General features: G+C 61.4%; 60 protein-coding genes (2 of these 60 cut by a window edge). 28 read left to right on the forward strand and 32 right to left on the reverse strand.

Features of this window, described 5'->3' with window-relative positions; translation table 11 throughout:
- On the forward strand, positions 1-244 hold the end of the coding sequence (rplI, locus tag ACST81_RS16695; protein ID WP_438749276.1) for a 50S ribosomal protein L9. 332 nt of this gene lie to the left of the window's left edge; the window shows 244 of its 576 coding nt (coding positions 333-576); its start codon lies beyond the left edge, outside the window; its stop codon occupies positions 242-244.
- Between the two features lie 70 nt (positions 245-314).
- On the opposite strand, the gene ACST81_RS16700 is transcribed toward rplI, so the two are convergent.
- The 3 genes from ACST81_RS16700 to ACST81_RS16710 are packed head-to-tail and all read right to left on the reverse strand — an operon-like array spanning position 315 to position 3,508.
- The gene (locus tag ACST81_RS16700) at positions 315-1,370 is read right to left on the reverse strand and encodes an HlyD family secretion protein (RefSeq protein ID WP_438749277.1); all 1,056 of its coding nucleotides are present in this window, start codon (positions 1,368-1,370) and stop codon (positions 315-317) included.
- Positions 1,371-1,383: 13 nt separating this feature from the next.
- Positions 1,384-3,057 carry an MFS transporter gene (locus ACST81_RS16705; RefSeq protein ID WP_438749278.1) on the reverse strand — a complete coding sequence of 558 codons (1,674 nt, stop codon included), beginning with the start codon at positions 3,055-3,057 and terminating at the stop codon, positions 1,384-1,386.
- 7 nt (positions 3,058-3,064) lie between these two features.
- The gene (locus tag ACST81_RS16710) at positions 3,065-3,508 is read right to left on the reverse strand and encodes a MarR family winged helix-turn-helix transcriptional regulator (protein WP_438749279.1); all 444 of its coding nucleotides are present in this window, start codon (positions 3,506-3,508) and stop codon (positions 3,065-3,067) included.
- 349 nt (positions 3,509-3,857) lie between these two features.
- Between ACST81_RS16710 and ACST81_RS16715 the strand changes: the two genes are divergently transcribed.
- From ACST81_RS16715 to ACST81_RS16755, 9 genes are all read left to right on the forward strand, one after another.
- Positions 3,858-5,360 (forward strand): replicative DNA helicase, encoded by a 1,503-nt coding sequence (locus tag ACST81_RS16715; RefSeq protein ID WP_438749280.1) that lies wholly within the window; start codon positions 3,858-3,860, stop codon positions 5,358-5,360.
- Between the two features lie 139 nt (positions 5,361-5,499).
- Positions 5,500-6,144, forward strand: a complete 645-nt coding sequence (locus ACST81_RS16720; protein WP_438749281.1) for a TerC family protein — start codon at positions 5,500-5,502, stop codon at positions 6,142-6,144.
- A gap of 130 nt (positions 6,145-6,274) precedes the next feature.
- The gene (alr, locus tag ACST81_RS16725) at positions 6,275-7,435 is read left to right on the forward strand and encodes an alanine racemase (protein WP_438749282.1); all 1,161 of its coding nucleotides are present in this window, start codon (positions 6,275-6,277) and stop codon (positions 7,433-7,435) included.
- A gap of 54 nt (positions 7,436-7,489) precedes the next feature.
- Positions 7,490-7,756 carry a type II toxin-antitoxin system ParD family antitoxin gene (locus tag ACST81_RS16730; protein ID WP_438749283.1) on the forward strand — a complete coding sequence of 89 codons (267 nt, stop codon included), beginning with the start codon at positions 7,490-7,492 and terminating at the stop codon, positions 7,754-7,756.
- On the forward strand, positions 7,753-8,067 hold the full coding sequence (locus tag ACST81_RS16735; RefSeq protein WP_438749285.1) for a type II toxin-antitoxin system RelE/ParE family toxin: 315 nt from the start codon (positions 7,753-7,755) through the stop codon (positions 8,065-8,067). Before ACST81_RS16730 ends, ACST81_RS16735 begins: the two co-directional genes overlap by 4 nt.
- On the forward strand, positions 8,067-9,470 hold the full coding sequence (radA, locus tag ACST81_RS16740) for a DNA repair protein RadA (RefSeq protein WP_438749286.1): 1,404 nt from the start codon (positions 8,067-8,069) through the stop codon (positions 9,468-9,470). Before ACST81_RS16735 ends, radA begins: the two co-directional genes overlap by 1 nt.
- A 195-nt stretch (positions 9,471-9,665) precedes the next feature.
- Positions 9,666-10,280, forward strand: a complete 615-nt coding sequence (locus ACST81_RS16745) for a CvpA family protein (protein WP_438749287.1) — start codon at positions 9,666-9,668, stop codon at positions 10,278-10,280.
- A 154-nt stretch (positions 10,281-10,434) separates the two neighbouring features.
- Positions 10,435-11,925 carry an amidophosphoribosyltransferase gene (gene purF / locus ACST81_RS16750; RefSeq protein ID WP_438749289.1) on the forward strand — a complete coding sequence of 497 codons (1,491 nt, stop codon included), beginning with the start codon at positions 10,435-10,437 and terminating at the stop codon, positions 11,923-11,925.
- 178 nt (positions 11,926-12,103) lie between these two features.
- Entirely contained in the window at positions 12,104-12,844 is a 741-nt protein-coding gene (locus ACST81_RS16755; RefSeq protein WP_438749290.1) for an SDR family NAD(P)-dependent oxidoreductase, read from the forward strand.
- Between the two features lie 69 nt (positions 12,845-12,913).
- Here ACST81_RS16755 and pssA read toward each other — a convergent pair whose 3' ends face one another.
- The 4 genes from pssA to ACST81_RS16775 all read right to left on the reverse strand — a co-directional run bounded on the left by pssA (position 12,914) and on the right by ACST81_RS16775 (position 18,774).
- Complete coding sequence (pssA, locus tag ACST81_RS16760; protein ID WP_438749292.1) at positions 12,914-13,765, reverse strand: CDP-diacylglycerol--serine O-phosphatidyltransferase; 852 nt, start codon at positions 13,763-13,765, stop codon at positions 12,914-12,916.
- Between the two features lie 32 nt (positions 13,766-13,797).
- On the reverse strand, positions 13,798-14,496 hold the full coding sequence (locus ACST81_RS16765) for a phosphatidylserine decarboxylase (RefSeq protein ID WP_438749293.1): 699 nt from the start codon (positions 14,494-14,496) through the stop codon (positions 13,798-13,800).
- A gap of 238 nt (positions 14,497-14,734) precedes the next feature.
- A complete protein-coding gene (locus ACST81_RS16770) occupies positions 14,735-16,621 on the reverse strand; it encodes an ABCB family ABC transporter ATP-binding protein/permease (protein WP_438749294.1) in 1,887 nt (628 codons plus the stop codon).
- Positions 16,622-16,737: 116 nt separating this feature from the next.
- Positions 16,738-18,774, reverse strand: coding sequence for a LysM peptidoglycan-binding domain-containing protein (locus tag ACST81_RS16775; RefSeq protein ID WP_438749296.1), 2,037 nt, complete (start codon positions 18,772-18,774; stop codon positions 16,738-16,740).
- A 259-nt stretch (positions 18,775-19,033) separates the two neighbouring features.
- On the opposite strand from ACST81_RS16775, the gene ACST81_RS16780 reads away from it, so the two are divergent.
- Together ACST81_RS16780 and ACST81_RS16785 are read left to right on the forward strand one after the other, a co-directional pair.
- Positions 19,034-19,654, forward strand: a complete 621-nt coding sequence (locus ACST81_RS16780) for a TIGR00730 family Rossman fold protein (RefSeq protein WP_438749297.1) — start codon at positions 19,034-19,036, stop codon at positions 19,652-19,654.
- 86 nt (positions 19,655-19,740) lie between these two features.
- A complete protein-coding gene (locus ACST81_RS16785) occupies positions 19,741-19,977 on the forward strand; it encodes a CopG family ribbon-helix-helix protein (RefSeq protein ID WP_438749298.1) in 237 nt (78 codons plus the stop codon).
- 9 nt (positions 19,978-19,986) lie between these two features.
- On the opposite strand, the gene rarD is transcribed toward ACST81_RS16785, so the two are convergent.
- Positions 19,987-20,925, reverse strand: coding sequence for an EamA family transporter RarD (gene rarD, locus ACST81_RS16790; protein WP_438749299.1), 939 nt, complete (start codon positions 20,923-20,925; stop codon positions 19,987-19,989).
- Positions 20,926-21,134: 209 nt separating this feature from the next.
- On the opposite strand from rarD, the gene ACST81_RS16795 reads away from it, so the two are divergent.
- A complete protein-coding gene (locus ACST81_RS16795; protein ID WP_438749300.1) occupies positions 21,135-23,120 on the forward strand; it encodes a bifunctional 2',3'-cyclic-nucleotide 2'-phosphodiesterase/3'-nucleotidase in 1,986 nt (661 codons plus the stop codon).
- 15 nt (positions 23,121-23,135) lie between these two features.
- Here the strand turns inward: ACST81_RS16795 and ACST81_RS16800 are convergent, their stop codons facing one another.
- From ACST81_RS16800 to cysS, 9 genes are all read right to left on the reverse strand, one after another.
- On the reverse strand, positions 23,136-23,465 hold the full coding sequence (locus ACST81_RS16800; RefSeq protein WP_438749301.1) for a DUF5615 family PIN-like protein: 330 nt from the start codon (positions 23,463-23,465) through the stop codon (positions 23,136-23,138).
- A complete protein-coding gene (locus ACST81_RS16805) occupies positions 23,465-23,689 on the reverse strand; it encodes a DUF433 domain-containing protein (RefSeq protein WP_438749303.1) in 225 nt (74 codons plus the stop codon). Before ACST81_RS16805 ends, ACST81_RS16800 begins: the two co-directional genes overlap by 1 nt.
- A gap of 80 nt (positions 23,690-23,769) precedes the next feature.
- Entirely contained in the window at positions 23,770-25,386 is a 1,617-nt protein-coding gene (cimA, locus tag ACST81_RS16810) for a citramalate synthase (protein WP_438749305.1), read from the reverse strand.
- A 207-nt stretch (positions 25,387-25,593) separates the two neighbouring features.
- Positions 25,594-26,553 carry a prolyl aminopeptidase gene (gene pip, locus ACST81_RS16815; protein WP_438749306.1) on the reverse strand — a complete coding sequence of 320 codons (960 nt, stop codon included), beginning with the start codon at positions 26,551-26,553 and terminating at the stop codon, positions 25,594-25,596.
- On the reverse strand, positions 26,550-27,026 hold the full coding sequence (locus tag ACST81_RS16820) for a GFA family protein (protein WP_438749307.1): 477 nt from the start codon (positions 27,024-27,026) through the stop codon (positions 26,550-26,552). Before ACST81_RS16820 ends, pip begins: the two co-directional genes overlap by 4 nt.
- Positions 27,023-27,526 (reverse strand): GFA family protein, encoded by a 504-nt coding sequence (locus ACST81_RS16825; protein ID WP_438749308.1) that lies wholly within the window; start codon positions 27,524-27,526, stop codon positions 27,023-27,025. Before ACST81_RS16825 ends, ACST81_RS16820 begins: the two co-directional genes overlap by 4 nt.
- Positions 27,523-28,005, reverse strand: a complete 483-nt coding sequence (locus ACST81_RS16830; protein WP_438749309.1) for a GFA family protein — start codon at positions 28,003-28,005, stop codon at positions 27,523-27,525. The genes ACST81_RS16825 and ACST81_RS16830 overlap by 4 nt, the downstream gene beginning before the upstream one ends.
- Positions 28,002-28,370 (reverse strand): endonuclease domain-containing protein, encoded by a 369-nt coding sequence (locus ACST81_RS16835; RefSeq protein ID WP_438753617.1) that lies wholly within the window; start codon positions 28,368-28,370, stop codon positions 28,002-28,004. Before ACST81_RS16835 ends, ACST81_RS16830 begins: the two co-directional genes overlap by 4 nt.
- A 242-nt stretch (positions 28,371-28,612) precedes the next feature.
- Positions 28,613-30,004 carry a cysteine--tRNA ligase gene (gene cysS / locus ACST81_RS16840; RefSeq protein WP_438749310.1) on the reverse strand — a complete coding sequence of 464 codons (1,392 nt, stop codon included), beginning with the start codon at positions 30,002-30,004 and terminating at the stop codon, positions 28,613-28,615.
- 416 nt (positions 30,005-30,420) lie between these two features.
- On the opposite strand from cysS, the gene ACST81_RS16845 reads away from it, so the two are divergent.
- On the forward strand, positions 30,421-30,573 hold the full coding sequence (locus ACST81_RS16845; protein ID WP_438749311.1) for a hypothetical protein: 153 nt from the start codon (positions 30,421-30,423) through the stop codon (positions 30,571-30,573).
- Between the two features lie 4 nt (positions 30,574-30,577).
- On the opposite strand, the gene ACST81_RS16850 is transcribed toward ACST81_RS16845, so the two are convergent.
- From ACST81_RS16850 to ACST81_RS16860, 3 genes are read right to left on the reverse strand one after another with little or no spacing between them, the layout of a single operon-like run.
- The gene (locus ACST81_RS16850; RefSeq protein WP_438749312.1) at positions 30,578-31,342 is read right to left on the reverse strand and encodes an SOS response-associated peptidase; all 765 of its coding nucleotides are present in this window, start codon (positions 31,340-31,342) and stop codon (positions 30,578-30,580) included.
- Positions 31,343-31,350: 8 nt separating this feature from the next.
- A complete protein-coding gene (locus ACST81_RS16855) occupies positions 31,351-32,031 on the reverse strand; it encodes a nucleotidyl transferase AbiEii/AbiGii toxin family protein (RefSeq protein ID WP_438749313.1) in 681 nt (226 codons plus the stop codon).
- A complete protein-coding gene (locus ACST81_RS16860) occupies positions 32,028-32,315 on the reverse strand; it encodes a hypothetical protein (protein WP_438749315.1) in 288 nt (95 codons plus the stop codon). Before ACST81_RS16860 ends, ACST81_RS16855 begins: the two co-directional genes overlap by 4 nt.
- 74 nt (positions 32,316-32,389) lie before the next feature.
- Between ACST81_RS16860 and ACST81_RS16865 the strand changes: the two genes are divergently transcribed.
- From ACST81_RS16865 to ACST81_RS16905, 9 genes are all read left to right on the forward strand, one after another.
- Entirely contained in the window at positions 32,390-32,827 is a 438-nt protein-coding gene (locus ACST81_RS16865) for an NUDIX hydrolase (protein ID WP_438749316.1), read from the forward strand.
- 56 nt (positions 32,828-32,883) lie between these two features.
- A complete protein-coding gene (locus ACST81_RS16870; RefSeq protein ID WP_438749318.1) occupies positions 32,884-33,309 on the forward strand; it encodes a TIGR02301 family protein in 426 nt (141 codons plus the stop codon).
- A 126-nt stretch (positions 33,310-33,435) separates the two neighbouring features.
- Complete coding sequence (locus ACST81_RS16875; RefSeq protein ID WP_112405816.1) at positions 33,436-33,705, forward strand: hypothetical protein; 270 nt, start codon at positions 33,436-33,438, stop codon at positions 33,703-33,705.
- A gap of 14 nt (positions 33,706-33,719) precedes the next feature.
- The gene (locus ACST81_RS16880; RefSeq protein WP_438749319.1) at positions 33,720-34,460 is read left to right on the forward strand and encodes a hypothetical protein; all 741 of its coding nucleotides are present in this window, start codon (positions 33,720-33,722) and stop codon (positions 34,458-34,460) included.
- A 74-nt stretch (positions 34,461-34,534) separates the two neighbouring features.
- Positions 34,535-35,374: a CAF17-like 4Fe-4S cluster assembly/insertion protein YgfZ gene (gene ygfZ, locus ACST81_RS16885; protein WP_438753619.1), complete on the forward strand. Its 840-nt coding sequence runs from the start codon at positions 34,535-34,537 to the stop codon at positions 35,372-35,374.
- Complete coding sequence (locus ACST81_RS16890; RefSeq protein ID WP_438753621.1) at positions 35,371-35,979, forward strand: YfbR-like 5'-deoxynucleotidase; 609 nt, start codon at positions 35,371-35,373, stop codon at positions 35,977-35,979. The genes ygfZ and ACST81_RS16890 overlap by 4 nt, the downstream gene beginning before the upstream one ends.
- Positions 35,979-36,518 carry a tyrosine phosphatase family protein gene (locus tag ACST81_RS16895; protein ID WP_438749321.1) on the forward strand — a complete coding sequence of 180 codons (540 nt, stop codon included), beginning with the start codon at positions 35,979-35,981 and terminating at the stop codon, positions 36,516-36,518. Before ACST81_RS16890 ends, ACST81_RS16895 begins: the two co-directional genes overlap by 1 nt.
- Entirely contained in the window at positions 36,508-37,485 is a 978-nt protein-coding gene (locus tag ACST81_RS16900; RefSeq protein ID WP_438749322.1) for an NUDIX hydrolase, read from the forward strand. The genes ACST81_RS16895 and ACST81_RS16900 overlap by 11 nt, the downstream gene beginning before the upstream one ends.
- 80 nt (positions 37,486-37,565) lie before the next feature.
- Positions 37,566-38,408, forward strand: a complete 843-nt coding sequence (locus ACST81_RS16905; protein WP_438749323.1) for a mechanosensitive ion channel family protein — start codon at positions 37,566-37,568, stop codon at positions 38,406-38,408.
- A gap of 1 nt (position 38,409) precedes the next feature.
- Here the strand turns inward: ACST81_RS16905 and ACST81_RS16910 are convergent, their stop codons facing one another.
- On the reverse strand, positions 38,410-38,922 hold the full coding sequence (locus tag ACST81_RS16910) for a superoxide dismutase family protein (RefSeq protein WP_438749324.1): 513 nt from the start codon (positions 38,920-38,922) through the stop codon (positions 38,410-38,412).
- A 90-nt stretch (positions 38,923-39,012) separates the two neighbouring features.
- A complete protein-coding gene (locus ACST81_RS16915; RefSeq protein ID WP_438753623.1) occupies positions 39,013-39,675 on the reverse strand; it encodes a sulfite exporter TauE/SafE family protein in 663 nt (220 codons plus the stop codon).
- A 165-nt stretch (positions 39,676-39,840) separates the two neighbouring features.
- Between ACST81_RS16915 and ACST81_RS16920 the strand changes: the two genes are divergently transcribed.
- Both ACST81_RS16920 and ACST81_RS16925 read left to right on the forward strand, forming a co-directional pair.
- Positions 39,841-40,071 (forward strand): hypothetical protein, encoded by a 231-nt coding sequence (locus ACST81_RS16920; RefSeq protein ID WP_438749325.1) that lies wholly within the window; start codon positions 39,841-39,843, stop codon positions 40,069-40,071.
- An 11-nt stretch (positions 40,072-40,082) separates the two neighbouring features.
- The gene (locus tag ACST81_RS16925; RefSeq protein ID WP_438749326.1) at positions 40,083-40,295 is read left to right on the forward strand and encodes a DUF6434 domain-containing protein; all 213 of its coding nucleotides are present in this window, start codon (positions 40,083-40,085) and stop codon (positions 40,293-40,295) included.
- A gap of 9 nt (positions 40,296-40,304) precedes the next feature.
- Here ACST81_RS16925 and nadC read toward each other — a convergent pair whose 3' ends face one another.
- Entirely contained in the window at positions 40,305-41,207 is a 903-nt protein-coding gene (gene nadC / locus ACST81_RS16930) for a carboxylating nicotinate-nucleotide diphosphorylase (protein ID WP_438753625.1), read from the reverse strand.
- A gap of 101 nt (positions 41,208-41,308) precedes the next feature.
- Here nadC and ACST81_RS16935 point away from each other — a divergent pair, with 101 nt between their 5' ends.
- The gene (locus ACST81_RS16935) at positions 41,309-41,836 is read left to right on the forward strand and encodes a hypothetical protein (RefSeq protein WP_438749327.1); all 528 of its coding nucleotides are present in this window, start codon (positions 41,309-41,311) and stop codon (positions 41,834-41,836) included.
- Here the strand turns inward: ACST81_RS16935 and ACST81_RS16940 are convergent.
- From ACST81_RS16940 to ACST81_RS16950, 3 genes are all read right to left on the reverse strand, one after another.
- Complete coding sequence (locus ACST81_RS16940) at positions 41,814-43,412, reverse strand: L-aspartate oxidase (protein ID WP_438749329.1); 1,599 nt, start codon at positions 43,410-43,412, stop codon at positions 41,814-41,816. The two genes, ACST81_RS16935 and ACST81_RS16940, sit on opposite strands and share 23 nt — an antisense overlap.
- A gap of 132 nt (positions 43,413-43,544) precedes the next feature.
- Positions 43,545-44,624 carry a quinolinate synthase NadA gene (nadA, locus tag ACST81_RS16945; protein ID WP_438749330.1) on the reverse strand — a complete coding sequence of 360 codons (1,080 nt, stop codon included), beginning with the start codon at positions 44,622-44,624 and terminating at the stop codon, positions 43,545-43,547.
- Positions 44,625-44,795: 171 nt separating this feature from the next.
- A complete protein-coding gene (locus tag ACST81_RS16950; RefSeq protein WP_438749332.1) occupies positions 44,796-46,037 on the reverse strand; it encodes an MFS transporter in 1,242 nt (413 codons plus the stop codon).
- Positions 46,038-46,202: 165 nt separating this feature from the next.
- Between ACST81_RS16950 and ACST81_RS16955 the strand changes: the two genes are divergently transcribed.
- Positions 46,203-46,541 carry a hypothetical protein gene (locus tag ACST81_RS16955; RefSeq protein WP_438749333.1) on the forward strand — a complete coding sequence of 113 codons (339 nt, stop codon included), beginning with the start codon at positions 46,203-46,205 and terminating at the stop codon, positions 46,539-46,541.
- A complete protein-coding gene (locus ACST81_RS16960) occupies positions 46,541-47,359 on the forward strand; it encodes a hypothetical protein (RefSeq protein WP_438749334.1) in 819 nt (272 codons plus the stop codon). The genes ACST81_RS16955 and ACST81_RS16960 overlap by 1 nt, the downstream gene beginning before the upstream one ends.
- Here ACST81_RS16960 and ACST81_RS16965 read toward each other — a convergent pair whose 3' ends face one another.
- The 6 genes from ACST81_RS16965 to ACST81_RS16990 form a co-directional block, all read right to left on the reverse strand.
- Entirely contained in the window at positions 47,360-48,205 is an 846-nt protein-coding gene (locus tag ACST81_RS16965; protein ID WP_438749335.1) for an MOSC domain-containing protein, read from the reverse strand. It abuts the gene before it with no gap.
- A gap of 81 nt (positions 48,206-48,286) precedes the next feature.
- Positions 48,287-48,943, reverse strand: coding sequence for an HD domain-containing protein (locus ACST81_RS16970; protein ID WP_438749337.1), 657 nt, complete (start codon positions 48,941-48,943; stop codon positions 48,287-48,289).
- 34 nt (positions 48,944-48,977) lie between these two features.
- Positions 48,978-51,827, reverse strand: a complete 2,850-nt coding sequence (locus ACST81_RS16975) for a DUF2339 domain-containing protein (RefSeq protein WP_438749338.1) — start codon at positions 51,825-51,827, stop codon at positions 48,978-48,980.
- Positions 51,828-52,009: 182 nt separating this feature from the next.
- Positions 52,010-52,519, reverse strand: a complete 510-nt coding sequence (locus tag ACST81_RS16980; protein ID WP_438749339.1) for a PaaI family thioesterase — start codon at positions 52,517-52,519, stop codon at positions 52,010-52,012.
- Positions 52,520-52,531: 12 nt separating this feature from the next.
- Positions 52,532-53,275, reverse strand: coding sequence for a DNA repair protein RecO (gene recO, locus ACST81_RS16985; RefSeq protein WP_438749340.1), 744 nt, complete (start codon positions 53,273-53,275; stop codon positions 52,532-52,534).
- Positions 53,276-53,393: 118 nt separating this feature from the next.
- On the reverse strand, positions 53,394-55,689 hold the 3' portion of the coding sequence (locus ACST81_RS16990; RefSeq protein ID WP_438749341.1) for a hypothetical protein. 332 nt of this gene lie beyond the right edge of the window; 2,296 of the gene's 2,628 nt are visible here — the last part of the coding sequence; its start codon lies beyond the right edge, outside the window — the gene reads right to left on this strand; its stop codon occupies positions 53,394-53,396.

The following is a 55,689-nucleotide window of genomic DNA, read 5'->3' on the forward strand; positions in this document are numbered from 1 at the left end:
CAACCAGGTCGATCTGAACAACCCGATCAAGACCATCGGCCTGCACGACGTCGTCCTGCACCTGCATTCGGAAGTCGAAATCAAGGTTCAGATGAACGTTGCCCGTTCGGCCGACGAAGCAGAACGCCAGCTCAAGGGCGAAAGCCTGACCTCGGCCGACGCCATCTACGGCGTTGACGAAGATGCCCTGAAGCCGGAAGACTTCTTCAACCCGGAAGCTGAATTCGACGGCGAAGACGAATAAGCCTTTCGTTTATTCGAGACAGGAAAGCCCGCGACCATCGCGGGCTTTCTTGCATTTTGGGTCGGAAAAATCAGTTCACGGCCTGCGGATCGGCGGCCTTGTCGATCCGTACCTCCACTGACATGCCGGGCGCCAGCATATCAGCCAGTGGCTGACCGGCATCGATCGAAATGCGCACACCGACCCGCTGTGCGACCTTGGTGAAATTGCCGGTCGCATTGTCGGCGCGGATGACGCTGAACTCGGAACCGGCCGCGGGCGAAAACCGCTCGACATGGCCTTTCAGTTCCGCCTTGTTCAGCGCATCGACGGTAAACACGACCGGCTGGCCGATCTTCATTCCGTCCAGCTGGGTTTCCTTGAAATTGGCGATGATCCAGACATCCTTCGGCACGATCGCCATCAGTTGCGTGCCGGCCGTCACATATTGACCGAGCCGCGCGCCGACTTCGCCGAGCTTGCCGTCCTGGGGCGCGGTGATTGTCGTATTGTCGAGATCGATCTGAGCCAGTTGGACCGCTGCCTCCGCGCTGCGCACCGCAGCCTCCAGCCCGGCGCGCGAACCGATTGTGGTGGCGAGATTCTGGCGTGACACTTCGATGGTCGCCGTCGCCTGATCGACACCAGCTTTTGCCTGCTCGAGTGTCGCCTGCGCTGTATCGACATCGACGGAGGTGGCAATCCCCTTTTCAGCCAGCGGCTTGACACGCTCCCAGGCCTGCTGTGCCCTTGTATAGGTGGCGTTGGCGCTATCGCGCTGGGCTTCGCTTGCCGCGATGCTCGCTTTTCCCGCAAGTTCCTGCTGGTGCGAATTGGCGAGTGACGCCTTTTGCGTATCAAGCGCTCCCTGCGCCTGGGCCAGTTTCTGGGCGTAGGTTCGGTCGTCGATCTGTACCAGTACCTGCCCCGCCTTGACCGCCTCGTAATCCTTTACGGCGACTTTCGAGACATAGCCTGAGAGCTGCGGGCTGACGATCGTGACATAACCGCGGATATAGGCGTTGTCGGTCATCTCGACCGTCGTTGCAAAGGGCGGCAGGCGCCAGGCGTAGAGGACGAGCAACACGCCGGTGAGACCAGCGAGAAGCGTCAGGACAGTTGCGGGGGAGTGAAGTGACTTCAGCATGGAACAAGACCTGTCAGGAGGATGTGGCGGCAGCCGGGACGTCGATCACCGGCCGGATCAGCCTCGACCAGGCGAGATGCCCAAGCAACAGGGCAAGGCCGATGGACGAAGCGATGAAAATGACGAGGAAAGCGTCGTTATAGGCAAGGATATTGGCTTCGCGCGTTATCTGTTGGCCAAGCAACTGTAGGCCCTCGGCGTCGAGGAGCGCCTTGTCGGTGATGACCTTGCCGTAAGAGCCAGAGAGCTGGGAGACACGCTGGGCGACAAAGGGATTGGTGAGAAGAATGTGCTCGACCAGCACACTGGAATGAAACTTCTCGCGGATGGTGACGAAGGTGCCGAGCGCAGCCTGGGCGCAGAGCGCGCCGATGCTCTGGGTGAAGAGGAAGATCACCAGGAAATTGACGATGTAGGGGACGCCCTTCGCCAGCACCGCGGCAAACCCCTTGGACATGACCGGGGGCAGGAACATCGCAGCACCGGCCGCGACCATCGACTGGCTGAAATACATCTGTTCCGGCCTTGTCAGGCTGGTGGACTGGCTGTCGAGAAAGGCGCCGGCGGCAATCAGCACCAGCGCCAGCACATGCGCCGTTTCGACATACCGCGTCATCATCAGCACGGCACAGACCAGCCCACCGGCGATCGAGGCCAGGAGAATGATCGAATACATCGTCTGGGTCTGCTCGTTGAGCAGGCCGAGCTGCATGTAGAAATTCGCGGCCGTCGTCGTCTGCTCGGAGCTGACGACCCGGAAGAGCAGGAGAATGCCGGCCATGTGCATGTTCTCGCGGGTGAACAGCCAGCGCATGTCGATCAGAGGCATCTTGCGCGGCAGCTCGATAACCACCATCACCGTCAGGGCGGTGATCGAGCAGGCCAGCAGGAGGCCGAGCCACGGCGCCTCGAACCACCAGTAGAGCCGCCCCAGCGTCAGGAACACCGCCAGGCAGCCGAAGCCGGTGGCAAGCAGCAGGTAGCTGAGGATATCCATCTTCTGGATGACCTTGGCGCGCGGCGGAGCGGTCAAAGGCAGAAGATAGACGACCGGCAGGGCAATCAGCGCCAACCCCATCTCGAACGTATAGAGCGCATGCCAGCCGCCGAGTTCCATCAGCGACGGCGAGATGATCCGGGCGAGCGGAGCCGACAGCGTCGTGTTCAGGAGCGCGAGGCTGAGGCCCAGCGACAGCTTTCGCGCCGGAGGGAAGGCCTCGAGCATGTAGAGGAAGCCGAGCGTCGATAGAGGTGCGGCCGCCATGCCGCTGAGGAAGCGGACGACGATTGCCGAATGCAGGTCGGAGACGAACAGGTTGAGGATCGAGGCGATGACGAAGCAGATGATGCTGAGTTCGGCGAAGGGCCGCAGGCCGAATTGCGACCGGATCTTGAACAGCGCGATCGACATGGAGGCGTAAGGCGCCATATAGGCCGCCGACAGCCAGGCGATTTCCGTCGTCGTCGCCGAGAGCGAGCCCTGCAGCTGGTAGATATTGGCGTTGAGGAGGTTCATGCCGAGGCCCTGCGTCAAAAACAGCAGGACCGAAGAGGCCATATAGATCGCGGCTCTCGCCGGTGTCATCGGCACGGGCGGTGGCGATGCGGGTTCCGGCACCGCAACGGCAACCGGCGCCGCGTCGGCATCGCGGTCGTCGATCGCATTTCCATAAACCGCGACACTCATCTCCCGGTCATTCCCTGGTGATGGCGAGGATATTGCCCGTCATCATACCAATGACCTGCAGGGCCGTCGCCTTGTCTCTTGCATCGACACCACCCAGCACCTGCTCGCGGATTTCGCAGGCGAGTTTGTCAATCTCATCGGCGATGCTTCGGCCGTACGCGGTCATGTGGATCTGCTTGGCGCGCCGGTCGCTTGCTTCGACCCGGCGTTCGATGAAGCCCTGCTTTTCCATGCCGTCGAGCAGGCGCACGATGGTCGGTGTCTCGATGCCGAGTTCCTCGGCCAGTTCGCGCTGGTTGAGACCGTCGCGCCGGGAGAGCGCAAACAGGGCGCGGGCACGCGACAGGGTCAGCCCCCTCTCCTTCACCCGCGCATCGAACAGCGCCCGCAGCTTGCGGTTCACCGAGGACAGCGCATCGAACAGTTCACGATTGACGGCGGTATTCAGCATTTCATACCTTTTCCATATTAGTAGTGTGCTAATTATTTTCACCCTATCTAGCCGCTACCGGTGGGATTTTCAACCCATGCCCTCGGCGGAGGCAAAAAATCGTGTGAAGGGCGGCAAGGCGGATTAGGATGGCGGGAAAGGCAGCCGGAACGCGATTCGCGCAGAAGCCGGTCAAGAGTTAAAGCCTGCATTGGCGGAATATCCGTGTTATTCCGACAGCCCCTGTGAACAACGGTGAAGGCAGACCGCGAGACGCGATGCATCGGAAACTATCGATGTAACGCTCTTGACCATCGGCTTTGCGGGTCGCACACGATGGCACAGCCACCTGAGACAGAGACGGAACGCCATGAACGAGATCGCGCGCAGACTAGCCCCCATCGCCAAGGACCAGACGGAAGCGCAATATCGCGAAGCGCCGAACAACCTTGAAGCCGAACAGGCGCTGTTGGGTGCAATCCTCGTCAACAACGACGCCTTTTACCGCGTCTCGGACTTCCTGAAGCCTGTCCATCTCAATGAGCCGCTGCATCGCAAGATCTTCGAAGTGGCCGGCGACATCATCCGCATGGGCAAGACGGCCAATCCGGTGACGATCAAGACCTTCCTGAAGGCGGATGAAAAGGTCGGCGATCTGACGGTGGCGCAATATCTGGCGCGTCTCGCCTCGGAAGCCGTCTCGATCATCAATGCGGAAGACTATGGCCGGGCGATCTACGATCTCGCGCTGCGCCGTTCGCTGATCACCATCGGCGAGGACATGGTCAATATCGCCTATGACGCACCGCTCGACATGCCGCCGCAGAGCCAGATCGAGGATGCCGAACGTCGTCTGTTCGAACTCGCCGAAACCGGCCGCTACGACGGCGGCTTCCAGGCTTTCAACGACGCCGTGGCGCTGGCGATCGACATGGCCGGCCAGGCCTTCGAACGTGACGGACATCTGTCAGGCATTTCCAGCGGTATCATGTCCCTGGACGCCCGCATGGGCGGACTGCAGCGCTCCGACTTGATCGTGCTTGCAGGACGTCCCGGCATGGGCAAGACGTCGCTTGCGACCAACATCGCCTACAATATCGCGGCAGCATACGAGCCCGAGGTTCAGGCGGACGGTTCGTTCAAGGCGAGGAACGGCGGCGTCGTAGGCTTCTACTCGCTCGAAATGTCGTCCGAACAACTCGCGACCCGTATCATTTCCGAGCAGACGGAAGTCTCCTCCTCGAAAATCCGCCGCGGTGAAATTTCCGAGCACGATTTCGAGAAGCTCGTCGCCTGTTCCCAGATGATGCAGAAGGTGCCGCTCTATATCGACCAGACCGGTGGTATTTCGATCGCCCAGCTTTCCGCCCGCGCCCGCCGCCTCAAGCGCCAGCGTGGCCTCGATTGCCTCGTGGTGGACTATATCCAGCTGATGACCGGCTCGGGCAAATCAAGCGACAACCGCGTGCAGGAAATCACCCAGATCACCACCGGCCTGAAGGCGCTCGGCAAGGAACTGAACGTTCCGATCATCGCACTCTCCCAGCTGTCGCGCCAGGTGGAAAGCCGTGAAGACAAGCGGCCGCAGCTCTCCGACCTTCGTGAATCCGGCTCGATCGAGCAGGACGCCGACGTTGTGCTCTTCGTGTTCCGCGAGGAATACTATGTGAAGAACATGGAGCCGCGTGACGAATTCGACCCGAAATACGAAGAATGGAAGCAGACCTTCGAAAAGGTGAAGGGTACCGCCGACGTCATCATCGCCAAACAGCGTCACGGACCAACCGGCACGGTCAAACTCGCCTTCCAGTCGGAATTCACCCGTTTTACGGATCTCGCCGACCCGAGCTTCACGCAATACGAGGAACATTGAGCGGCACCACGCGGGCCGTGCGATCGCTCTGCCGCGCCATGTTGCAAATGCGCATTCTTCCGGATAATCGAAAATAAAACAGGCAAAGTATCGCGGCGGTTTCGCCGCGAACGGCATCTCAGTCTAGGGAAATCCGCTCATGGAAGCTTTTATCGCGCTGCTCCAGGTCCTTGCGATCGATCTTGTCCTGGCGGGCGACAACGCCATCGTCATCGGCCTCGCCGCTGCCGGACTTCCCAAGGAGCAGCGTGGCAAGGCCATCCTGATCGGAATTGCCGCCGCCACCGTCCTGCGCATCATTTTCGCCCTTCTTGCAACGCAACTGTTGCAGATCCTCGGCCTGCTGCTGGTCGGCGGTATCCTGCTTCTCTGGGTCTGCTGGAAGATGTGGCGCGAACTGCGCACTGCCGCCCATGAGGAGCATGCAGGTCTCGAATCCTTGACCGGCGAGGATCTCAACAAGGACGGCTCGGTCGGCTCGGGCGCACCACGCAAGACGCTGAAGCAGGCGGCCCTACAGATCGTCATCGCCGACGTTTCGATGTCGCTCGACAACGTGCTCGCCGTCGCTGGTGCCGCGCGCGAACACCCGAACATCCTCATCCTCGGCCTTGCCGTTTCCGTCGCGCTGATGGGTATCGCCGCTTCGTTCATCGCCAAGCTGCTCAACCGCTACCCCTGGATTTCCTATCTGGGTCTCGCGATCATCCTCTTCGTGGCGCTGAAGATGATCTACGAAGGCTTCATGGAAGTCGAACCGGTCATCATGTCGGCGCTTGGTTGATCATTCAAACGGCGGCACAACTGAATCCGGCGACTGCCGCCGACATAACCCTTCTGCGAAAGACAGAACTTCCGGAGACAATACGGGCCAACGATTGCAGAGTAACCTGCTTGGCTGTAACTCTCTCCGCATGGCTATTTTGCACGATCCCTCCTCCGCTGATGCCGCCTTCGAAGCTGCGTCCAACCGCCTGACCATCGACCTCGGCGCACTTGCCGATAACTGGCGGGCGATGAACAAACTCTCCGGCAAGGCACGAGCGGCCGCAGTGTTGAAAGCCGACGCCTATGGCATCGGCATCGAACCAGCCGCCAGCACGCTCTCCCGCGCTGGCGCCCGCGATTTCTTCGTCGCCAATGCCGAGGAAGGCGTAGCGCTTCGCTCCTTCGTACCCGACGGCCGCATCCATATCCTCGCCGGCATGTGGTCCGGCAACGAACGCCTGTTCTTCGACAATGACCTGATTCCAATCATCAACTCCGAGGAACAACTCGCCTTCTTCATGTCGACGCTGTCGGAGCGCGGCGATCACCCTTGCGTCCTCCATGTTGATACCGGCATGAAGCGGCTTGGTCTGACCGTCGAGGAAGCACTGACGCTTGCCAACGATCCTGCCCGCCCGGCAGGCTTCTCGCCTATCCTGGTGATGAGCCACCTCGCCTGCGCCGACGATCCGTCCCATCCGCTCAATCGCCGGCAGCTTGAATCTTTCCGAACGGTTACGGCGGCTTTCGAAGGCGTCGAATCAAGCCTTGCCAATTCGGGCGGCGTCCATCTCGGACCCGATTTCCATTTCGACCTGACGCGGCCGGGCATTGCGGTCTATGGCGGCGAAGCCGTCAACGACATGCCGAACCCGATGACGCCCGTCGTCACCGCGGAGGCCCGCATTCTGGTGATCCGCAATGCCCGCAAGGGGGATACGGGAAGCTATGGCGGCTCGGCGCAGTTCACCCGCGACAGTCGCGTGGCAATCGCTGCCGTAGGATATGCCGATGGCTATCACCGCTCGCTTTCCGGCGGCGGCGTTACCCTGCGCCAGGCGTCTCCAGGGGGCGCCCATGGCTTCCTGCATGGCATGAAAATTCCGCAACTCGGCCGTGTTACCATGGACCTCACCCTGTTCGACGTCACCGACCTGCCGGAAAATGCCGCCCGTCCCGGCGACTATATCGAACTGTTCGGCAAGAACATCGCCGTCGACGACGTCGCCCGCGCCGGCGGAACCATCGGCTACGAGATGCTGACCAGCCTCGGGAGCCGGTACGAGCGCGCTTATGTCAAGGCATGATAGGGTAGGAACTGTTCTTACTCTATGCTATCCTTCACATAATGGAGAACTCCGATGTCCAACGCCAAGAAATCCTTTGTCATCGGCGATCATTTCGACGCTTTCATCAACGAGCAGGTCACACGGGGACGCTTCAACAATGCGAGCGAAGTCGTGCGGGCGGGGCTGCGGTTGCTGGAGCGCGATGAGGCAAAATTCCTGGAGTTGAAGAGGCTGATCCAGGAGGGGATTGACGATCTCGAAAATGGCGACTTCGTGGAATTCTCCGACGGCGACGATCTGTTGGCTTATGTGCAGCAGGAGGCTGAAAAAGAACGGTGATCTCCTCTCGCAAGTACCGATATTCACGTAGGGCAATCCGAGATCTAGCGCGCATCTACAATTTCATCTCCAAAACTGATGTTGTTGCGGCTGACAGACTTATTCAGTCGATCGAACGAAAAATTGCTTCCATCGCGCAGACAGGTTTTACGGGAGTGTCTCGCGAAGATTTCGTCCCGGGTCTGCGTGCCTTCGTCCATAAAAATCATTGCATCTATTTCCAGGTGGCCAATTCCCATCTCCTTATCGTCCGCGTCCTTCACGGTCGCCAGGACGTTTCCTCCACTGACTTTCCTGAAAGCGATACTTGATGGCGAAAGCCCGGACACAATTCATCTGCCAGAACTGCGGCACGGTTCATCCCCGCTGGGTTGGGAAATGCGAAGGCTGCGGCCAGTGGAACACCATTGTCGAGGAAGACCCGATGGGTGGCATCGGAGGCGGCCCCGGCAAGACGCCGAAGAAGGGCCGCCCGGTGGCGCTGACCACCCTGTCGGGCGAGATCGAGGATGCGCCGCGCGTCATGACCGGCATTTCCGAACTCGACCGGGCGACCGGTGGCGGCTTCGTGCGGGGATCGGCCGTGCTGATCGGCGGCGATCCCGGCATCGGCAAGTCCACCGTGCTGATGCAGGCGGCGGCCGCCCTGTCGCGGCGCGGTCACCGCATCATTTATGTCTCGGGTGAAGAAGCCGTTGCCCAGGTTCGGCTGCGCGCCCAGCGGCTGGGCGCTGCCGACACCGACGTCCTGCTTGCCGCCGAGACCAATGTCGAGGATATCCTGGCGACGCTGAGCGAAGGCAAGAGGCCGGACCTCGTCATCATCGATTCGATCCAGACATTGTGGAGCGACATCGTCGATTCGGCGCCGGGAACGGTGACGCAGGTGCGCACCGGCGTGCAGGCGATGATCCGTTTCGCCAAGCAGACCGGCGCGGCCATCGTGCTCGTCGGCCATGTCACCAAGGAAGGCCAGATCGCCGGTCCGCGCGTGGTCGAGCACATGGTCGATGCCGTTCTCTATTTCGAGGGCGACCGGGGGCATCACTACCGCATCCTGCGCACCGTCAAGAACCGCTTCGGACCAACCGACGAGATCGGCGTGTTCGAAATGTCCGACAAGGGGCTGCGCGAAGTCACCAATCCGTCCGAATTGTTTCTCGGCGAGCGCAACTCGAAATCGCCGGGCGCCGCCGTCTTTGCCGGAATGGAAGGCACCCGTCCCGTTCTGGTCGAGGTCCAGGCGCTGGTGGCGCCGACCTCGCTCGGCACACCGCGCCGCGCCGTGGTCGGCTGGGATGGGGCGCGGCTGTCGATGATCCTCGCCGTGCTCGAGGCCCATTGTGGTGTCCGGCTCGGCCAGCACGACGTCTATCTCAACATTGCCGGCGGATATCGCATTACCGAGCCCGCGGCCGATCTTGCCGTCGCTTCCGCGCTGGTTTCGTCGCTTGCCGGTCTTGCCCTTCCGTCCGATTGCGTCTATTTCGGCGAAGTCAGTCTGTCGGGGGCCATCCGGCCGGTTGCGCATACCGCCCAGCGCCTTAAAGAAGCCGAAAAGCTCGGCTTTTCACAGGCTGTCCTGCCGTCCGCTTCCGCCGACCTGCCCAAGGGCGCCGGCATGAGCTGGGCGGAGATGGAAAGCCTGCCGGATCTGGTGGCGCGCATTGCTGGCTCGAAGGGAGCCTTGCGGCAGAAAGACGATGATGATTGAGGAAATCGCTGGTTAAACATCGGCGAATTCCGGTGAAAACAGTGTTCAATCATGGACCATCGAAAGACGCTTGCGGCTTGATGATATATGGTTCGCGGAATATCGGCGTGGGGTCGCGCATTTAATTGGGGTGCTGCGTCCTTTGCGGGTTCAATCGGACACGCGGCGCAGCAGGCGGTTTCGGAGTAGGACAATATGCCCATTACAATTCTCGACGGTATCGTTCTCGGCGTCGCGCTATTCTCGGCCATTCTGGCCATGGTTCGCGGCTTCTCCCGGGAAGTCCTGTCGGTTGCAAGCTGGCTCGGCGCCGCCGCTGCCGCCTATTTCCTCTACCCTCACCTGCTGCCCTTCGCGAAGAATTATACCAGCAGCGACACAGTCGCGATGATCGGCTCGGCCGGCGTGATCTTCCTCATCGCGCTGATCATCATCTCCTTCATCACCATGCGGATTGCCGATTTCATCATCGACAGCCGCATCGGCGCGCTTGACCGGACGCTCGGCTTCCTGTTCGGAGCCGCCCGTGGCGTTCTTCTCGTCGTCGTCGCCATGCTGTTCTTCAACTGGCTGGTCGCGCCGCAGCAGCAGCCGGTCTGGGTTACCACCGCGAAATCCAAGCCGCTGCTCGATAATCTTGGCGGCAAGCTGATCGCGCTTCTGCCTGAAAATGCCGATGCTACGATCCTCGACCGCCTGCGCGGCAAGGATACGACCGGTGAAGGCGACAACGAAGGCACGGGCGGCGCGACCACCCAGCCGCCGGCCGAGGAAACGCCCGCCACGAACGACGCCGGCACCAACGGTTAAGACCGATCGGAAGACATGAGGGCCCGCTCCGGCGGGCCCTGTCCATTTTGCAATGATGCTATGTGAAACCCTCAAGTCTGATCGACTTGAAGGACGGAAAATCTGATACGATATGCCAAACGCGTTTCAGCCGTCACAACAAAGGCCAACAGCGATGACCCATTTGCGAGCAGCAGAGATTCACGACGAGATCGATGGCGACACGCTGCACGAGGAATGCGGTGTCTTCGGTATCCTGGGACATCCGGACGCGGCGACCCTGACGGCGCTCGGGCTGCACGCCCTGCAGCACCGTGGCCAGGAAGCAGCGGGTATCGTCACCTTCGACGGCAAACAGTTCCACACCGAAAAGCGCATGGGTCTTGTCGGCGACCACTATACCGACCCTGCGGTTCTGGCCAAGCTGCCCGGCTCGATCTCGATCGGCCACACGCGCTATTCCACGACCGGCGAAGTGGCGCTGCGCAACGTTCAACCGCTGTTTGCTGAACTCGAGGTCGGTGGCATCGCGATCGCCCATAACGGCAACTTCACCAATGGCCTGACGCTCCGCCGCCAGATCATCGCCACCGGCGCCATCTGTCAGTCGACCTCGGACACCGAAGTCGTCCTTCACCTCATCGCCCGCTCGCGCCATTCCTCGACCGCAGACCGCTTCATCGACGCCATCCGGCAGATGGAAGGCGGCTATGCCATGGTGGCGATGACCCGCACCAAGCTGATCGCCGCACGCGACCCGATCGGAATCCGCCCGCTGGTCATGGGCGAACTCGACGGCAAGCCGATCTTCTGCTCGGAAACCTGTGCTCTCGACATTATCGGCGCGAAATATATCCGCGACGTCGAAAACGGCGAGGTCATCATCTGCGAAACCCAGCCGGACGGCTCGATCCAGATCGATGCCCGCAAGCCGGCCAACCAGCAGCCGGAACGCCTCTGCCTGTTCGAATATGTCTATTTCGCCCGTCCCGATTCCGTCGTCGGCGGACGCAGCGTCTATGTCGCCCGCAAGAACATGGGCATCAATCTTGCGAAGGAATCGCCGGTCGAAGCCGATGTCGTCGTTCCGGTTCCGGACGGCGGCACGCCGGCGGCACTCGGTTTTGCCCAGGCGAGCGGCATTCCGTTTGAATACGGCATCATCCGCAACCATTATGTCGGCCGCACCTTCATCGAGCCGACGCAGCAGATCCGGGCCTTCGGCGTCAAGCTCAAGCACTCCGCCAACCGGGCGATGATCGAGGGCAAGCGTGTGGTGCTGGTCGATGATTCGATCGTGCGCGGCACGACCTCGCTGAAGATCGTCCAGATGATCCGCGATGCCGGGGCGACGGAGGTTCACATTCGCGTCGCAAGCCCGATGATCTTCTACCCGGACTTTTACGGCATCGACACGCCGAATGCCGACAAGCTGCTGGCCAACCAGTATGCCGACGTCAAGGCCATGGCGAAGTATATCGGCGCCGACTCGCTGGAGTTCCTGACGATCGACGGGCTCTACCGCGCCGTCGGTGGCGAGGATCGCAACAATGCCCGTCCGCAGTTCACCGACCACTACTTCACCGGTGACTATCCGACCCGTCTTCTCGACAAGAACGGCGAAACGGCCGGTCTGAAGCTCTCGGTTCTCGCCAGCAACGGCTGATCCGAACCGCATGCCGGCACAACGAAACAGGGCGTTTCCGTCTCCCGGCGGAAGCGCTTTTCTCTTTCACGGCTGCGGCATTTTGCCGACCACAATCGTCCTTTGCCTCTTGGCTTGCATCGTGAGCCGTTGATGTGGCACAGCAAGCCAGCCTCATTACATTCGGAGCCATCCAGACATGATCGATCTCAAGGGCCGCATAGCACTGGTCACCGGCGCCTCCCGCGGCATCGGCTATTTCACGGCATTGGAACTGGCCAAGGCCGGCGCCCAGGTGATTGCCTGTGCCCGCACCGTCGGTGGGCTTGAGGACCTCGACGATGCGATCAAGCAGGCGGGCGGACTGCCGGCAACGCTCGTTCCCTTCGATCTCGCCGACATGGCCGCAATCGACAAGCTCGGTGGCGCCATTCACGAACGCTGGGGCAAGCTCGACATTCTCGTTGCCAATGCCGGCGTGCTCGGCATCATCTCGCCGATCGGCCATGTCGAATCCAAGATCTTCGAAAAGGTGATGACGGTGAACGTGACGGCGACCTGGCGACTGATCCGCTCGGTCGATCCACTGCTACAGCAGTCGGATGCCGGTCGCGCCCTCATCCTGTCCTCCAGCGCCGCCCACAAGTGCAAGCCGTTCTGGGGACCCTACTCCGCCTCCAAGGCCGCCGTGGAAGCCTTGGCGCGCACATGGGCCGGCGAGACGCAGCGCCTGCCGCTACGTATCCTCTCGGTCGATCCCGGCGCCACGCGTACCGCCATGCGGGCGCAGGCCGTTCCCGGCGAAGACCCGAAAACCCTGCCGCATCCCTCCGAAATAGCTGCCAAGCTCCTGCCGCTCGTTGGCCCCGGCCAGACGGAAACCGGCAAGCTGTTTATCGTCCGCGAAAACCGGATCGTGGATTACCGGCTACCGGAATGATCACCGAACGACGATATGGAAAAGCCGCCGCGAGATATCCCACGGCGGCTTTTTCATGCGTTGGTACAACTATTTCTTGTCGCCCGGCAGACCGTCTTCAGTGGTCATCAAATGATCCGGATGCAGCGGCCAGTCGCCGTATTTCTTTTGCCACTTGCGCGCGCCGAACGGCAGGCTGATCAGGTAGCCGACAGCCGTCAGCACCATGGTTTCCCAAGTGAAGCTCATTAGCGTCGCGACATAGAGCACGACGAAGAGGATGATCGGCAGAACAAGGTCGCGGCGGACGCGATTTTCCGACTTGCCGGACCAGACCGGCAGGCGGCTGACGAGCAGGAAGGCGATCAGAACCGTGTAAGCCGAGGCGAAGATCGCAATCGGCCGATCGGGAGCCATGCCCAGGAGCCCGAGATACATCGGCAGCAGCACCAGCATGGCGCCGGCCGGTGCCGGTACGCCGACGAAATATTCCGATTGCCAGCTGGCCTTGACCTCGCGTTCGGCCATCACGTTGAAACGGGCAAGCCTGAGGCCGGCGGCGATGACGTAGATCAAGGCAGCGATCCAGCCGAGCGAACGGGCCTGATCGAGAACGAAAGCGTAGAGCACCAGTGCCGGGGCGACGCCGAAATTGACGATGTCAGCGAGCGAATCCATCTGCGCACCGAATTTCGAGGTGGCCTTCATCAGGCGGGCGACGCGGCCGTCGATGCCATCGAGAAAAGCCGCGACCAGAACCATGCCGACGGCCAGTTCGAAGCGGTTTTCGAAGGCAAGACGCACGCCGGACAGCCCGGCGCAGATGGCAAGCACGGTGATCAGGTTGGGCACGATCAGCCGCAACGGGATTTCCCGCAGGCGGGGACCACGCGCCTCGTCGTTCGGGCCATTCGGTTCAAAAGACGGAAAGGGCGTTTCCATGGCGTGCTCCTGTTCCTGTTTGCCTGCTGCCATCAACCGCGACGGCTGATGACCGGGCCTTTTGGCGAACCGAATTCGGCCAGAACCGTTTCACCGGCGATCGCCGTCTGGCCAAGGCTCACCCGAGGGGCCGCTCCAGCCGGCAGGAAGACATCCAGCCGGGATCCGAAGCGGATGAGGCCGAAGCGTTCGCCCGGCTGAAGCGTATCGCTTTCCTGTGACCAGCAGACGATACGGCGAGCAACGAGACCGGCGATCTGGACGACACCGATCGTGCCATGCGCGGTTTCGATCGCCAGACCGTTGCGCTCGTTTTCATGGCTTGCCTTGTCGAGTTCGGCATTGACGAACTTGCCGGCGCGATAGGCGATGCGGCGGATCGTGCCGCGCATCGGCGAACGGTTCACATGGCAATTGAAGACATTCATGAACACGGTAATACGCAGCATGGGCGTATCGCCGAGCCCGAGTTCTTCCGGCGGCGTCATCAGCGCGATCGACGAGACGCGGCCATCGGCCGGGCTGATCACCAGATCGTCGTCCAGTGGCGTCATACGCTCGGGGTCACGAAAGAAATAGGCGCACCATGCGGTGAGAACAAAGCCGATCCACATCAACGGCTCCCAGAGGAAACCGAGGACCAGCGAAACGACGAAGAAACCGGCGATGAAGGGATACCCTTCCTTGTGCACCGGAACCAGCGTTTTGCGCACCGTATTGATCAAGCTCATGAATTCATCTCTCCAAATTTTCTTGCAACAGCACGTACAGCGAAACGCCGGGTCGGGCAATGGTAGTGGGTAGTGGGTAGTGGGTAGTGGCTAGTGGCTAGTGGCTAGTGGCTAGTGGCTAGTGGCTAGTGGCTAGTGGCTAGTGGCTAGTGGCTAGTGGCTAGTGAACGAGAGGTATCGCAGGGGATGGCAATATCTATTCACTATTCACTATTCACTATTCACTATTCACTTCCCCTCACACCGCTGCCGGACCGCGCGTCACCACGCCGAGATCGTCGCTTTCTCGTACCTTCTTCAATGTCTCCTCGGCCTGCGTCGCTTCGCGCTGGCGGTTCCACATGGAAGCGTAAAGGCCGTCGCGGTCGATAAGTTCCCCATGCGTGCCGCGCTCGGCGATGCCGCCGTCCTTGAGAACGATGATCTCGTCGGCATGGATGACTGTTGAAAGTCGGTGGGCGATGACCAGCGTCGTGCGATTTTGCGATACGATATCGAGCGCCGCCTGGATTTCCTGCTCGGTGTGGGTATCGAGCGCCGAGGTCGCCTCGTCGAGGATCAGGATGGGCGGGTTCTTGAGCACGGTTCGCGCGATCGCAACACGCTGCTTCTCGCCGCCGGACAGTTTCAGGCCGCGCTCGCCGACCATGGCATTATAGCCTTCCGGCAGGCTCTCGATGAAGCCGCCGATCTGCGCGATATCGGCCGCCGTCTCGACCTCGGCCTGCGTGGCCGACGTGCGTCCATAGCGGATGTTATAGGCGATGGTATCGTTGAACAGCACCGTATCCTGCGGCACCATGCCGATGACGGCGCGCAGCGATTTCTGTTTCACGCCGCGAACATCCTGGCCATCGATGGTGATCGCGCCTTCCTGGACATCATAGAAGCGATAGAGCAGCCGCGACAACGTCGACTTGCCGGCGCCGGAGGGACCGACGACAGCGACGGTCTTGCCGGCCGGAACGTCGAAGGTGATGCCCTTCAGGATCGGCCGGGCGGGGTCATAGGCGAAGTGCACGTCCTTGAAGGCAATCGCGCCCTTGTCGATCGCCAGTTCCACCGCATCCGGGCTGTCAGTGACCTCCGCCTCGACCTCAAGCAGGTCGAACATCTGCTCGATATCCGTCAGGCCCTGGCGGATTTCGCGGTAGACGAAGCCTATGAAATTGAGCGGGATGGAAAGCTGCATCAGCATGGCGTTGATGAAGACGAAATCGCCGAGCGTCTGTTCGCCACGCTGCACGGCCATGGCCGACATGACCATCATGATCGCCGTACCGGCGCCGAAGATGAGGGCCTGGCCGAAGTTCAGCCAGCCGAGCGAGGTCCAGACCTGCGTCGCCGAGCGCTCGTAGCGCTCCATCGACTGATCGAAGCGCTTCGCCTCCATCTCTTCGTTGCCGAAATATTTGACGGTCTCGAAATTCAGGAGGGAATCGATCGCCTTGGTATTGGCGTCGGTATCGCTGTCGTTCATGGCGCGGCGGATACCGATGCGCCAGTCGCTCGCCTTGATGGTGAACCAGATGTAGATGACCACGGTGACGGCGGTGATGAGCAGATAGCTGAAGCCATAGCCCCACCAGAAGATGATCGCCGTCAGCAGGAACTCGATCAGCGTCGGGACGGTGTTGAGGATGGTGAAGCGGACGATCGTCTCGATGCCCTTGGTGCCGCGCTCGATGATACGCGACAGGCCGCCGGTGCGCCGTTCCAGATGGAAGCGCAGGGAAAGCTGGTGCATATGAACGAAGGTGCGATAGGCAAGCTGACGCACCGCATGCTGTCCGACGCTGGCAAACAGCGCATCGCGCAACTGGTTCAGCCCCGCCTGCAGCAGGCGCGCCAGATTGTAAGCCAGAACCAGCATGACAGCACCGGTGAAGAGCGCCGGCAGCGCGCCGACGAGATCGGCCTTGCCGTTCAGCGCATCCGTCGACCATTTGAAGAAATAAGGAACGAGCAGCAGCACGACCTTGGCCACGAGCAGGATGACCGTCGCCCAGACAACGCGCATCTTCAAGTCGGCGCGGTCGTTCGGCCACATATAGGGCCATAGGTTGATGATCGTCTGCAGCGGATTGCCTGCGTCCGCCGATACCGTCTTCTTCTGCGCTGCCACGTCTGTCCCCGTCTTAGCCGAATTCCAATCAAAAACGGCGCCCCGGGAGGCGCCGCTTGGTGTTTCAGATAGGCCTCATAGGTGCCCGCCGCAATGGAGCGCCGGACAAAAAGCCGTCAGGGCAGATGCTTCATATGCTTGCGGTGCATCTCTTCCGATTCGGCTTCCGGCATCGCGGTGTCCGGCACACCGAAGATCTGGCCGGGCAGGATGCGGTCCGGATCGGTGATCTGGTCCTCGTTGGCCAGATAGATCGTCGTGTAGCGGACACCGGCGCCGTAGACCCGACGGGAAATCTGCCAGAGCGTATCGCCGCGGCGAATGATAACCGACGTCTTGCTCTGCTGCAGCGGCGCCTGCTGAACTGTCTCCGGCTCGGCCGCCGCTTGACCCGTTGCCGGGGTGGCCGTTGCAGCTCCATTGTCGGCCGCCGTTGCGGCAGCCTCCGGCTGGGCGGCCGGCATTACGGATTGAGCGGTTGACTCAGCGGCAGGCTTCTCGGCGGTTTCCGTGGCCGGCGCAGGCTCTGCGTCCTGACCTTCGGACGGGGTCGCCGCCGCTACTGCATTGTCCGTCGCCGTGGCCGGAGCCGGCGTCGTCGTTTCGGTGGCAACCGCATTGCCGCCGTTGCCATCGGTGCGCGGCATCAGGGCCGAACCGACTGCCGTCTCGACCTTGCCGAGGGCGGCGGACACGCTGTCTGCGTCCTTCGGCAGCGACTTCAGCAATGCAAGTGCATCGGCAGCAGCTTTCGAGGTCTTGCCGGCCATTTCCCTGACGCTCTGGTCGAGATTATCGGCCACCTTGAAATCGGCAAGCGAGTTCAGCGCGATCTCGGTTGCCGAACGCGCGGCAGCCAGTTGTTCGACAGACGGAACCTTGCCATCGGCAAACAGGCCCTTGAGCAGGCCAAGCGCCTTGCCAGCCTCCAGGCGCAGGCCATCGAAACTGCCGCCATCGAACGGTGCGACGGTACCTTGGGCATTGCTCTGCGCGACAGCCGCTACCTGCTCGCCGGCAGGACGATCGAACGGAACAGCAGCCCGCACTTCCACCTTGTTGCCATCGGCGCCCATCACGTCGGCACGGATCGTGTGATTGCCGACCGAAAGGTCGATCGTTCCATCGACGACGAAACGACCCTGCTCATCCGCCTTTGCTTCACCGACCAACGCATCGTCAGCATAAATGCGGACGAGCGCACCGGCCCTGGCGTTGCCGGCGACGAAGATTTTCTTGCCCTCGATCTCTACGGCCGAGACAGCAACGGCGGATGCGCCGCTGGCGGCCGGCTTGACGGTTGCGGCATCGCCCTCGGTGGTCGCCTGGGCCTGCGTCGCTGCGGCGGTATCGGCTGGCTTTTCTGTCGTATCCGCAGGCATGGTGGCCGTATCGGCGGTCTTTGCCGTATCGGTCGCGGTGGCCGATGCATCCGCAGCGGGTTCGGTCCTGGCGACCTCACCCGTGGCCGGCTGCGCGTCAGTGTCGGCCGGCTTCTTGGCCGTTTCGCCTTCCGGCGTGGTGATGATGCGGCTGGCTTCGCCGGGCTTGGAAACCATCGCGAGCAGTTCGCCGGCCTTGTCTTTCGGGATCGAGACAGTGGCCACTTCCTCGGACGACTTGATGGCACCGTTCTCGCCGACGCTGCGCAGTGTCAGCTGGTAATCGCCGGCCGCCAGCGGCTTGTCGAAGATCGCGGCGAAATCGCCGGTCGCGCCAACATCCGCCGTACCGACAACCATGTCGCCGTTGACGATTTCGAGCTTCGTGTTCGGCTGGGCCCGTCCGGCAATGACCGTCGAGCCATCCGGTTCGACGCGCAGGACGTCGAAACCCGGCACGGTCCAGTCGGCTGTCGGATCGACCGGCTTTGCGTCGGCGTTCTGGGTATCGGCCGGCTTTGCATCGGTGGCCGTCTGCGATGTCGTGGCCGCCGGCATTTCCGCCTGCTTGGCCGCATCGCCTTCAGCTGTCGGACGCGCACCCTTTGCATCGGCCGTCGCGCCGGCGGGCTTGGCTTCGTCCTGCGCCGGTGTCTCGGCGGTCACGGTATCCTTCTTGCCCTGGATATTCGGCATGACAACGAAAATCATCAGCAGCGATGCAATTGCCAGGACGATAAGGGCCACCCAGCCGGCCTTGTTCTTCATCATGCACATCTCCAATGGCCCCAAGCCGTCAGCGCCCGACATGAACGCAAAGGAACGGCTTTCCCCAAGCCCTGCATGCGCGCTCACGTCCCGTATTCTTTCCCCCGGGGCCGGAGACACGCAGAAAGCGTCAGTCCAATCCTGAAATTGCTAACGATTTCCAGCGCTTTACACAAGCATTGCCACCTGTTCCGGCACTGTCGCTTCCCTGTTTCCCGTCATTTTTCTTGACGCCTGTTGCAGTGCGATGTCTCTTTGGACCATGAATGAGAAAAATATCCCGATTCGATCCATCTGCGTCTATTGCGGCTCACAGCCCGGACGTGACCAGTCCTACATGGACGCTGGCCGGATTCTTGGCAAATCCATTGCCGAGAATCATCTTCGCCTCGTCTATGGCGGCGGCACCAAGGGCATCATGGGCGCTGTCGCCAGCAGCGTGCTCTCGGGGGGTGGCCGCGTCACCGGCATCATACCAGAATTCCTGATGGATATGGAGGCGACGCGTCACTCGCTGGGCCAGCTCAGCGAACTGATCGTCACGCCGGATATGCACGACCGCAAGCACAAGATGTTCGAACGTTCCGATGCCTTCGTCACCCTGCCCGGCGGCATCGGCACGCTGGAGGAAATCATCGAAGTGATGACCTGGGCGCAACTGGGCCGCCACCGCAAGCCGATCGTGCTCGCCAATATCGATGGCTTCTGGGATCCGTTGATGAAGCTGATCCGCCACATGGCCGATTCAGGTTTCATCCACACCGCCCATCTCGTCCAGCCGATCGTCATCGACCAGCCGGAAGAAATCGTGCCGGCCCTGCTCGCCCATTGGGCCAGCCAGGTCGACCGCGACGGCGACGACGGCATCATTGCCAAGCTCTGAGGCAGCTTCGTCGGCCACGGTTGGCGGGATTGATCGGCAAGCGCTCACGCGATAATGTTGTTTCCAGTGTTGACAGGGTATCTCCCATGGACAGCAAGAACCGCATTTCCGAAGACCTTAGCCGCCGCATCGACCGGCTGGCTGCTCGCTCGACCTTGACACGGGAGCGCATCATTGAGGATGCGCTGTCGCATGGTCGTTCGCTCGCTTGGCAGGAAAAGTGGATTGCCGGGGTCGAGGAAGGCATCGACGACGCCGACAACGGCGCCTTTGCCAATCCCGATGAAATCGCGGCAGTGCTCAACAAATACGGCCAACCGTAAAACGGCCTTTTATTCCGCCGGCTTCGGCATCTCGGCTCGGCGGGCGCGGCTTTCCATGATCATCGAGGTTGAATAGACCGCGAGCGCTACCCAGATCAGGATGAAGGCGATCAGCTTCGATGTGCCGAAGGGCTCGTGGAAGACGAAGACGGCGATGATGAAGATCATCGTCGGGGCGATGTATTGCATGATGCCGATGGTCGAAAGCCGCAGCAGCTTGGCGCCGTTGGCATAGATCATCAACGGGATGGCGGTGACGATACCGCAGGCCATCAGCCAGAGAACATCAGCAAAGCCGGTGTCGCCGAAATGCCCCTGCCCCGTGACTTCCAGATAAACGATATAGCCGAGCGCGGGCACGCTCAGCAGCAGGACTTCGAGGAAGAAACCCTGGTTCGGTCCGACCGGCAAGGTCTTGCGGAAGAAGGCATAGAGCCCCCAGGACAGCGCCAGCCCGATCGACACCCAAGGCAGGCCGCCGGCATCGAAGGCAAGCACGACGACGGCGACGGCGGCCAGGCCAATGGCGACGATCTGGGCCGGATTGAGCTTTTCCTTGAGCAGGACCGCACCGAGGAAGATCGAAAAGAGCGGGTTGATATAGTAGCCGAGCGCCGTTTCCAGCGCCCGTCCGGCACCGATCGCCCAGACATAGATGCCCCAATTGACGGTGATCAAAATCGCGGTCAGCGTCGCCATCTTCAGCATGCGCGGCGAGCGCAGCGCGGCCTTCACGTCGCCGGTGCGCCCAAGCCAGATCAGGATGGCGCCGGCGAGAGGAACCGACCAGACAATGCGATGCGCCACAACCTCGAACGCCGGGATATGGGCGACGGCCTTCATGAAGAACGGCAGGAACCCCCAGAGCAGATAAGCCGCCAAGGCGAAAGCAAAGCCGCGAGGCGAATCGCCATTTTGCACCGCAGGCACCTGTTTTTCATCCGCCATGGCGTTATCCCGTCATATTTTTATCGTTCGGCCGTCCTACTCCAAAGACCGGTGATCAACCAATTCATTTCCGTGAACCTTGCTGCAGAAACGCTGACAGCAGCCTTTGGCGGGAAGATCGAAAATGTCAGATTTTGCGGGGTGCAATTCCGCGATTGGCACCTTAGGTTTGAACCCGGGAAAAGACAGGCCAGACAAAGGGAAACCACATGTCCTCCATGCTCGCGCTCCACCCGATCAGCCGCCGCGCCTTCCTGAGCGGCGCCGCAGCCACCTCCGCCCTCGTTCTCCTGCATCCATTCGCCGCCCGCGCGGCCGCCAACCAGGCGCATCTGCGGATCATGGAAACGACCGATATCCACGTCCACGTCTTCCCTTACGACTATTACGGCGACAAGCCCAACGACACGCTGGGTCTCGCCCGCACCGCCTCGATCGTCGACGCCATCCGCGCCGAGGCTGGCAATTCGTTCCTCGTCGACAACGGCGATTTCCTGCAGGGCAACCCGATGGGCGATTACATGGCCTATCAGCACGGCATGAAGGAAGGCGGCGTCCATCCGGTCATCAAGGCCATGAACGTTCTCGGCTACGAGGCCGGAACGCTCGGCAATCACGAATTCAACTATGGCCTCGATTATATGTTCAAGGTGCTTTCGGGCGCCAACTTCCCTTACGTCTGCGCCAACCTGACGAAGGGTCAACTCGCCTCCAATCCGAAGGATGACGACCTGTTCTTCAAGCCCTACACGATCGTTGAAAAGACGATCACGGATGGTACGGGAGCGGCCAGCGAACTGAGGATCGGCATTATCGGCTTTGTTCCCCCGCAGATCATGCTCTGGGATATCAAGAACCTCGAGGGCAAGGCGCAGACGCGGGATATCGTCGAAGCGGCCAAGGCCTGGGTGCCCGTCATGAAGGAGGCGGGCACCGACATCATCATCGCGCTGTCCCATTCCGGCATCGACGGTTCCGGCCAGAGCGAGCGCATGGAAAATGCCTCGCTCTACCTCGCCGGTGTCGAAGGCATCGATGCGGTCTTTACCGGCCATCAGCATCTGGTCTTCCCCGGCCCGAAGAGTTTCGACGGCATCGAGGGTGTCGATCCCGTCAAGGGGACGCTGCTTGGCAAACCGGCGGTCATGGGTGGCTTCTGGGGCTCGCATCTCGGCCTGATCGACCTTCTGCTCGAAAAGGACGGCAACAGCTGGAAGATCGTCGATTTCACCACCGAGGCGCGGCCGATCTATCACCGCGAGGACAAGAAGGTGGTGGCGGACGTGCCGGATCGCGCCGACGTGCTGGCCGCCGCCTCCGCCGAACACGAAGCGACGCTCGCCTATGTCCGCACGCCGGTCGGCAAGACCTCGGCGCCGCTCTATTCCTATTTCGCGCTGGTGGCCGACGATCCCTCGGTGCAGATCGTCTCCAATGCGCAGACCTGGTACATCAAGGACATGCTGAAAGACACAGAGTACAAGGACCTGCCCGTGCTTTCGGCGGCGGCTCCCTTCAAGGCGGGCGGACGCGGCGGCGCGGATTATTACACCGACGTGCCGACCGGCGACATCGCCATCAAGAACGTCGCCGACCTCTATCTCTATCCGAACACGGTCCAGGCGGTCGTCATCACCGGGGCGCAGGTCAAGAACTGGCTGGAAATGTCGGCAGGGATGTTCAACACGGTCGAGCCCGGCGCCAAGGACGTGCCGCTGCTCAATGCCGGCTTCCCCTCCTACAATTTCGACATAATCGACGGCGTCACCTACCAGATCGACCTTTCCCAACCGGCCAAATACGATGCCGACGGCAATGCCGTAAACCCCGATTCCAACCGCATCCAGAACCTGTCTTTCGACGGCAAGCCGATCGATCCCGCCCGGAAATTCGTCGTCGCCTCCAACAACTACCGCGCCGGCGGCGGCGGCAAATTCCCGGAGATCGCCAGCGACAAGGTGGTCTTCGCCGCCCCCGACACCAACCGCGACGTCATCGTCCGCTACATCATCTCAGAGGGGACCATCAATCCATCGGCCGACGGCAACTGGAGCTTCAAGCCGATCGAAGGTGCGACCGCCATCTTCGAAAGCGGTCCGAAGGCGCGCGGCCTGATCGCCGACGTGAAGGGCGTCAAGATCGAGGATGCCGGCGATGGGGCGGATGGGTTTGCGAAGTTCAGGTTGGTGTTGTAGCCGAGGATTGCTTCGTCAAACGACCTCGATCAATGTTTCGCCGCGTTCGACCGCAGCGGCGACTGCCGGTAGAACTGCTTCGAACCGAATGAGAAGCTCTTGGCGGCGTGTATTGGGCCATCTTATCCAAACGATTGCCGGGCTGATTTGCGTCAGAACCTTGCGCTGGGCAAAGTCCTCATCCTTCGTGATGATAACCCAGCCATCTGTCAGAGCGTACTCCCAAATCAGCCGATCGGCTGCAGCCTGCATTCCCTTGTCGGCCACATGCACCGCCTCGTAGCCGCGCGCGGAGATCCAACGCGCGAGTGCCGGTGGCAATTGGGCATCGACAAGGACACGCATCACGCGACGCGAAGGACGGGATGATCGCTTTGACGAGAGGCATATTCCAGCGTTGCCTGAATATCGCCCATTTCAAGCACGGGATAATCCTCAAGAATTTCAGCGGGGCTAGCTCCCGCTGCCAAAAGATCAAGCACATCCTTGACGCGGATACGGAGGTTTCGAAGGGTGGGGCGGCCGCCGCATTGCTCCGCATCGACGGTAATCCGATGGATTTCACTCATTTCACTTCCTCGATATTGTCTGGCCGCATAGTCCAACAATCATAGCATGGCGCAAACGGGCGGTCGCCTCCCCTTGTCTCCTACTCCGCCGCAGCCAACCCCGCCTGATCGCGGTTCTTCAGCAGTTTGAAGACGATCGAATCCATCAGCGCCTGGAAGGATGCATCGATGATGTTGTCGGAAACGCCCACCGTCCACCAGCGGGCACCGGTGCCATCGACCGATTCGATCAGCACGCGGGTAATCGCCTCCGTGCCGCCATTGAGGATACGGACCTTGTAGTCCACCAGTTCCAGATCCTCGATCTCCGACTGGTAGCGACCGAGATCCTTGCGCAACGCGAGATCGAGCGCATTGACCGGACCGTGGCCTTCGGCGACGGACATCGTGGTCTCGCCATCGACCGATACCTTTACCACCGCTTCCGACACCGTCTTGAGAACACCGTTGGCATCGAAGCGACGTTCGACCATGACACGGAAACTGTCGACCAGGAAGAAATCCGGCACCGAGCCGAGGATACGCTGCGCCAGGATCGCAAAGCTGGCATCGGCGCCCTCATAGGCATAGCCGGTCGCCTCGCGTTCCTTGACGATGGCGATCAGCTTGTCGAGCTTCGGATCATCCTTGGAAACGAGGATGCCACGCCGTTTCAGCGCGTTGATGAAATTGGCCTTGCCGCCCTGGTCGGAGACCATGACCTTGCGCAAATTGCCGACGCTTTCCGGCGTCACATGCTCGTAGGTGCGCGGGTCCTTCAAGAGTGCCGAGGCATGGATGCCGGCCTTGGTGGCGAAGGCGGAGGCGCCGACATAGGGCATCTGGTGATCGGGCGAGCGGTTCAGCAACTCGTCGAAGGAATGCGACAGCTTGGTCAGTTCCTGCAGCCTGTCGGGGTCGATCGATGTTTCGAAACGGGTGTTATAGGTCTCCTTCAGCGCCAGCGTCGGGATCAGCGTCACTAAGTTGGCATTGCCGCAGCGTTCGCCGATGCCGTTGAGCGTGCCCTGGATCTGGCGGACGCCGGCCTCGACGGCGGCGAGCGAATTGGCGACCGCCTGGCCCGTATCGTTGTGGGCGTGGATGCCGAGATTGGCGCCGGGGACACCATGGGCGATGACGGCGGCGACGATATCGCGGATTTCCGGCGGCTGCGTGCCGCCATTGGTGTCGCACAGCACGACCCAGCGCGCGCCGGCGTCATAGGCAGTCTTGGCGCAGGCCAGCGCGTAAACCGGATTGGCCTTGTAGCCGTCGAAGAAATGCTCGCAATCGATCAGCGCTTCCTTGCCGCTGGCGACGACCGCCTCGACCGAGGCCTGAATGGACTCGAGATTTTCCTCGTTCGAACAGCCAAGAGCGACGCGGACATGATAATCCCAGCTCTTGGCGACAAGACAGATCGCGTCGCTTTTCGCCTGCAAGAGCGCCGTCAGGCCCGGATCGTTGGACGCGGAAACGCCGGCGCGCTTGGTCATGCCGAAGGCGACGAAACGGGCAGCCTTGGTGCGCTTCTGGTTGAAGAATTCCGTATCGGTCGGATTGGCGCCGGGATAACCGCCCTCGACATAATCCATGCCGAAATCATCCAGCATCGCCGCAATGGCGATCTTGTCCTCGACGGAAAAATCGATACCCGGCGTCTGCTGGCCGTCGCGCAGCGTCGTGTCGAAGAGGTGGATGCGTTCGCGGGTCATTGGCGCGCCTCCGACGTAGATACACTTCGAGTTTGCCGTGACTTTCCCCCCTCTGTCGGCGACGCCGACATCTCCCCCATAAGGGGGGAGATTGACCGCAAACTTTTTGCGTCCCTAGCGTTACCTTGGGAAAAGAATGATCTCCCCCCTTGTGGGGGAGATGTCACGAAGTGACAGAGGGGGGTGCAAACGGCATGCACTGTCATCTCACACCTTCCCCACGAACCGGTCCGTCGCCCGGATGAGCCGGTCGAGGATACCCGGTTCCGAATAGGCGTGGCCTGCCCCCTCGATCAGGTGGAAATCCGCTTCAGGCCAGGCCTTGTGCAGCGCCCAGGCATATTTCGCCGGGCATGGCATGTCGTAGCGGCCGTGGACGATGACGCCGGGGATGCCGGTGAGTTTGTGGGCGTCGCGCAGCAGTTGGCCTTCGTCCAGCCAGCCGGAATTGACGAAGAAATGGTTCTCGATGCGGGCGAAGGCATGAGCGTATTCCTCCTCCTCGAACGGCGTCGAGGTGGCAGGTTCCGGCAAGAGCGTGATGGTCTCGCCTTCCCAGATGCTCCAGGCTTTGGCGGCATCGAGGCGCGTCTGCCGGTCTGGACTGGTCAGGCGCCGATGATAGGCATGCATCATTTCATGACGTTCGTTTTCCGGGATCGGCGCGATGAAGCGCTCCCACTTGTCCGGGAACATTTCCGAGACGCCGAACTGATAGTACCAGTCGAGTTCCCCCTTGGTCAGCGTATAGATGCCGCGCACGATCAGCGCCGACACCCGCTCGGGATGCTTTTCGGCATAGGCGAGCGCCAGCGTCGAGCCCCAGGAACCGCCGAAGACCAGCCATTGTTCGGCACCGGCCATTTCGCGCAGGCGCTCGATATCGGCGACCAGATGCCAGGTCGTGTTGGCTTCGAGCTCGGCATGCGGGGTCGACTTGCCGCAGCCACGCTGGTCGAACAGCGTCACGTCGTAAAGTGCCGGATCGAACAGGCGGCGATGGCTTGGCGAGATCGTGCCGCCGGGACCGCCGTGCAGGAATACGGCGGGCTTGGCGCCGGGCGTGCCTGCCTTTTCCCAATAGATGACATGGCCGTCACCGACATCGAGATGGCCGGAGGCATAGGGTTCGATTTCGGGATAGAGCGTGCGCAGTTCAGATGTCATAGATTCAATCCGTTCGCCGGCCAGGCGGCAGTGTCATGATCGGGATGCTGGAAGGAGATGATGTGTTCCTGCTGCGAATAGAAGTCGGGATCGTTATGGACGGGCTGATCGAAGATCGTCTCGACCCAGGGCAGCCTGGCGGCATAATTGACCTGGATCTGCGGCGCAAGATCGGAGCGATCATCGAAGGCGCCGATGGCGATCTCCAGCCCGCCGGGATGGCGATAGGTCAGCGGCGTGCCGCAGGATGCGCAGAAGCCGCGATCGACGTTCACCGAGGACTGGAAGTAGCTCGGTTGCGTGCGGGTCCATTCGACACCGTCCTTCGGCGCTGTGACCAGCGCGGAAAAGAAGCCGCCGAACTGCTTCTGGCACATGCGGCAATGGCAGATCGACGGGCGGCCGAGCTCACCCCTGATCCTGAAACGCACGGCGCCGCACTGGCAGCCTCCGGTTCGAATGGTCTCGCTCATGGCAGGTCTTCCTCCGGTGGCCAATGGTCGGTGTCGTAATCCGGGTGCTGGCGGTTCGATTCGAAAATGGCGAGATGCCGCTCAGCCCTTGTCTTCTTGCGTGCATCCGTTTCGCCGCCGGGCAGGCCTGGCAAATTGCCAAACCACGGCATGCGCGATTCCACGCCCGACTGCTTCAACGGTCGGACATCGTAGGGATCATCGAGCGAGCCAAGCACGATATTGATGAAATCGGCGCCGGGCATGTCGTAGAACAGCGGCGTGCCGCAGGCGGCGCAGAAACCGCGCCGGGCGAGATCGGATGACTGAAACCAGTTCGGCTCGCCGCGGGTCAGGCTGAAGGAGGCGCGGGACGCATTGGCCAGAGGCATGAAATAATTGCCGGCCGCCTTCTGGCACATGCGGCAGTGACACAGATGCGGATCGCCGAGCGTGCCTTCCGCCCGGTAGCGCACCGCGCCGCATTGGCAGCCGCCGGTATAGATGCGGGCAATGCTCATCGCGCGTCCTCCGGCGGCCACGTTTCGGTGTCATGATCGGGATGCTGGTAGGAGACGAGGTGGGTGAGGAAGGAGGCCGCATTCTGGTCCGCCATCGTGTCCTCGCCTGGCAGACTGGCGATGCCATCGACATAGGGCAGCTTCGCCTCGATGCCCCACTGGATTCTGGGTGTGATCCTTTCCGGATGATCGAAGGCAGCAATCGCCAGGCCGACACCATCCGGCGCCTCGAAGCTGAGCGGCGTACCGCACTCGCCGCAGAAGCCACGCCTGACGAAATTCGAGGACTGGAAGAATTTCGGCACACCGCGCGTCCAGGTGAGCTTCGCCTTTCCGACGGTAACGAGCGGCGCATAGAAATTGCCGAACGCCTTCTGGCACATGCGGCAATGGCAGACGGAGGCATCGCCGAGTTCACCTTCGACATGGAAACGCACGGCACCGCACTGGCAACCGCCGGAATTGATGGCAGTGGTCATGGCCAATCCTTTCCGAGAACCTTCAGGATGTGCAGGCAGACGCCATCGATATCCTTCAGAACATCGTCGTTCCAGAAACGCAGCACAGCCCAGCCGTCCGCTTCGAGGCGTTTTGTCCGCATGGCGTCATAGGCGGTATTCCGGTCGCTTGCGTGCTGCAATCCATCGAGTTCAACGACCAGACGCTGCTCCGAGCAGGCAAAATCAACGATATAACCTGCAATGGGCATCTGGCGCCGGAAGCCGAGCCCCACGAGGCGGTGAGCGCGCACGGCGTTCCAGAACTTCAGCTCCGCGTCAGTGAGTGCGTTGCGCATGCGGCGCGCATTCGCACGAGCTTTCGGGGGGATTGGCGTGTGTGGCAAAGTACCCCCCTCTGTCACTTCGTGACATCTCCCCCACAAGGGGGGAGATCGGTCATGGTGAGCTTTTTGGCCCAAACGATCATCAACAGGCTGCAAAACAACCACGTTTGAATCAAGCCGGTCTGGCTTAGCAAACATCTGACACTCTTGTTTAAAGACGCGGCCGCCGCAAGCTCCCGATCTCCCCCCTTGTGGGGGAGATGTCACGAAGTGACAGAGGGGGGTAACCACAGCAGAAAACACTACCGCTTCACCTCCCAAGTCGTCACCCGTTCGCCGGTCGCAGCGTCCCTGCCGTCCTTGAGCTGGATGCCCTTCGCCGCCAGATCATCGCGGATCTTGTCGGCCTCGGCGAAATTCTTCGCCTTCAGCATTTCCAACCGCATGGCGACCAGCGTTTCGACGGCGGCGGCAAGCGCGTCGTCGATCTCGGCTTCCTTCGGCAGGACGCCGAGCAAGGCGGCGCTGGCTGAAAAGACCGGCAATGCGGCCGGATCGGCATTGGCCGCCTGTGCCAAGGCATGCAGGGCCTGCACCGCAGCCACCGTGTTCAGGTCGTCGGCGAACGCATTGAGCACCGAAACGTCCGGCGTCGCGTCGCCCGCCTTGCCGGCCGGCCACTTCGACAGAAGACGCTCCGCCTCCTCCAGCCGCTTCAGCGAAAAATCGATCGGCTCGCGGTAATGCGTCATCAGCATGGCCAGACGCAGGACAGCACCCGGCCATTTGCGGCCGCCGAAGGTTTCGGTGTGCAACAGCTCATGGATGGTGACGAAATTGCCCTCGGACTTCGACATCTTGCGGCCTTCGACCTGCAGGAAACCGTTGTGCATCCAGACATTCGCCATCACGTCGGTGCCGTGGGCGCAACGCGACTGGGCGAGCTCGTTTTCATGGTGCGGGAAGATCAGGTCCAGCCCGCCGCCATGGATGTCGAAGGTTTCGCCGAGATAACGCTGGCTCATCGCCGAGCATTCGATATGCCAGCCGGGACGGCCCCTGCCCCACGGGCTTTCCCAGCCGGGCTCTTCGGCGGAGGAGAGTTTCCAGAGCACGAAATCCTGCGGGTTCTTCTTATGCGCCTCGACCGCGACGCGGGCGCCGGCCTGCTGCTCGTCGAGATTGCGCTTCGACAACTGGCCGTAGTCGGCCATCGACCGCGTGTCGAATAGCACTTCGCCCTCGGCCGGATAGGCATGCCCCTTGGCGATCAACGCCTCGATGATCTCGATCATCTGGGTGATGTTTTCAGTGGCACGCGGCTGGTGCGTCGGTTCGAGGCTGCCAAGCGCCGTGGCATCATCCAGGAACTGCGTTTCCGTCTTTTCCGTTACAGCGCGGATCGCTTCGTTCAGCGGCAGGTTCGGGAAGTCCCGCAACGCCCGTGCGTTGATCTTGTCGTCGACGTCGGTAATGTTGCGGACATAGGTCACATGGCTTTCGCCATAGACATGCCGCAGCAGCCGGTAGAGCACGTCGAAGACGATGACCGGGCGGGCATTGCCGATATGGGCGAAGTCATAGACGGTCGGGCCGCAGACATACATGCGGACGTTTTTGGGGTCGATCGGCGCGAAGTCCGTCTTTTCCCGTGTCAGCGTGTTGTACAGTTTCAGTTTCGGCTGCCCGTTCATCCCAATCTCCCAATCCACAGTCGACCAAACACACGCCATCGCCCCGGCTGGACCCTCGCGTTGTCATCTTTGATTTTTGAGAGACGAAAACGGCCAGGCCAGCGTTTGGGCTAACGAATAATAATCCGGCAGATGCTGCAGATAACCGTTTTCATGGCGAGCGTTATCGCGCTTCGCCCCTTCAAGGTCAAGAGGTCAGGCGCGCTCCAGCATCATATGTTGGGATACTGGATTATTGGTCATGCTTTTGTCATGATTGCGCTTATCTGGAAACACCAGACGTCCGGGGACACAAGGCTTTGCGGGGACGCACAAGAAAGCCTGTTTCCTGGGGCACAATCAGGAATGCCGTTTTGGTGGACAACACACGGGACGAAGCAATTCCGATTCAGGGAAGCATCAAAGGAGAGTTTGAAATGCCTGGCACAAAGACCGACAAGAACAGTCCGCGAACCGCGGCCAATCTCGTCGAGCAATACCGTCCCCTTGGCCTAAAGGCCGTGCTTGCCGCAGCCCTGCAGATCAAGGCGAAGCCGACAAAAAAGCCTGCCGTGCCGAGGCCGGCCTGAGCTTTCAGAACAGCGACAGTTGCGAATCCGAGGGCGGGTCCTTCAGCTTTGCCACCGGCTTTGAGACCACATGAGCCGGCTCCTGCAGGTCCGGACCGACATTCGCAACCTTGTTGACGCGATCGGAGACGGCGATGACGTCGAAATAATCGTCGTCCGTAGGCGCCATCAGATCAGCCACATCCCGAGGCTCCTGCGTCGCGCAATCGAGCCAGCGGCTGAAGTCCTCCGGCTTGACAACAACCGGCATACGGTCATGCACGTCGCCGATCCGCGCATTCGCATGGGTCGTCAGGATTGCCGCCGTATCGACCTCCGAGCCATCGGCCGAGGCCCAGGTTTCCATCAGCCCGGCAAAGGCGACGATGCCGCCATTGCGCGGCCTGATCCAATAGGCCTGTGGCGGCTGCCCGCTTTCCTTCGATGGCCGGTGCCATTCATAGAAGCCGGAAGCCGGGATGAGGATGCGCCGATGCCGCATCGCCGCCTTGAACGAGGCCTTGGCCGCCGCTGTCTCCGCCCGCGCATTGATCAGCAGCGGAAAATCCCGCGGATCCTTCACCCAGGACGGCGTCAGCCCCCAACGCACCAGCACGGCCTTGCGCTCCGGCAGGTTGCTTCCCGGCCGCGGCCTGTCAGCGGAAATGACGACGAGGATCGGCTGCGTCGGGGCGATATTATACCGCGCTGGAAAGTCCTCCGTTTCCAGTACCCCGAAAATATCCGCCAATTCCCTCGGCGTCGCCGTCAGTGAGAAACGTCCGCACATGATGCACCTCAGCCGTCTATCGAGAGACGATGATCAAGAATTTCAACGTCGGGAATCGTTCGCACAGACTTGACCGCCTCGATCAGCACCGCACGCTCCTGCTGCGATACATTTCGCAAATCGCCTCCCTCGAAATAGGTCATCGCTTTCAAACTTTCACTCGGCTGATATGCATAACCGTACATGCGCCGTGCCCCGCCGAGTGCCTTCTCCAAATTCTGTCCCGCCGAAAGCATGGATACAATATCGTGATAATCCTTCGCCTCGACGCGCTGAAGCAAGACATTGACATTGGTTGCGAACAAATCCTCCGGCGAGGCAATCAGCAAGACGCCATCATGCGTGAATTGGGGCACCCCGACCCGGCCTGTGCGAATCGGGCCGAAGAAAGAAACCTTCACGGGTGCGTCTGTCCCTCCCGCCCCTTGCACCAGGACCGTAAGGGTATCGGGCGATTGTTGAACGACCAAGGCACCTTGCAAAAAAGGCATTTGCGCATAGAGGGCGTTCAGATCGAGGCTTTTTTCACTGAAGAAATCAAAATCGATGGACTGCCGGTGTCCGAGGCGCAAAGCAACCGCGGTGCCGCCATACAGCACGAAACCGAGTGCCGCTGCCGGCTTCAGCAAGGGCCAAAGCGCACGTTGTCTTTCCGGCAAAATCTCGATGTGTGGCGTTAAGGTGTTCACGCCAGTCTCCGGACGGGAAGCGGCGGCACCTGATCGACATCGGACAAACCAAGGCGATAGTGCCAGTAGGACCAGGAGCGTGGCGTAAACTGACCGATTTCGGCATGGGTCAGAACATGCGTGAGCGTATCGGCGCCCACCAGCATTTCCAGATGCTGGATGTCATCGAAATCACCGATGTTCATGACCTGCGCAATCACGCGCTCCGGCTGCGCGACCGCCTCGTCCGCGGATTTCCACCAGATGTATTTCCCGGCAAAGAACGCCAGGCCGGTTCGGTCCATCGCTTGCATCGTCCCCTTGCATCACTGCGATCCATTGTATTTCGTTGATGCGTCGGAATATAGGTACTGCCCAGATGAAAGACCATGTGAACCCATCCCCTCCCCAACTTGCGTCATCAGCTATCCTCGAACGGGACGGCCGTTATCTTCTCGTGCGGCGGGCCAATCCGCCATCGGCGGACATGTACGCCTTTCCCGGCGGCCGGGCGGAACCGGGCGAGACGCCGGCCGAGACGGCGGTGCGCGAGTTTTACGAGGAGACCGGCATCCCGACGAAAAACCCGCACTTGTTCGAGACCTACGACCTGCCGCCGCGTGATTCGGATGGACCGGGCGCACGGCATTTCTTTCTTTCGGTGTTCAAAGTGGAGGCAGATCCGGACCTCGTTGCGGTCGCGGGCGACGATGCGGCGGATATCGGCTGGTACACGGCGGCCGAGATTTTTGCGCTCCCGATCCCCGACAGCGTGCGCGAATGCGTGGAAAAACTCGAGCTGATTCGGCGGCGATGAGCAGACACATGGAAAACCCGCTTGCCCACGAGCCTGATTCGGCGCTTCAAAGGCGCATGACCCGTATTCTTGCGACAATCTGCCTTTGCCTTCTCCCGGCTCTTGCCGGCAAGCCCTCCCTTGCCGTTGCACAGGAAACACCGGCGGCGGAGGTTCCGGCTGTTGCCGCTGAAAAGCCTGCGCCCTATGACGCGCGGCTGCTGCGGCTGTCGGAAATCATCGGTTCGGTGCACTACCTGCGCACGCTCTGCAAGGACGAAAATGCCGATTCCTGGCGCCAGTCGATGCAGGAATTGCTCGACAAGGAGGCCGGAAGCGAGGCACAGAGGCGGGCCAGAATGACGGCGGCCTTCAACCGCGGCTACCGCACCTTCGCTTCCGTCTACACCGCCTGCACGCCGCCGGCGGTCGTCGCGGAGCAGCGATACCGTGCCGAAGGAGCAACACTTGCTTCAGAAATCGTCGCCCGATTTGGAAATTAAACTAAAATTAACCTCTTTCTTCACGAGCCCGTGTCGTTTTGGGAAAAGGCTGCTAAGGTCGTTAAGACAGTGGTAAGAAGTGGTATCAGCTTGAGTTGGATACCAGGTGAAGAGCGTGACAAGGCCATGGAACGAATGATGGAACCCAGTCTGAATGACATCGACGACATGATCGTTCATGAGAAGATGCAGGCAGCCCTGGAGCACCAGAATGAAGCCTGGGCGGACGGAATGGCTGACGGTATCGAACCGGAGATCATTGCCGACGCGGCCATTGCGCTTGCCCTGCGCGAGACGATCCGCCTCCATGGCGAAGACAGCGCCGAGGCGCTTTTGACCTCCCTGCGTGAACGCATGCTGGCTGGCGAATTTTCACCGGAACGCACATTGCAGTAATCTTCGAGGCTGTTATGAAACGCCAGATCTCAGCAAACCGGCCATTCACGGTTCGCCTCTCTGCGCTTCTGCTCGCGAGCCTGTTCGCCTCGTCCCTCCTGACGGCTCATACCGCGCTCGCGCTCAGCGAACTCAAGCAGATTCCCGGTGACGTGCCGCAGGACAGGAAGGCCGACAAGGTTCAGCAGGAAGAAGAGGAGCCGGCCGAGGAAGGCCCGATGCAGATTCCGATGCCGGACCCGCTGGTCAACAAGCCCGCGACCGACGCCAAGGAAGACGTAACGCCAGCCGAACCGGTCGAGGTCCTGTCGGACGTTTCCAAGATTCCTCAGGCTGCCGCGCGTATGCGCGAACTGATTGTCGAGGCGGCGGCTTCGGGCGATATCGAACGGCTGCGTCCTCTACTTGGCAAGGGACAGACCCAAACGCAGGTCGGCGATGCCGATGCAGATCCGGTCGAGACGCTGAAGGGCCTGTCCGGCGATCAGGAAGGCATCGAGATCATGGCAATCCTGCTCGACGTTTTGTCGACGGGGTTCGTGCTGGTCGATAAGGGCACGCCCGATGAAATGTATGTCTGGCCGTATTTCACCGAAAAGCCGCTGGCATCGCTGACGCCGCCGGAAAAGGTTGACCTGTTCCGGCTTGTGACCGCCGGCGATTTCGCTGAAATGGAAGAAGGCGGCAACTACAATTTTTACCGCGTCGGCATCACACCGACCGGCGAGTGGAAATTTTTCGTCGCCGGCGACTGACGTCCTCTCGCAAAATGCTTGCCGGGAGCTTCATGAAATCCTACCTGTCTGCCATCACAAACAGGATGACCGCCATGCTCTCCGTTTCCCTGCCCGATCGCGCCGTCGTCACCGTGTCGGGACAGGATGCGGAAGACTTCCTGCAGGCGCTGATCACCACCGACCTCGACCAACTGACCGAAACCGAGGCCTTGCCTGGTGCGTTGCTGACGCCGCAGGGCAAAATCATGTTCGATTTTATGGTGACGCGCGACGAGGCGGCCATCCGGTTGGAAACAACGATGGATCAGGCGGAAGCCCTGTTGAAGCGGCTGACCATGTACAAGCTGAGGGCGCCGGTTACCCTGTCACTGATCTCGCCGGCTTCGGTCGAGATCGTCTTTTCGGAAATCGCCGGCGGCTATCGCGACGCGCGTTTCGCCAAGGCGGGACACACCGTCTATCGCGTCTATGGCGCCGCAACTGATCCGACCGGGACGGAGGATTACGACCGGCTGCGGATCGCCGGTGGCATTGCGATTTCCGGTGCCGACTATGCGCTGCAGGACGCGTTTCCGCATGATGTGTTGATGGACAAGAACGGCGGGTTGTCCTTCAAGAAGGGCTGCTATGTCGGCCAGGAAGTTGTCTCGCGCATGCAGCACCGTGGCACCGCGCGCCGCCGCGTCGTCACGGTCACGGCAGACAGTGCGCTTCCCGAGACCGGCACGCCGCTCACCGTCAATGGCCGCCTGATCGGTTCGCTCGGCAGCGTTATAGGCACGTCGGGCCTTGCGATTGTGCGCACAGACAAGGCGGGAGCGGCGATAGCGGCTGGTGAACCGATCTTGGCAGGTGATATTGTCGTCATCCTCGCTTTGCCCGCTTGGACCGGTCTCGAGTTTCCCGCGCAAGCCGACGAGGCGAGCGCCTGATGTCTGCGCGTGCCTGGCAGCGCATGTTGTCCGGACGGCGGCTGGACCTGCTGGACCCGTCACCACTCGACGTCGAACTGTCCGATATCGCCCATGGCCTTGCCCGCGTCGCCCGCTGGAACGGACAGACGAACGGCAACCATGCCTTTTCCGTTGCCCAGCACAGCCTTGTCGTCGAGGAAATTTTTCGCCGTCATTACAACGGCACAGCCGAGGAATGCCAGACGGCGCTGCTGCACGATGCGCCGGAATATGTGATCGGCGACATGATCTCGCCGTTCAAGGCGGTGGTCGGCGGTGGCTACAAGGTCGTCGAGAAACGACTGGAAGGCGCGATCCACATCCGCTTCGGCCTGCCCGCCGCGACATCCGCCGACCTCAAGGCGAAAATCAAGAAAGCCGACCAGATCGCCGCCTATTTCGAGGCGACGGAGCTTGCCGGCTTTTCGCTGTCGGAAGCCCGCAAGTTCTTCGGTCAGCCGCGCGGCATCACCCGCGACATGATCCTCATCGATCCGGTTCCGGCGGTCGAGGCGCAAAAGCTGTTTGCCGAGCGTTTCGAGGCCATCGAGGCGCTGCGCCTTCATACGCGCGTGGTGACCTGATGTCGGTGATCGTCGTTTCGCCCCTGTCACGCATTGCCGAAATGGCCGTCCGGCACCGCTGCCGCGAGATGGTGAGCCTGCTGTCGAAGGAGCAGACCTTCCACCGACCGGCCGTCATCGAGGCCAGCCGCCACCTGTTGCTGGGCATGAACGATATCAGCTTCGCCGGCAATGCCGCGCTGATTGCGCCGGGCGAGGAGCATGTGCGCGAGATCATCGGGTTTGCCCGTCAGTGGGATCGCTCGGTGCCGCTTCTCGTTCATTGCTGGATGGGCGTGTCGCGATCGCCAGCCGCCGCCGTCATCGCGGCGCTCGCCGTCGAGCCCCACCAGGATGACATGGCGCTGGCGCTGAGACTCAGGGCTGCATCCGCTTATGTCACGCCCAACAGCCGGCTGATCGAGATCGCTGACAGCATGCTGTCGCGGGGCGGTCGGCTGGTGGCCGCGATCAAGACGATCGGACGGGGTGCCGACGCCGATGGCAACGTGCCTTTCGTCTTTTCGATCCTGCCGGAAGCCGTCTCCCATGCCGGTTGAGGATCGCGGCGTCACAGTGGAGATCGGCCTCAATGCCGCGATTGTCGCGGTTGCGAACCGTTCACCGCGCATCCTCGCCGTCAGCGAGGCACCGCACGATGGCCGCGACGGCCTGCCCTTCGGTCCCTTCGATCCGGCCCGCCACCGGACATTCGAGACCAGCCTGCGGGCCAGGGTCGAGCAGCAGACGGCGCTCGATCTCGGCTATATCGAACAGCTCTATACGTTCGGCGACCAGGGACGACACCGTTCGCCCGGCGAAAGCAGCAAGCATATGGTCTCGGTCGGCTATCTCGCGCTGACGCGCACAGATGCCGAAAACAATGCGCGTCTGTCGGAGGCCGGCGCCCATTGGCGGGACTGGTACAGCTATCTGCCCTGGGAAGACTGGCGGCAGGGGCGGCCCGGCCTGATCGACCAAGCCATCCTTCCGGCCTTGCGCTTGTGGGAGACTGGCGGCCATCAGGACGAGCGCCTGGGCCTGCCACAGCGCCGCACCCGTATTCGCCTCGCCTTCGGCCTCGACGATTTCCCTTGGGATGAGGAGCGCGTGCTGGAGCGCTACGAGCTTCTTTACGAGGCCGGCCTCGTTGGCGAAGCGGCGATCGATGGGCGTGTGACCGCCACCGGCACGCCTCCCATCGGGCTCACCATGCGGCATGACCATCGCCGCATCGTCGCCACCGCCGTCGCCCGGCTGCGCGGCAAGATCAAATACCGGCCGGTGATCTTCGAACTCATGCCGCCGGAATTCACGTTGACCGAATTGCAGGCGACGGTCGAGGCCATTTCGGGACGGCATCTGCATAAGCAGAATTTCCGCCGCCTCGTCGAGGGCGCCGAACTGGTCGAGCCGACGGGCATGCTGACGGCGGCGACAGGCGGCAGGCCGGCCGCCCTCTTCCGTTTCCGCCGCCAGATCCTCGACGAACGTCCGGCGCCAGGCCTCAAGGTCGGCGGTCGCTGACCGGCTTTTCATTTAAAAACAAGGGTTGACCGTCACGGCCCCTGCTCCATGTCCCTCGGATCAAGACGAAGGACAGGATCATGGAACAGCAGGCATCGGACGTCATTCTTGCAACCCGAACGGCACTCAGCCAAGCAAGCGCCTTGGCGGTGCAGTATTCGTTCTCGATCGTCGGAGCTCTGATCCTGCTCTGCTTGGGCTGGTTCATTGCCCGGCTCGCGCACAATTGGGCTTATTCCGGGCTGTCGCGCGCTCGTGGCATCGATGAGACGCTCGCACGGTTCTTCTCCAATATTATCCGCTATACGCTGCTGCTCCTCGTCTTCGTCACCGTGCTCGGGCAATTCGGCGTGCAGACCGCCTCGATTATCGCGACCTTGGGTGCCGCCGGCCTCGCGATCGGTCTGGCGCTCCAGGGCACGCTTCAGAATATCGCCGCCGGCATCATGCTTCTGGTTCTGCGGCCCTTCCGGGTCGGTGAATTGATAGAGACCTCTGCCGTCAGCGGCACGGTGACGGAAATTGGGCTGTTCGCGACGGAACTGCGCACGGCCGACGGGCTCTACCGGCTGGCGCCGAACTCAACGCTCTGGAACGTTCCGGTCACCAATTACAGCCGCGAGCCGATGCGTCGCCATGACCTGACCGTGGTCGTCGGCAACGGCGACGATCTCGATGCGGCGCAGCAAAGGCTGCTTGATCTCGCGACGGGCAATCCGATGGTAGAAAAAAGCCCTGCTCCTTCTACGTTCATCGCCGATCTCAGCAAGGACGGTACGAAACTGACACTGCGCTATTGGGTTCGGACCGGCAGTTGGTGGGCGACGACCCGCGATATGCTGCGGGGCGCCAAGCGCGTTTTCTATATGCCCGAGCCGCCGGTCGAAGCGGCTGAGAACGACATGGCAGTCAGCGGCGCCTGATCTATTCGATCACGGCGCAGGCGAGCCGCTCGCCCGCGTCGCCGGCCGGCTGGCTGCGATTGTCGTCGGATTTTCCGTGGATCATCAGCGCCCGGCCGCGAATGCCGTTTTCCTCGTCGTCGAGCACGACCATGCTGTTAAAGACCTGGGCGCGCAACACGCCATCGGCGCCGACATACTGGTTTGGCATATCGCCCGCATGCGGCCCGTTGGTGGCGAGGAAGCCGTGTTCCGCCTTGCCAGGATTGAAATGCTTGCCGGCCGATTCATGATTGTGTGCGGCGTCACATTTGCCGGTTTCGTGGACATGGAAAGCGACCCATTTGCCCGGCGGCAGATTGATGACTTCCATTTCGATGAGGACGCCGTTCTTGCCCTGCGTCAGCGCGGCACGGCCGGTTTCCTTGCCGTCCTTGCCGATGAAGTTGGCGATGGCGGTCTGAGACGAGGATTGCGCGCCGACGGCTGTCGCCGTTGCAAGCACCAGAGCAAGCGTCGTGAGCAGGCGTTTCATGAGAATGTCCTCCAGGGATGATGGATCATCCAGAGGCAACGCCTGTGGGTGCCTGTGGTTCCAAGCCTCGTCCTGCGGCAGAAGCTTAACCTAGAAGACCCGGATGGCGGAGGTTGCGATAATGACGAGCGAAACCGCAATCATCAGCGGCCGCACGGGCAGATGCTTGACGACATAGGCGCCGATCGGCGCGGCCAGCACGCCGCCGAGAATGAGACCGACAGCAGCACCGAGTTCGGACCAGCCGAGGGTCAGAACGAAAGTCGCCGAGATTGTCAGGGTAACGGCAAATTCGGTCAGGCTGGTCGAGCCGATGACCTTCTTCGGTTCGTGACCACGCCCGAGCAGCGATGTGGTAACGATCGGCCCCCAGCCACCACCGCCGGCGGCGTCGAGCGCCCCACCGGCAAGACCGATGTAGGGCACAGCCCAGTCCTTGACCTCGCGCAGCCAGAGCGGCCGGAAAGCCTTCAACAGGATATAGACGCCGACCAGCACCAAATAGGCGGAGACGAAAGGCTCGATCACTTTTCCATCAACATTCGCGAGACCATAGGCGCCAAGTGCGCCACCGATCATGCCGGCCGGTGCCAGATGGGCGACGAGGCGCCAGTCGATATTGCGGTGATAGGCATGGGACGCGCCGGAGGCTGCCGTCGTGAACACTTCGGTGATATGAGTCATTGCGCTTGCCGTGGCCGGTGGCACTCCGACAGCCAGAAGGCTGGTGGTGGACAAGAGGCCGAACGCCATGCCCAAAGCGCCATCGACCAGTTGCGCGAAAAAGCCGATGACCACGAAAACCCAAAAATCTGCCGACACGAACCACCCCCGTCGAAACGCCGCCTATTTGCGCCAACAGCACCATGTTGGTAAAGGTTCCCGTGAAGCAATTCACATCATCGACGCGGAGGCTCCGTGCACACAATCGCCCTCCTCCTTGCCGGCACGTTGCTGCTATCCCCGGAGGATAAGCCGGCGATCCCCAACTATTTCGACGACAACAGGGGATCGAACCCGCCAATCGTCGAAATCTGCAATCTCAACGGCGAGGACGTCAGCGGACAATTCAAGACGTGCCGATACGATTGCGGTCGCACGCTGACAATCGGCGAGCGTTCGATCTGCCCGTTCGTCTTGCAGCGATAAGGAGTGAAGGCATGACCGCATTCGACTGGCACGCCGATCCGATCAATCGAGACACGGCGGTGACCAGGACCTATCGCAACACCCAGAATGTCCGCCGGTTTCTCACGGCGGAATGCGGCGACGATTTCAAGTTCGACCGGTCTTTCATGGCCTGGATCAAAGACGGGACCGGCAAGACGATGGGCGATGTCGCCGATGAATGGAAACGGCGGCACGCAAAATAGACCGCCTATTCAGCCGATGACCACATCCAGCCCGATGTCCAGCGTCGGGGCGGCCATGGTGATCTTCGAGGTGGAAATATAGTCGACGCCGGTTTCGGCGATCGCGCGGATGGACTGGAAATTGACATTACCGGAGGCTTCAAGCCGGGTGCGGCGCGGGTCAGCGGCATAGGTTTCGTTGGATAGCTGCCAATGTGCGGCATTGATCGTGACCGCCTCGCGCAAAAGGTCCGGCCCCATATTGTCGAGCAGGATTACATCGGGGCTCGCGGTCAGCGCCTGGCGCATCTGCTCCAGCCCGTCCACCTCGACCTCGATCTTGACCAGATGACCGCAATAGGCGCGCGCGGCATGAACGGCGCTTGCGACGCCGCCGGAGACGGCGATGTGGTTGTCCTTGATCAGCACGGCGTCGTCGAGCCCGAAACGGTGATTGGAACCGCCGCCCATGCGAACCGCGTATTTTTCCAGCGCCCTGAGGCCCGGAAGTGTCTTGCGCGTGCAACAGACTTTTGCGTGCGTATGGGCGATTTCCGCAGCGAATTTGGCGGTATAGCTGGCGACGCCGCAGAGATGCATGAGGAAGTTGAGCGCCACGCGTTCCGCCGACAGCAGGCCTCGCGCCGGGCCGGAAATGCGGGCAAGTGCCGTTCCCGGCGCCACGCTATCGCCATCCGCGACGAAAGCCTCGAACTTGATAGCTGGATCTATGAGGCGGAACGCGGTGCGTGCCAGCTTCATGCCGGCCACGACGCCATTCTCACGGGCGTTCATTTCGGCCGTGGCCCTCATGCCCGGCGCGATCGTCGCATAGGTGGTGATGTCGCCTGCCCGGCCGAGATCTTCCTGAAGAGCCTGGCGAACCTGCTCCTCGACCATCAGGGCGGGCAGTTCGGGGCGCAGGGAAGGCATCGACATATTCGTACTCCTGTTTCCGTGAATGTAATCTAATATATACAATTAATGGTTACACGTGTATGAGATACACTCATCAACCATCGAGGGATATTGCAATGCCCGAGAATTTCACATTGGGGGAATTTGACTCTTTGCTTGCGATTTTAGGTGCTATTTCGGCGGGAGTGTTGTCTTGGTACACATGGATAAGAGAGCGGCCGCTGGAAGCGCGTATCACATTCATGGTCGATGCTCATGTAATCGCGACAAACGAACAGAATCATATCATCGATTGTGTCCTTGCCTTTGAAAACAAGGGAAATACCCGTGTCAAAATTCGCTCACTATCTCTAACTGTGCGCGGAATAGCCGATAAGCCTTGGCAGTACTGGGAGGGGCACGGGAACAGATTGAAATTTGCCGACGAAATATTCAAGGACGAGAACCTAATTCCTGATGTGTGGAAATACATGTTCGTTGATCCGGGCGTCGTACAACAATTTCGGTACACGACACTCGTTCCTCGCAGCTATCAAGTCGTTCTTATCTACGGCAAATTTTTGCATCGCAATCGCGATCCGCACACCGCGCAAAAGATCTTCGCCCCCGAATCTCCGGCAACTACACCACTTCCATCTCACTGACCTCGGCTACGACCTTGTCGGCCTCAGCCAGCGTTAGAAAGGTCCGGTGCTTCCATTCCGGCATCGGTTGGGGGCAATCGGAGCGATAATGTCCGCCGCGGCTTTCGCTGCGCAGATAGGCGCCGGTCGCGATCAGCTTGGCGGTCGTCAGGATATTTCCGAAGCGTAGCCTCGTGTTCTGCCGTTCGAGATTGGCGATCGCCCGGATGGCGCGGGTCAGCGTGTCGCGCGAACGGATGACGCCAACATGATCGCTCATGATGTGGCGCAGCGCCGTCAGCGGCGGGCTATCCTCCAGCGTCACCGGATCGTCGTTCTCGCCGGCATTGTTGCCCCAGTCGGTGATCTTCGGCTCCGGCAGCATGCCCTTGATGTTTTCGGCGATGCGCGCGGCAAAGACCACAGCTTCGAGCAGCGAGTTCGAGGCCAGCCGGTTGGCGCCGTGGACGCCGGTGGAAGTGACCTCACCGGCCGCCCAGAGCCCGTCGATCGAGGTGCGGCCCTCGGCATCCGTCAGCACGCCGCCCATGTGATAGTGGACCGCCGGCACGACGGGGATTGGCTGTGTGACCGGGTCGATACCCGCCGACAGGCAGGAGGCATAGACCGTCGGAAAGGTTTCGGGGAAATGCGCGCCGACCGTCTTGGTGCAATCGAGAAACGCGCCGCGCCCGGCCTTCACCTCGGCAAAGACGCCGCGCGAAACGACATCGCGCGGTGCGAGTTCGGCATCCGGGTGGATATCGAGCATGAAGCGATGGCCGGCGGAGTTGATCAGTTGCGCGCCATCGCCGCGCAGGGCCTCGGTTGCCAGCGGCGCCGGATCACGACCGATATTGATGGCTGTCGGATGGAACTGGATGAATTCCGGATCGGCGATGATCGCACCGGCGCGCGCGGCCATGCCAACGCCCTGCCCGCAGGCTTCGGTCGGATTGGTGGTGACGGAAAAGAGATGTCCGACGCCGCCGGAGCAGAGCACCACGGCACGAGCCGGAAAGGCGACACGCTTCTTCGACTGTCCGGCATCCGGCCTTGCGATGACGCCGGAAATGAATCGGCCTTCGCGCACCAGTTCCTCGACGACATAGCCTTCGAGAACGCGGATGGACGGCGTGTTGCGCACCGCCGCGATCAACGCCTCCATAATCGCCTTGCCGGCCATGTCGCCCTTGACGCGGACGATGCGGCGCTCGGAATGGGCGGCTTCGCGAGACAGGAGCAGCTTGCCCTCGAGATCGCGGTCGAACGGGACGCCATAATCCAGGAGATCATGGATACGCGCCGGACCTTCGGCGACCATCATCCGCGCTATTTTCTCATCGACAATGCCGGCACCCGCGACCAGCGTATCGGCGACATGCTTGTCGATCGTATCGCCAAGCCCCATCGCCGCCGCAATACCACCCTGCGCCCAGGCCGACGAGGCTCCATGGCCGATCGGGGCCGCGGCCAGCACGGTCACGGGGCGCGGGCTGAGTTTCAGCGCGCAAAACAGCCCGGCTAGGCCACCGCCGACGATGACGATGTCATCGATGCCGTTGAAGCTCTGTGGGCGGAAATGATCGGTCAGCATGCTCTTCCTCCTCCGATGCGGTTATCCCTCCCCTTGTGGGGAGGGTGGCCCGCAGGGCCGGGAGGGGTTCTTCTCGTATACCGGAAAGTCCCCTCCCCAACCCCTCCCCACAAGGGGGAGGGGTTAAGCCCCTCACTGCTTCAAATTTACCATCCGCTCGACGGCCAGTCTTGCCCGGCCGGCGATTGCCGGGTCGACCAGGACTTCCTCCGTCATGAACAGCAGGCTGTCGAGGATCTTCGGCAGCGTGATGCGCTTCATGTGCGGACAGAGATTGCACGGCTTGATGAAATCGACATCCTTGACTTCCGCCTGGATATTGGACGCCATCGAGCATTCGGTGACGAGCAGAACGCGCGGCGGGCGCTTGTCCTTGACATAGTTGATCATGCCGGCGGTCGAGCCTGCGAAGTCGCAGACGGCGATCACGTCCGGGTGGCATTCCGGATGGCCGATGATCTCGATCGACGGATCGGCTTCCTTGTAGGCCAGGAGTTCGGCAGCCGTGAAGCGTTCGTGCACCTCGCAATGGCCCTTCCAGGTCAGGATCTTCTTGTTCGTCTGCTTGGCGACGTTCATCGCCAGATATTCATCGGGAATGCAAAGGACCGTGTCGCTCTCCAGGCTTTCGACGACGGCGAGCACGTTGGACGAGGTGCAGCAGATATCCGTCTCCGCCTTCACGTCGGCCGAGGTGTTGACATAGGTGACAACCGGCACGCCCGGATAGCGCTGCTTCAAGAGGCGAACATCGGCGCCGGTAATCGATTCCGACAGCGAGCAGCCCGCCTTGCCATCCGGGATCAGCACCGTCTTTTCCGGGTTCAGCAATTTGGAGGTCTCGGCCATGAAATGCACGCCGCACTGGATGATGATCTCGGCATCGACCTTGGTCGCGTCGCGAGCAAGTTGCAGCGAATCACCGACGATATCGGCAACGCAGTGGAAGACATCCGGCGTCTGGTAATTGTGCGCCAGGATGACGGCGCCGCGTTCCTTCTTCAGCCGGTTGATGGCGGCGACATAGGGCGCGTAGACCGGCCATTCGAAGGCGGGAATGAACTGCTTGACGCGCTCGTAGAGATGCTCGGTCTCGCGGGCGATCTCGGGCGTGAAGGTGAGGTCCGGCCGTTCCAGGATACCGAAGCGTTCGGCAGCGGTCTTTACCGTGCCGGAATTGCCCATGTTCACACCGCTTTGTGCGATCGTCATCTGCATGCTCCTTTCGCCGTCCCTCGGCGGTCGACCCATTTTGCTCAGTTTGAGCATAATAGAATCAAAACAAAACCGGCAGTGCCGGTGGATGAGATTTAGAAAGTTTTGTGACGGTTTTCAAGAACGCTCTCCCGGCTTTTTCTCCGGGAGAGCAAAATTTCGCTGATGTCAGGCGACGGCCGGTCTCGCTACTGCCTTTTCCTCGATCGGCCAGTGGACGAAGGCCGCGAAAACTCCGAGCGCGACGCCGAGCCACCAGACCGGATCATAGGAGCCGAAATGGTCGTAGAGGTAACCACCCATCCAAACGCCCAGGAAAGAGCCGATCTGGTGCGACAGGAAGACGATGCCGCCGAGCAGGCCGAGATGGCGCGTGCCGAACATGATGGCGACGAGGCCATTGGTCGGCGGCACGGTCGACAGCCAGAGCAGACCCATCACCGCAGCAAAAATCACCACCGATGTCGGCGATTGTGGCAGAAGCAGGAAGGCCGAGACGACGACCGAGCGGCCGATATAGATCCATGCCAGAAATTGAGGCTTGGAATAACGCTGGCCGATGAAGCCCGCCGCGAGCGAGCCGATGATGTTGAAGAAGCCGATCAGCGCCAGCGCGATCACGGCGTAGCGCGCATCGATGCCGATATCACCGATATAGGCCGGGAAATGCGCGGTGATGAAGGCCACCTGGTAACCGCAGACGAAAAAGCCGGTGACCAGCAGCAGATAGCTTTTGTGACCGAGCGCCTCCTTCAGCGCCTCGCCGATCGACTGCTTGTAGAGCGCTTCCTTTTGCGTGCCGGATGAAGCATTGCCGCGCAGCGGGATGGCGAATAGCGGCACGAGCAACATCAACGCGCTCATGTAGATCAGGCTGTCCGACCAGCCATAGGCGGAGATCAGCCCCTGGCTGAGTGGCGCGAACAGGAACATGCCGGCGGAACCGGCCGCGGTGCAGATGCCGAACGCCATCGAGCGCTGCTGCGGCGTGACGTTGCGGGCAAAGGCCGACAGCAGGATGCCGAAGGAACCGGCGCCGACACCAAGGCCGACCATGACGCCACCGCCGACATGCAGCCAGATCGGCGCATTGGCAAAGGCCATGATGATCAGGCCGCCGGCATAGACGAGACCGGAAAAAGCGAGCACCCGCCAGGAACCATATTTATCGGCAATCGCGCCGAAGAACGGCTGGCTGACGCCCCAGGCGAGGTTCTGGAAGGCCATGGCGAGACCGAACGTGGTGCGGTCCCAGCCGGTATCGGCGAGCATCGGCAGTTGGAAGAAACCCATGGCCGAGCGCGGGCCGAAGGTCAGTACAGCAATGAGCGATCCGGCGACGATGATCAGCCAGGGCAGACCGGGACTTGCGGCGGACGCACGCGGGGTGGATTGGGAAACGGCGGACATGCTTATGCTCCGGACTATTCGAAGCCCATTCTTACGTGGCGGCAAAAGCAGGTGAAAGCCAATTAATTTGACGGCTGCATAACCGGAATTGATCACACGACGGCGTTCGCTCCAACCTTGACCCGTAACCGGGATACGCTTATCGTTCCCTCTTTGGAGAGGGCAATGAGCACCCGGGATCGTATGGAAAAATATCGATCGTTCGGCGGCGCTGCGGATTTGGTTCGCGTAGAGGTCCTGGTTCCTATCCGTGACCGGGCGCGGATTGTCGAGAAAGCGGTGGAGTTGCGGAAGCATCACCGGGAACGCAAGCATCGTCTTGACGAGCTGTGCAGCAAAGCTTTGGCGCTTTATGGATCGCGACTGACAGACAATCTCGATCTCGATCGCATAGCGGGAAGCAAAGGAAAGGCCCGGATCATCGCCAATGCGCTTATGGATCGAACCGATGCGCGCGGCTTCGTTCTCGGCCGGAAGATCCTCGACGAAATCGGAGAGGTTTGATGGCGCTCACCGATTTACAAACGGCCGTCCTGCAGTGTCTTTCCGCAAATCGCTCTACCACAAGCTACATTGCAGGTGGGGTGGCCCTGAATCGCGAATGGGCGCGTTTCTCGGATGATATCGATGTTTTTCACGATACTGACGAAGAAATCGGCACTGCCGCGCAGGCGGACATCGAAACTCTCCGGTCGAATGGTTTTTTCGTCAGCATCGACGTCAACATCTACGGCTGCGTGGAAGCAACAGTTTCAAAAAATGGCTCATCAACCCAGATCCAGTGGATGAGCGAAACACGCCGACGGTTTTTTCCGCTAGTGCCCGATCCGGTCTGGGGCAACCGCCTCCATCAGGCAGATTTGGCTGTCAACAAAGTTCTGGCTGCCTCATCGAGAACCAAGGCGAGAGATTTTGCCGATCTTGTCTCGATTTCAGAATTTATGTGTCCGCTGGGGCCATTGATCATCGCGGCCTCCGGGAAGCCTCCGCATTTTTCGCCGATCAAAATCTGCGAGGAAATTCGACGAAGGGGGCTATCGGTCACGACCGACGACTACATGGTGGTGAGAGGTCTTCCGCAAGTCTGGGACGCGAATTATATCCGCAACGGCCTCATTCATGCGCTTGATGCCGCTGAAAGTTACATCCTTTCGGCGCCGGCGCAAATTGTCGGCCTTCTTGCCGTCAATAAGGCGGGCGTGCCCACCGAAATCACTGGCGCGAAGGCGTCTGACGTTGTCCTGCATCGAGCAATTGACACTGGCGATGTCATCCCGCTGTTATTGAACGCAGCCATCGAATGGAACGACGACAAACAATGATCAAATGCGGATCTTCATCGGCCACCGCTCTTCGCGGGCGCTGACGACTCGTATCTCGTCGCCGAGGCTGATGCTGCCTTCGCTGCGCGGCACCGCATTCCAGCCGAACAGCACGCCCGGCACGCGGCGATCGGCGGACATGCGCTTTTCGGCCAGCCCCTGGATCGGGTTGCCGCCGACACGCTCGCCGGTGATCTGGTCCTGCGTCGTCATGATGCAGCGGGCGCAGGGCTTGACAAGATCAAAGACGATACCGCCGATCTCGACGCTTTCCCAGAAATCCTCATCCCAGGCATTGTCATTGTCGATCAGGATATTGGTGCGGAAGCGATCCATTCCGACCGGCTCCTGTCCCTTGGCGACCAGCGTGGCGTTGAGATCGGCAAGCGATGCGGTGGTGGTTATCAGCACCGGGAAGCCGTCGGCGAAACCGACGGGAGCCGCCTCGCCCGCCCATTCCGCACCTTCGGCGCGCTTGGCCCTGTCATCCATATGCACCAGCTTGACCGGGCGATCGAACCAGCCAGACAGAATCGTGTTGACGCCATCTTCCGCGACCGCCGCATTGACCTCGCTGTCCCACACCCGGACATCCAGCCGCTTGCCCGGATCGAAGGTCGCGGTCGTGGTTTTCGCTCCCATCTTCAGCTGAACGCCACCGGCCACATGCATGGCCTCGACCTGCGCCAGCAGTTGCAATTCGCGCTGGGTGATGAACTTTCCATCCGGTTCGACGATCATGAAGCGGCGATCGCCGGCGAGGCCATCGCGCTTGATCGAGACAGTCTGCTGCGGGATGGCGCGGCCGCTCTTCAGCGGATGGATGTTGAGACCGGTCACCTTCATGCCGTCACTCCCAGGCGTTCAGATTGTGATTCAAGATCATCGTGGATTGATTCCGCGGATCCCGGCAAGCCTTTGGCTTTCCTATATTTCTTCAAGCATCATGCCCAGCACGGCACGCAGCCTTTCCTGCCGCTGGCGGGCGAGCGCCCGGCCTGCCGCCGTTTGGAAACCGTCGGTCAGCTTGAACAGCTTGACCTCGAAATGGTCGATGGCAAAGGCCTTGTCGTCAAGCGGGCGGTTTTCCGCCAGCGGATCGAGCGGGTCGTAGAGACCGCTTCCCATGCGGCCTGCAATGTAGAAGCAACGGGCCGCGCCGATCATGCCGATCGCGTCCAGCCGGTCGGCGTCCTGCAGGATTTTCGCCTCCAGGCTTTCCGGCTGGATATTGGCGGAAAAACTGTGGGTGACGATGGCATGGGCGACGGCGGTGATCTCCATCGTGCGCCAGCCGAGCGTATCGAGCAATTCGAAGGCGCGCTCCGCCGCCAGCCGCGAGGCCCCTGCCCGATGCGGCGAGTTCTTCTCGACCGCGACGCAGTCGTGCAGCAACACGGCCGCCGCCAGCAACCGCAGATCGCCACCTTCGGAGCCATGGATGCGGACGGCATTCTTCCATACCCGGATCAGATGGGCGGCGTCGTGCGAGCCGTCATTGCCGGAAAAAGCATGCGGCAGCAATTGTTCGGCCAAGGCCTCATAGGGGGCGAAGGCGGCAGCAAGCGTGGCGATATGGCTCATACGGAATCCCGTTGAAAGGGTGGAATCGAAGTCGTCAGCCTGTTTGGCCGGGTTCCGCTGCGATGTCCACCGCTGGCTCGACGGGTGCGCGTGCCTTGCCGGACAGGATCTTCTGGTAGAACAGCCCGATGCCGATCAGCACTCCGCCCAAGCCGATGAAGGACAGCGCCCGCAGGAAGCCTTCGAGATTGGCCATGTCGATCAGGAAGACCTTCAGCACCGCGACGAAGACGAGAACCGCCGAGGTGATGCGAAGGCTCTTGGCGTTGAGGCGCGACCCCAATGCGAGAAGAAGCACACCCAGCAGCAACCAGACGACCGAATAGGTGTAGGTCTCGCCCTGCAGAAAACCCTTCCAGTCCGCGATGCTTTCGCCCTGCCAGAACCGCCGCACCGATAGCGTTGCCCAGGCAAAGGCAAGGACGGCGCCGGTGACGGCAAGCGCTGTGACATACAGAACCGGCCGCTTGCCGCGCGCATACCAGGACAGGCCGGCATAACCGAGGCCCGGCAGCAGATAGCCGATCAGCAAGAGATCGAAGAACGGCACCGAACCGAGCAGTTCGCCGCTGAAATAGGGATTGAGCCCCAAGAGATGCGCGCCGAGGATGGAGAGCATCGAGAGGACGCCGATGGCCATGCTACCATAGCGGAACACAGGGCTCGGCGACTTCCGGTCCAACGTCATCATAATGCAGGATCCGCCGATCGCGACCAGCGTATAGATCGACTGTTCGCCGAGCGTCGGCACAGCGCTGTCAAGCACACCGCCGTTCATCGCATGCCGCACGAGGATGGCGACGGTCAGGAGCGAGAACAGGCTGGCCAGCGCCTGCAACAGGTTGCGCACCCTCAAGCCCGGCCAGTTACGCAGTTCGAATGCCGCGAGCGCCAGAAGCAGCGCCGGAATGCCGTAGCCGGTCAGCAGCCCGTTGAAGACCGGCATCGTCGACAGGTTTTGCGGCCCGACTATGGTCGGCTCCCAGGCGATGCGCGCCAAAACAACGATGGCGGATCCGACCATCATCCAGGGAAGCGCCGTCCAGGAACGCAGCCGCGTCGACGCGACATAGGCAGCCCCGAGAAACGCGATCAGGATCGTGGTCGCCACGCCCTCCGTCAAAGCATGCAACGCGATGACAAAGAGGGCGAGAGAACCGGCCAGGAGGAATGCCTGCGGCCGGTGGATATGCGCCGGCTCCACAGTCCGGCGCGACAGCCATTCGGCAAGGCCGAGAAAAACGACGCCGGCAGCGAGCGAAAACAGCCCGTGCGGCAGATCGAATGTGAAATCGCCGACCGTCAGGAAGGACATGCCGGTCAGCGCGGCCGGCACGACGGCCATGATCGCCGCCCAGATGGTCGCAAAAGGCGGATGGTCTCTCAAGTGAAGGGCCTGCGCTATCGCTCCGAGCAGAATAAACGCCGAAGAGAGGGCCATGCCGGCCAGCATCGCCGTTTGCTCCGGAACTGCCAAGACCGCAATATGGCCGGGAATGGCCGGATCGATGAAGGTCAGGACGCCGCTGAGCGCCATCATACTCCAGAGCCCGGCGACGGCCACGACGCTTGCCAGCAGGGCCGGATAGACAGCGTAGTTTCGCAAGGCCCCAAGCGCCGCCAGCGCTGCAGCCAGCACGCAGAATTCGGTTACCGGATAACCACCAGCCGAAGTGAACGGGCTGATCAGCGCGAGGGCGGTGAGCAGAAGCGAGATGGCGGCGGTGATGGTGATGGCTGCGAAAGGTGGCACCATAACCTTTTCCCATGCCGAGGGTGCCGCAGGCTGCTGATCGGTTGCCGCAGCCTCCGGCTGAGGTTCAGCCCCGGGGGACACGAGATGACCGGGCCAGAGAAGGCTGACGCCCGCCACCATCAGCAGCATCACCAGCGTCACCGGCAGGCTTTCGACCGGTCGCACCGAGGCGATGTAAGCGAGCGCCCAGAGGCTGAGGCCGATATTGGCCATTGACGGCACGACCGACCAGCGGCGGATGCGGGATGCAAGAAGTGTTGCGGTCCAGGCAATGCCGAGGAAACCGAACAGGCTCCAGGGGCTGGGGCTTTCCGACGAGACCAGCGCCGGAGTCACAAGCGAGGCCAGCAGGCCGAGGCCGGCAAACGCCTGGCCATGCAGGAGCGAGAGCCCGACCGTCGCCAGCGAGATCAGCGCCAACAGCCCGAAAGCGGTCACCGGTCCGATGAAGCCATAGATGCCGTGGGCCGCGAAACACACACCGAACAGCGTCACCACGCCCGCTGCCGTCAAGATTCCGGGGATCATCGCGTTCTGGAATTCGTCAGCGACCAGTGGCGTGGCGCGGCGGCGGACGAACTCGCCAATGCCGATCAGCGCCAGGCCGAAAACCGCTGCCATGGACAGGCGCACGGCAGGGCTCAGCAGGCCTGCATCGATCGAATATTTCACCATGAAGACGCCGCCGAGCGCCAGCGCGATGCCGCCGACCCAGACGGCCCAGCGCGCGCCGAGGCGGCTTTCGAGGCTCTCCCGCTGCGGCTGCACGACGCCGGTCGGCATTCCCGCGGCGACATTTGCCGCCACCGGCTCGCCGCGCGAGGCCTTTTCGACGGCATCCTGACCGGGTGGAGGGCCGCCGAAGATCGCGTCGCCCTTGCTGATTTCAGAAATCAGCTCCGGTTCCGCAGACATGTTCACCGCCGTCGCCGCCTCTATCGCCTCCACGGCCTTGTCCTGCTCCGGTGTCTGGACATCAGTCGAAACAATCGGGCGTTGAGCCTCGACACGCGCCAGCGCTTCCTTCAGCGCGGCGATTTCGAACTCCAGCCGCGCGGCGGTGTTGCGCCCCTTGACGAATGCCGACAGCGCGATTGCAAACGCAGCCAAAGCAATGACTTCGATCATTTCTTCTCCCCAACGCCGGACAATGCCCCCGCCGACCATACAGCTTTTCAGGGACACGCCAAATCGCAAGACGGTTCAGCACATCAATCTCTTCATCGGATTATCGCGAGGAGCTCGAGACACCGGCCGAGAAGGACGCCGGGCGCACCGGCGGCAGCGTCACTCCGGTCGATGCATGGCAATCACCGCATCAGGTTTTCGATCGGGAAGATCGCGCAGGTCTCCGTACCGTGCGCCAGCAGTTTGCCATTGCCATCCTTCAGGAAGGCTTCCGAGGTTGCCAGCGTGCGGCCGCGATGCACGATCCGCCCTTCGCAGAAGACCTCACCCATGCCGGGCAGCAATGGGCGGACGAGATTGACCTTGAACTCGACGGTCGTATAGGCCTCGCCCGGTTTCAGCGTCGTCATCACGGCGCATCCAAGCGCCGAATCCATGATCGTCGCCGTCCAGCCGCCATGCACCGTGCCGAGCGGATTGAGATGGTCGGCGGATGGCAGGCCCTTGAACAGAACCCGGCCCTCCTCGACCTCGCTCAGGCCGAATTTCAATGTCGCGGCCATGGGCGGAGCGGGATGAATGCCGGCGAGCAGATCGAGCATCGTCTTCAACCCACCATCGCGGGCAACGGCATCCAGCGGCACCGTGCCGATGCCCGACACGGTATTTCCGGGGTAGATTTCAACAGTCATGCGGGGGCTTCCTTAGAACGTTTCCGTCTGGCGGGATTTTAGCGCTTTCAGCGCCGCCTGGACGAAGCCGTCGCGGGCGGCCGACAGGTCGATGCCGCGCGGTTCGTAGACATGGCGGTGAAGGAAGAAGGCGGTCATGCGGAAGGCGGCCTGCAGGCTGTCATGATCCGCGGCACCACCCTGCGCCAGGAAACCCGGCAGAGCCAGCATCTTGTTTGCATAGGGCGCGCCAGCCTCGCGGCTCACCGCCCGGCCGGATTTCGGCGAGACATAGACGAGGTCGTCGCGCGTGCCGGTCGCCGCGCATTCCGCCAGATCCAGCCCGAAGCCGAGATCGTTGAGCACGGCGATTTCAAAGCGCACGAACAGTTCGCCGGCATCGCTGGGGTCGTCCAGATGTTCGAGGATGATGCCGAGCGTTTCGTAGAGGTGCGGATGCGGATCCCGCTCCGGCAAAAGCCGCAGCAGCGCCCCCATGGCCTGGACGCCATAAACCGAGGTCGCGGCCTCCATCAGCCGCGCCGCGCGGAGCTTGACCGGCTCCAGCTTGAACTCGCCGAGATGTTCGTCAAGCCGCGCCCGCCAGGTGACCTCGACCTCGTTTCCCGGCTGCAGCACCGGCTGCATCGCCCGCGATCGTCCGCCCCGCACCAGCCCCAGATGACGCCCGTGATCACGTGTCATGACCTCGACGACAACCGACGTCTCGCCATGCCGCCTGACACCGATGATGATGGCCTGATCGCTCCACTGCATCCACGCGTTCTATCCCTGCCGACGGGGGAAGACAACGGTGGCGAGCAACACGAGGGCCGCTGGATATCTTGCCGGCGATCGTCCAATGACCGCCGGCGCTTGCCACTGTCGATCCGGCCTATGATTTCGCTTCGCGCAGGAAGCTGGCGAAGACGGAGCGTGACGGCCAGCTGAGCGGGCCGGTCCTGCAGACATCAGCGGCATTTCGCTGGGTGCAGAACTGGTTGAACGCCTTGATCGTGCCGCCGGTCAAAACACCGTTGAGCTTGCCGGTGTAAACCCCGATAGTCTGCAGCTCGCTCTGAACGATATAAACATAGACGTTCGGGTTTACGCTCGCCAACCGGCTGGCGAGGTTTGCCCGATCGTTCACAGGCAGGCTTCTGATCCTGTCGAGGATTTCCGAATATTTCCCAACGGAATAGGCGGAAGCGCCTTCGATGAGCAGTTCCTCGCTCGCACGTTGCGCCTCGGGCAACTGGTCCTTCAGTTTTGCAAGCGTTGCCTTGGCGCGAGCCAGGCTCTTTTCGACATCCTTGCCACGACCGGAGGCGTAAAGCAGAATGAGGGTCGAGGCCGCGTTTGCATCCCCCGCGCCGCTTGCCTTCGTCAGGACAGCGATCGCCCTGCCCGGATTTTTCGCGACACCGGTACCGTTGAGGAGGGCGTTCGCAAGCACCGAGGACATGTTCGGTGCATTTTCAGCCTGACCTTTCGCAACAAGCTGAAGTGCCCGCCGCTGCTGGGCAGCCGTGCCGGACATCAGCGCGCTTGCGGCACTGGCAAGCGCATTCTCGCGGCCGAGGCTATAGGCTTGCTCGTAGAGATCGACAGCCTTGGCGAGGTCCTTCCGAACGATCTTGCCGTCGCGGTAGATGGTGGCAAGCGCGACGAGGCTGGCGACATCACCGGTCTGCGCCGCCTGCTCGTAATAGCCGACGGCCTTGACCGGATCGAGACCGAGCTCGGCGCCCTTCATATACAGGTTCGCAAGCGACGCGTTTGCCCAGGTGGCGCCCGATGACAGCACCTCGTCATAAAGAGCAAGGGCCTTCGGAATATCGCGGGGAACGGCAACGCCGTCGGCATAGAGATTGGCCATGCCGACCTTGGCGCCGGGATCACCGACCTTCATCCCCTGCTCCAGATAACCGAACGCCTTCGACACATCGAGCCCGAAGGTAGCCCCCTGGCGATAGAGGTCGCCGAGCTTGGTGGCGGCATCGATCCGCCCCTTGTCCAGCGCCTGCTGATAGAAAGCGACGGCCTTGGTGATGTCCCTCGGAACGATCTTGCCGTCGCGATAGATATTTCCAAGCGCCACCAGGCTGCCGACATCACCGGTCTGCACCGCCTGCTCGTAGTAACCGACGGCCTTGGCCGGATCGAGCCCGAGTTCCGCGCCCTTCATATAGAGGGCCGCAAGCGAAGAGGCCGCCCAGGTGCCGCCGGAGGCGAGAACTTCGTCGTAGAGAGCCAGTGCTTTCGGGATATCGCGGGGCACCAGCGTGCCGTCGGCATAAAGATTGGCCATGCCGACCTTGGCGCCGGGATCGCCAGCCTCGATCGCCTGCTCATAATAGCCGAGCGCCTTCGATGCATCAAGCCCAAGGGTCTCACCCTGGCGATAGAGATCGCCAAGCTTCGTCGCCGCTTCCGTGCGCCCCTTGTCCAAAGCCTGCTCGTAGAGATCGACAGCTTTGTTGACGTCCTTCGGAACGATCTTGCCGTCACGATAGATATTGGCGAGCGTGACGAGGCTGGCGACATCACCGGTCTGCGCCGCCTGCTCGTAATAGCCGACGGCCTTGACCGGATCGAGACCGAGCTCGGCGCCCTTCATATACAGGTTCGCAAGCGACGCGTTTGCCCAGGTGGCGCCCGATGACAGCACCTCGTCATAAAGAGCAAGGGCCTTCGGAATATCGCGGGGAACGGCAACGCCGTCGGCATAGAGATTGGCCATGCCGACCTTGGCGCCGGGATCGCCGACCTTCATCCCCTGCTCCAGATAACCGAACGCCTTCGACACATCGAGCCCGAAGGTAGCCCCCTGGCGATAGAGGTCGCCGAGCTTGGTGGCGGCGTCGATCCGCCCCTTGTCCAGCGCCTGCTGATAGAAAGCGACGGCCTTGGTGATGTCCCTCGGAACGATCTTGCCGTCGCGATAGATATTTCCAAGCGCCACCAGGCTGCCGACATCACCGGTCTGCACCGCCTGCTCGTAGTAACCGACGGCCTTGGCCGGATCGAGCCCGAGTTCCGCGCCCTTCATATAGAGCGCCGCAAGCGAAGAGGCCGCCCAGGTGCCGCCGGAGGCGAGAACTTCGTCGTAGAGAGCCAGTGCTTTCGGGATATCGCGGGGCACCAGCGTGCCGTCGGCATAAAGATTGGCCATGCCGACCTTGGCGCCG

Source organism: Pararhizobium sp. O133 (assembly GCF_051669845.1).
In the GTDB taxonomy this organism is placed as follows: Bacteria; Pseudomonadota; Alphaproteobacteria; order Rhizobiales; family Rhizobiaceae; genus Pararhizobium.

Coding starts and splice junctions, on each gene's coding strand:
- ACST81_RS16975 (WP_438749338.1), bottom strand. CDS start 51,827: ATGATCGAAGTCATTGCTTTGGCTGCGTTTGCAATCGCGCTGTCGGCA.
- ACST81_RS16950 (WP_438749332.1), bottom strand. CDS start 46,037: ATGTCCGCCGTTTCCCAATCCACCCCGCGTGCGTCCGCCGCAAGTCCC.
- rarD (WP_438749299.1), bottom strand. CDS start 20,925: ATGGCGGATGAAAAACAGGTGCCTGCGGTGCAAAATGGCGATTCGCCT.
- ACST81_RS16915 (WP_438753623.1), bottom strand. CDS start 39,675: ATGGCGTTCGGCCTCTTGTCCACCACCAGCCTTCTGGCTGTCGGAGTG.
- ACST81_RS16955 (WP_438749333.1), top strand. CDS start 46,203: ATGAGCACCCGGGATCGTATGGAAAAATATCGATCGTTCGGCGGCGCT.
- ACST81_RS16755 (WP_438749290.1), top strand. CDS start 12,104: ATGATCGATCTCAAGGGCCGCATAGCACTGGTCACCGGCGCCTCCCGC.
- ACST81_RS16935 (WP_438749327.1), top strand. CDS start 41,309: ATGCCCGAGAATTTCACATTGGGGGAATTTGACTCTTTGCTTGCGATT.
- nadA (WP_438749330.1), bottom strand. CDS start 44,624: ATGACGATCGCACAAAGCGGTGTGAACATGGGCAATTCCGGCACGGTA.
- ACST81_RS16800 (WP_438749301.1), bottom strand. CDS start 23,465: ATGCGTGTCCTTGTCGATGCCCAATTGCCACCGGCACTCGCGCGTTGG.
- ACST81_RS16825 (WP_438749308.1), bottom strand. CDS start 27,526: ATGAGCATTGCCCGCATCTATACCGGCGGCTGCCAATGCGGCGCGGTG.
- ACST81_RS16900 (WP_438749322.1), top strand. CDS start 36,508: ATGCCGGTTGAGGATCGCGGCGTCACAGTGGAGATCGGCCTCAATGCC.
- ACST81_RS16865 (WP_438749316.1), top strand. CDS start 32,390: ATGAAAGACCATGTGAACCCATCCCCTCCCCAACTTGCGTCATCAGCT.
- cysS (WP_438749310.1), bottom strand. CDS start 30,004: ATGAACGGGCAGCCGAAACTGAAACTGTACAACACGCTGACACGGGAA.
- ACST81_RS16785 (WP_438749298.1), top strand. CDS start 19,741: ATGGACAGCAAGAACCGCATTTCCGAAGACCTTAGCCGCCGCATCGAC.
- ACST81_RS16860 (WP_438749315.1), bottom strand. CDS start 32,315: ATGGACCGAACCGGCCTGGCGTTCTTTGCCGGGAAATACATCTGGTGG.
- ACST81_RS16780 (WP_438749297.1), top strand. CDS start 19,034: ATGAATGAGAAAAATATCCCGATTCGATCCATCTGCGTCTATTGCGGC.
- cimA (WP_438749305.1), bottom strand. CDS start 25,386: ATGACCCGCGAACGCATCCACCTCTTCGACACGACGCTGCGCGACGGC.
- ACST81_RS16720 (WP_438749281.1), top strand. CDS start 5,500: ATGGAAGCTTTTATCGCGCTGCTCCAGGTCCTTGCGATCGATCTTGTC.
- ACST81_RS16765 (WP_438749293.1), bottom strand. CDS start 14,496: ATGAGCTTGATCAATACGGTGCGCAAAACGCTGGTTCCGGTGCACAAG.
- ACST81_RS16905 (WP_438749323.1), top strand. CDS start 37,566: ATGGAACAGCAGGCATCGGACGTCATTCTTGCAACCCGAACGGCACTC.
- ACST81_RS16960 (WP_438749334.1), top strand. CDS start 46,541: ATGGCGCTCACCGATTTACAAACGGCCGTCCTGCAGTGTCTTTCCGCA.
- ACST81_RS16870 (WP_438749318.1), top strand. CDS start 32,884: ATGACCCGTATTCTTGCGACAATCTGCCTTTGCCTTCTCCCGGCTCTT.
- ACST81_RS16875 (WP_112405816.1), top strand. CDS start 33,436: ATGGAACGAATGATGGAACCCAGTCTGAATGACATCGACGACATGATC.
- radA (WP_438749286.1), top strand. CDS start 8,067: ATGGCGAAAGCCCGGACACAATTCATCTGCCAGAACTGCGGCACGGTT.
- ACST81_RS16710 (WP_438749279.1), bottom strand. CDS start 3,508: ATGCTGAATACCGCCGTCAATCGTGAACTGTTCGATGCGCTGTCCTCG.
- ACST81_RS16980 (WP_438749339.1), bottom strand. CDS start 52,519: ATGACTGTTGAAATCTACCCCGGAAATACCGTGTCGGGCATCGGCACG.
- ACST81_RS16895 (WP_438749321.1), top strand. CDS start 35,979: ATGTCGGTGATCGTCGTTTCGCCCCTGTCACGCATTGCCGAAATGGCC.
- ACST81_RS16970 (WP_438749337.1), bottom strand. CDS start 48,943: ATGAGCCATATCGCCACGCTTGCTGCCGCCTTCGCCCCCTATGAGGCC.
- ACST81_RS16775 (WP_438749296.1), bottom strand. CDS start 18,774: ATGATGAAGAACAAGGCCGGCTGGGTGGCCCTTATCGTCCTGGCAATT.
- ACST81_RS16940 (WP_438749329.1), bottom strand. CDS start 43,412: ATGCTGACCGATCATTTCCGCCCACAGAGCTTCAACGGCATCGATGAC.
- pip (WP_438749306.1), bottom strand. CDS start 26,553: ATGACATCTGAACTGCGCACGCTCTATCCCGAAATCGAACCCTATGCC.
- ACST81_RS16910 (WP_438749324.1), bottom strand. CDS start 38,922: ATGAAACGCCTGCTCACGACGCTTGCTCTGGTGCTTGCAACGGCGACA.
- ACST81_RS16715 (WP_438749280.1), top strand. CDS start 3,858: ATGAACGAGATCGCGCGCAGACTAGCCCCCATCGCCAAGGACCAGACG.
- ACST81_RS16805 (WP_438749303.1), bottom strand. CDS start 23,689: ATGAGTGAAATCCATCGGATTACCGTCGATGCGGAGCAATGCGGCGGC.
- ACST81_RS16745 (WP_438749287.1), top strand. CDS start 9,666: ATGCCCATTACAATTCTCGACGGTATCGTTCTCGGCGTCGCGCTATTC.
- ACST81_RS16820 (WP_438749307.1), bottom strand. CDS start 27,026: ATGAGCGAGACCATTCGAACCGGAGGCTGCCAGTGCGGCGCCGTGCGT.
- pssA (WP_438749292.1), bottom strand. CDS start 13,765: ATGGAAACGCCCTTTCCGTCTTTTGAACCGAATGGCCCGAACGACGAG.
- ACST81_RS16700 (WP_438749277.1), bottom strand. CDS start 1,370: ATGCTGAAGTCACTTCACTCCCCCGCAACTGTCCTGACGCTTCTCGCT.
- ACST81_RS16850 (WP_438749312.1), bottom strand. CDS start 31,342: ATGTGCGGACGTTTCTCACTGACGGCGACGCCGAGGGAATTGGCGGAT.
- ACST81_RS16795 (WP_438749300.1), top strand. CDS start 21,135: ATGTCCTCCATGCTCGCGCTCCACCCGATCAGCCGCCGCGCCTTCCTG.
- recO (WP_438749340.1), bottom strand. CDS start 53,275: ATGCAGTGGAGCGATCAGGCCATCATCATCGGTGTCAGGCGGCATGGC.
- ACST81_RS16730 (WP_438749283.1), top strand. CDS start 7,490: ATGTCCAACGCCAAGAAATCCTTTGTCATCGGCGATCATTTCGACGCT.
- ACST81_RS16925 (WP_438749326.1), top strand. CDS start 40,083: ATGACCGCATTCGACTGGCACGCCGATCCGATCAATCGAGACACGGCG.
- nadC (WP_438753625.1), bottom strand. CDS start 41,207: ATGCCTTCCCTGCGCCCCGAACTGCCCGCCCTGATGGTCGAGGAGCAG.
- ygfZ (WP_438753619.1), top strand. CDS start 34,535: ATGCTCTCCGTTTCCCTGCCCGATCGCGCCGTCGTCACCGTGTCGGGA.
- ACST81_RS16965 (WP_438749335.1), bottom strand. CDS start 48,205: ATGAAGGTGACCGGTCTCAACATCCATCCGCTGAAGAGCGGCCGCGCC.
- ACST81_RS16880 (WP_438749319.1), top strand. CDS start 33,720: ATGAAACGCCAGATCTCAGCAAACCGGCCATTCACGGTTCGCCTCTCT.
- ACST81_RS16830 (WP_438749309.1), bottom strand. CDS start 28,005: ATGACCACTGCCATCAATTCCGGCGGTTGCCAGTGCGGTGCCGTGCGT.
- ACST81_RS16705 (WP_438749278.1), bottom strand. CDS start 3,057: ATGAGTGTCGCGGTTTATGGAAATGCGATCGACGACCGCGATGCCGAC.
- purF (WP_438749289.1), top strand. CDS start 10,435: ATGACCCATTTGCGAGCAGCAGAGATTCACGACGAGATCGATGGCGAC.
- ACST81_RS16845 (WP_438749311.1), top strand. CDS start 30,421: ATGCCTGGCACAAAGACCGACAAGAACAGTCCGCGAACCGCGGCCAAT.
- alr (WP_438749282.1), top strand. CDS start 6,275: ATGGCTATTTTGCACGATCCCTCCTCCGCTGATGCCGCCTTCGAAGCT.